50 protein-coding genes and 2 tRNA genes (1 of these 52 running past the window's edge) are annotated in these 57671 nt (G+C 69.1%); 4 read left to right on the top strand and 48 right to left on the bottom strand.

Going from position 1 to position 57671, the window contains the following annotated elements:
- Window positions 1-144: 144 nt before the first annotated feature.
- Genes coaE through rpsA form a run of 3 tightly spaced genes read right to left on the bottom strand, consistent with a single transcriptional unit; the run spans window position 145 to window position 4502 of the window.
- On the bottom strand, window positions 145-1146 hold the full coding sequence (coaE, locus tag AACX88_RS09115; protein ID WP_339392695.1) for a dephospho-CoA kinase: 1002 nt from the start codon (window positions 1144-1146) through the stop codon (window positions 145-147).
- Window positions 1147-1180: 34 nt separating this feature from the next.
- Window positions 1181-3046: a hypothetical protein gene (locus tag AACX88_RS09120; protein WP_339392696.1), complete on the bottom strand. Its 1866-nt coding sequence runs from the start codon at window positions 3044-3046 to the stop codon at window positions 1181-1183.
- Window positions 3024-4502 carry a 30S ribosomal protein S1 gene (gene rpsA, locus AACX88_RS09125; protein ID WP_339392697.1) on the bottom strand — a complete coding sequence of 493 codons (1479 nt, stop codon included), beginning with the start codon at window positions 4500-4502 and terminating at the stop codon, window positions 3024-3026. The genes AACX88_RS09120 and rpsA overlap by 23 nt, the downstream gene beginning before the upstream one ends.
- Window positions 4503-4705: 203 nt before the next feature.
- Between rpsA and AACX88_RS09130 the strand changes: the two genes are divergently transcribed.
- Window positions 4706-5545, top strand: coding sequence for a class I SAM-dependent methyltransferase (locus tag AACX88_RS09130; RefSeq protein ID WP_339392698.1), 840 nt, complete (start codon window positions 4706-4708; stop codon window positions 5543-5545).
- A gap of 211 nt (window positions 5546-5756) precedes the next feature.
- Here the strand turns inward: AACX88_RS09130 and polA are convergent, their stop codons facing one another.
- A complete protein-coding gene (gene polA / locus AACX88_RS09135; protein WP_339392699.1) occupies window positions 5757-8426 on the bottom strand; it encodes a DNA polymerase I in 2670 nt (889 codons plus the stop codon).
- 41 nt (window positions 8427-8467) lie between these two features.
- Here polA and AACX88_RS09140 point away from each other — a divergent pair, with 41 nt between their 5' ends.
- Window positions 8468-8923, top strand: a complete 456-nt coding sequence (locus AACX88_RS09140) for a hotdog fold thioesterase (protein WP_339392700.1) — start codon at window positions 8468-8470, stop codon at window positions 8921-8923.
- A gap of 112 nt (window positions 8924-9035) precedes the next feature.
- On the opposite strand, the gene AACX88_RS09145 is transcribed toward AACX88_RS09140, so the two are convergent.
- Complete coding sequence (locus AACX88_RS09145) at window positions 9036-9659, bottom strand: ANTAR domain-containing response regulator (RefSeq protein ID WP_051995515.1); 624 nt, start codon at window positions 9657-9659, stop codon at window positions 9036-9038.
- A 152-nt stretch (window positions 9660-9811) separates the two neighbouring features.
- On the opposite strand from AACX88_RS09145, the gene AACX88_RS09150 reads away from it, so the two are divergent.
- Window positions 9812-9893, top strand: a tRNA-Leu gene (locus AACX88_RS09150).
- Window positions 9894-9985: 92 nt separating this feature from the next.
- On the opposite strand, the gene AACX88_RS09155 is transcribed toward AACX88_RS09150, so the two are convergent.
- The 3 genes from AACX88_RS09155 to AACX88_RS09165 form a co-directional block, all read right to left on the bottom strand.
- Window positions 9986-10056, bottom strand: a tRNA-Gly gene (locus AACX88_RS09155).
- Window positions 10057-10126: 70 nt separating this feature from the next.
- On the bottom strand, window positions 10127-10792 hold the full coding sequence (locus AACX88_RS09160) for a GntR family transcriptional regulator (RefSeq protein WP_339392701.1): 666 nt from the start codon (window positions 10790-10792) through the stop codon (window positions 10127-10129).
- On the bottom strand, window positions 10789-12465 hold the full coding sequence (locus AACX88_RS09165; RefSeq protein WP_339392702.1) for a CocE/NonD family hydrolase: 1677 nt from the start codon (window positions 12463-12465) through the stop codon (window positions 10789-10791). Before AACX88_RS09165 ends, AACX88_RS09160 begins: the two co-directional genes overlap by 4 nt.
- A 97-nt stretch (window positions 12466-12562) precedes the next feature.
- On the opposite strand from AACX88_RS09165, the gene AACX88_RS09170 reads away from it, so the two are divergent.
- Window positions 12563-13987, top strand: coding sequence for a purine-cytosine permease family protein (locus AACX88_RS09170; RefSeq protein WP_339392703.1), 1425 nt, complete (start codon window positions 12563-12565; stop codon window positions 13985-13987).
- Between the two features lie 90 nt (window positions 13988-14077).
- Here the strand turns inward: AACX88_RS09170 and AACX88_RS09175 are convergent, their stop codons facing one another.
- The 40 genes from AACX88_RS09175 to aroB all read right to left on the bottom strand — a co-directional run.
- Entirely contained in the window at window positions 14078-15502 is a 1425-nt protein-coding gene (locus tag AACX88_RS09175) for a dicarboxylate/amino acid:cation symporter (protein ID WP_339392704.1), read from the bottom strand.
- 266 nt (window positions 15503-15768) lie between these two features.
- On the bottom strand, window positions 15769-17307 hold the full coding sequence (pyk, locus tag AACX88_RS09180) for a pyruvate kinase (protein ID WP_339392705.1): 1539 nt from the start codon (window positions 17305-17307) through the stop codon (window positions 15769-15771).
- Between the two features lie 115 nt (window positions 17308-17422).
- The gene (locus AACX88_RS09185; RefSeq protein ID WP_339392706.1) at window positions 17423-18865 is read right to left on the bottom strand and encodes a glutamate synthase subunit beta; all 1443 of its coding nucleotides are present in this window, start codon (window positions 18863-18865) and stop codon (window positions 17423-17425) included.
- Complete coding sequence (gene gltB, locus AACX88_RS09190; protein ID WP_339392707.1) at window positions 18858-23543, bottom strand: glutamate synthase large subunit; 4686 nt, start codon at window positions 23541-23543, stop codon at window positions 18858-18860. Before gltB ends, AACX88_RS09185 begins: the two co-directional genes overlap by 8 nt.
- A 189-nt stretch (window positions 23544-23732) precedes the next feature.
- A complete protein-coding gene (gene lgt / locus AACX88_RS09195) occupies window positions 23733-24899 on the bottom strand; it encodes a prolipoprotein diacylglyceryl transferase (protein ID WP_339392708.1) in 1167 nt (388 codons plus the stop codon).
- A complete protein-coding gene (gene trpA / locus AACX88_RS09200; RefSeq protein WP_339392709.1) occupies window positions 24896-25675 on the bottom strand; it encodes a tryptophan synthase subunit alpha in 780 nt (259 codons plus the stop codon). The genes lgt and trpA overlap by 4 nt, the downstream gene beginning before the upstream one ends.
- The gene (gene trpB, locus AACX88_RS09205) at window positions 25672-26880 is read right to left on the bottom strand and encodes a tryptophan synthase subunit beta (RefSeq protein WP_339392710.1); all 1209 of its coding nucleotides are present in this window, start codon (window positions 26878-26880) and stop codon (window positions 25672-25674) included. Before trpB ends, trpA begins: the two co-directional genes overlap by 4 nt.
- A 72-nt stretch (window positions 26881-26952) precedes the next feature.
- Window positions 26953-27753 carry an indole-3-glycerol phosphate synthase TrpC gene (trpC, locus tag AACX88_RS09210; RefSeq protein ID WP_339392711.1) on the bottom strand — a complete coding sequence of 267 codons (801 nt, stop codon included), beginning with the start codon at window positions 27751-27753 and terminating at the stop codon, window positions 26953-26955.
- Window positions 27750-28019, bottom strand: a complete 270-nt coding sequence (locus tag AACX88_RS09215; RefSeq protein ID WP_339392712.1) for an HGxxPAAW family protein — start codon at window positions 28017-28019, stop codon at window positions 27750-27752. Before AACX88_RS09215 ends, trpC begins: the two co-directional genes overlap by 4 nt.
- Before the next feature lie 92 nt (window positions 28020-28111).
- Window positions 28112-28708, bottom strand: coding sequence for a Trp biosynthesis-associated membrane protein (locus AACX88_RS09220; protein WP_339392713.1), 597 nt, complete (start codon window positions 28706-28708; stop codon window positions 28112-28114).
- Complete coding sequence (trpE, locus tag AACX88_RS09225; RefSeq protein ID WP_422614424.1) at window positions 28705-30234, bottom strand: anthranilate synthase component I; 1530 nt, start codon at window positions 30232-30234, stop codon at window positions 28705-28707. The genes AACX88_RS09220 and trpE overlap by 4 nt, the downstream gene beginning before the upstream one ends.
- Entirely contained in the window at window positions 30215-30583 is a 369-nt protein-coding gene (hisI, locus tag AACX88_RS09230) for a phosphoribosyl-AMP cyclohydrolase (RefSeq protein ID WP_339392715.1), read from the bottom strand. The genes trpE and hisI overlap by 20 nt, the downstream gene beginning before the upstream one ends.
- Window positions 30580-31344: an imidazole glycerol phosphate synthase subunit HisF gene (gene hisF, locus AACX88_RS09235; protein WP_339392716.1), complete on the bottom strand. Its 765-nt coding sequence runs from the start codon at window positions 31342-31344 to the stop codon at window positions 30580-30582. Before hisF ends, hisI begins: the two co-directional genes overlap by 4 nt.
- Before the next feature lie 10 nt (window positions 31345-31354).
- Window positions 31355-32857 carry a carboxyl transferase domain-containing protein gene (locus tag AACX88_RS09240; protein ID WP_339392717.1) on the bottom strand — a complete coding sequence of 501 codons (1503 nt, stop codon included), beginning with the start codon at window positions 32855-32857 and terminating at the stop codon, window positions 31355-31357.
- Between the two features lie 4 nt (window positions 32858-32861).
- A complete protein-coding gene (locus AACX88_RS09245; RefSeq protein WP_339392718.1) occupies window positions 32862-34097 on the bottom strand; it encodes a CaiB/BaiF CoA transferase family protein in 1236 nt (411 codons plus the stop codon).
- Window positions 34094-34561, bottom strand: a complete 468-nt coding sequence (locus AACX88_RS09250) for a PH domain-containing protein (RefSeq protein ID WP_339392719.1) — start codon at window positions 34559-34561, stop codon at window positions 34094-34096. Before AACX88_RS09250 ends, AACX88_RS09245 begins: the two co-directional genes overlap by 4 nt.
- Window positions 34542-35381: an ATP phosphoribosyltransferase gene (gene hisG / locus AACX88_RS09255; RefSeq protein ID WP_339392720.1), complete on the bottom strand. Its 840-nt coding sequence runs from the start codon at window positions 35379-35381 to the stop codon at window positions 34542-34544. The genes AACX88_RS09250 and hisG overlap by 20 nt, the downstream gene beginning before the upstream one ends.
- A gap of 38 nt (window positions 35382-35419) precedes the next feature.
- Window positions 35420-35683 (bottom strand): phosphoribosyl-ATP diphosphatase, encoded by a 264-nt coding sequence (locus AACX88_RS09260; RefSeq protein WP_339392721.1) that lies wholly within the window; start codon window positions 35681-35683, stop codon window positions 35420-35422.
- A gap of 45 nt (window positions 35684-35728) precedes the next feature.
- Complete coding sequence (locus tag AACX88_RS09265; RefSeq protein WP_339392722.1) at window positions 35729-36406, bottom strand: nicotinamide mononucleotide transporter family protein; 678 nt, start codon at window positions 36404-36406, stop codon at window positions 35729-35731.
- A 34-nt stretch (window positions 36407-36440) separates the two neighbouring features.
- Window positions 36441-37100 carry a ribulose-phosphate 3-epimerase gene (rpe, locus tag AACX88_RS09270; protein WP_339392723.1) on the bottom strand — a complete coding sequence of 220 codons (660 nt, stop codon included), beginning with the start codon at window positions 37098-37100 and terminating at the stop codon, window positions 36441-36443.
- Complete coding sequence (locus AACX88_RS09275) at window positions 37097-38464, bottom strand: RsmB/NOP family class I SAM-dependent RNA methyltransferase (RefSeq protein WP_339392724.1); 1368 nt, start codon at window positions 38462-38464, stop codon at window positions 37097-37099. The genes rpe and AACX88_RS09275 overlap by 4 nt, the downstream gene beginning before the upstream one ends.
- A 1-nt stretch (window position 38465) precedes the next feature.
- Window positions 38466-39419 carry a methionyl-tRNA formyltransferase gene (locus AACX88_RS09280; protein ID WP_339392725.1) on the bottom strand — a complete coding sequence of 318 codons (954 nt, stop codon included), beginning with the start codon at window positions 39417-39419 and terminating at the stop codon, window positions 38466-38468.
- A gap of 109 nt (window positions 39420-39528) precedes the next feature.
- The gene (locus AACX88_RS09285) at window positions 39529-40392 is read right to left on the bottom strand and encodes a hypothetical protein (protein WP_339392726.1); all 864 of its coding nucleotides are present in this window, start codon (window positions 40390-40392) and stop codon (window positions 39529-39531) included.
- Window positions 40393-40403: 11 nt separating this feature from the next.
- Complete coding sequence (locus tag AACX88_RS09290; protein ID WP_339392727.1) at window positions 40404-40688, bottom strand: hypothetical protein; 285 nt, start codon at window positions 40686-40688, stop codon at window positions 40404-40406.
- Window positions 40689-40946: 258 nt separating this feature from the next.
- Window positions 40947-43043 (bottom strand): primosomal protein N' family DNA-binding protein, encoded by a 2097-nt coding sequence (locus tag AACX88_RS09295; RefSeq protein WP_339392728.1) that lies wholly within the window; start codon window positions 43041-43043, stop codon window positions 40947-40949.
- A 4-nt stretch (window positions 43044-43047) separates the two neighbouring features.
- Window positions 43048-44250 (bottom strand): methionine adenosyltransferase, encoded by a 1203-nt coding sequence (gene metK, locus AACX88_RS09300; protein WP_339392729.1) that lies wholly within the window; start codon window positions 44248-44250, stop codon window positions 43048-43050.
- On the bottom strand, window positions 44247-45485 hold the full coding sequence (gene coaBC / locus AACX88_RS09305) for a bifunctional phosphopantothenoylcysteine decarboxylase/phosphopantothenate--cysteine ligase CoaBC (protein WP_339392730.1): 1239 nt from the start codon (window positions 45483-45485) through the stop codon (window positions 44247-44249). Before coaBC ends, metK begins: the two co-directional genes overlap by 4 nt.
- A complete protein-coding gene (gene rpoZ / locus AACX88_RS09310; protein WP_339392731.1) occupies window positions 45482-45829 on the bottom strand; it encodes a DNA-directed RNA polymerase subunit omega in 348 nt (115 codons plus the stop codon). Before rpoZ ends, coaBC begins: the two co-directional genes overlap by 4 nt.
- Window positions 45830-46393 carry a guanylate kinase gene (gene gmk, locus AACX88_RS09315; protein ID WP_339392732.1) on the bottom strand — a complete coding sequence of 188 codons (564 nt, stop codon included), beginning with the start codon at window positions 46391-46393 and terminating at the stop codon, window positions 45830-45832.
- Between the two features lie 19 nt (window positions 46394-46412).
- Window positions 46413-46724 (bottom strand): integration host factor, actinobacterial type, encoded by a 312-nt coding sequence (gene mihF, locus AACX88_RS09320; protein WP_339392733.1) that lies wholly within the window; start codon window positions 46722-46724, stop codon window positions 46413-46415.
- 129 nt (window positions 46725-46853) lie between these two features.
- Window positions 46854-47711: an orotidine-5'-phosphate decarboxylase gene (gene pyrF, locus AACX88_RS09325; protein WP_339392734.1), complete on the bottom strand. Its 858-nt coding sequence runs from the start codon at window positions 47709-47711 to the stop codon at window positions 46854-46856.
- Entirely contained in the window at window positions 47708-50983 is a 3276-nt protein-coding gene (gene carB, locus AACX88_RS09330; protein ID WP_339392735.1) for a carbamoyl-phosphate synthase large subunit, read from the bottom strand. The genes pyrF and carB overlap by 4 nt, the downstream gene beginning before the upstream one ends.
- Window positions 50984-50994: 11 nt before the next feature.
- A complete protein-coding gene (carA, locus tag AACX88_RS09335) occupies window positions 50995-52134 on the bottom strand; it encodes a glutamine-hydrolyzing carbamoyl-phosphate synthase small subunit (protein ID WP_339392736.1) in 1140 nt (379 codons plus the stop codon).
- The gene (locus AACX88_RS09340; protein ID WP_339392737.1) at window positions 52131-52625 is read right to left on the bottom strand and encodes a PH-like domain-containing protein; all 495 of its coding nucleotides are present in this window, start codon (window positions 52623-52625) and stop codon (window positions 52131-52133) included. The genes carA and AACX88_RS09340 overlap by 4 nt, the downstream gene beginning before the upstream one ends.
- The gene (locus AACX88_RS09345) at window positions 52610-53920 is read right to left on the bottom strand and encodes a dihydroorotase (RefSeq protein ID WP_339392738.1); all 1311 of its coding nucleotides are present in this window, start codon (window positions 53918-53920) and stop codon (window positions 52610-52612) included. The genes AACX88_RS09340 and AACX88_RS09345 overlap by 16 nt, the downstream gene beginning before the upstream one ends.
- A complete protein-coding gene (locus tag AACX88_RS09350; RefSeq protein ID WP_339392739.1) occupies window positions 53913-54893 on the bottom strand; it encodes an aspartate carbamoyltransferase catalytic subunit in 981 nt (326 codons plus the stop codon). The genes AACX88_RS09345 and AACX88_RS09350 overlap by 8 nt, the downstream gene beginning before the upstream one ends.
- Entirely contained in the window at window positions 54890-55441 is a 552-nt protein-coding gene (pyrR, locus tag AACX88_RS09355; RefSeq protein WP_339392740.1) for a bifunctional pyr operon transcriptional regulator/uracil phosphoribosyltransferase PyrR, read from the bottom strand. Before pyrR ends, AACX88_RS09350 begins: the two co-directional genes overlap by 4 nt.
- A 112-nt stretch (window positions 55442-55553) precedes the next feature.
- On the bottom strand, window positions 55554-55961 hold the full coding sequence (nusB, locus tag AACX88_RS09360; protein ID WP_339392741.1) for a transcription antitermination factor NusB: 408 nt from the start codon (window positions 55959-55961) through the stop codon (window positions 55554-55556).
- On the bottom strand, window positions 55962-56522 hold the full coding sequence (efp, locus tag AACX88_RS09365; RefSeq protein WP_339392742.1) for an elongation factor P: 561 nt from the start codon (window positions 56520-56522) through the stop codon (window positions 55962-55964).
- A 127-nt stretch (window positions 56523-56649) separates the two neighbouring features.
- Window positions 56650-57671, bottom strand: the 3' portion of a protein-coding gene (gene aroB / locus AACX88_RS09370; RefSeq protein WP_339392743.1) for a 3-dehydroquinate synthase. It continues 91 nt past the right edge of the window; 1022 of the gene's 1113 nt are visible here — the last part of the coding sequence; its start codon lies beyond the right edge, outside the window; it ends in the stop codon at window positions 56650-56652.

Raw genomic sequence — 57671 nt, forward strand, 5'->3', positions numbered from 1 at the left:
GGAGTTCGGTGTGTGGCCGATGAAGGTCTCGACGATCGAACGAGGCAAATCACGCGATGATGAGTTCGCAAGCAGGTATCGCAAATTTCTCCTCAATGCCGCTTGACTGAGCATAGGAGCATCACGGGACTCAGAGGATGGGGCTCACGAGCCGATCCGGACCTCGAGGTCGACGGGCAGACCGGGATCGGCATTCGCATGTCGGGAGATCGCACCGGTATCGGCACCGACGTCGGCAGTGGACTCCGGACCCCCGTCGGGCGCGGTGGCTGCGGTTGCCTCGGCGACCGGCGGGTAGCCGAGCGCGCTCAACCGCGGTGAGAGCGCCTCGACTACGGAGGCGTCGGGAACCGTGAGCTCGACCCGGATCGGTCCGATCGGCGAGGCATCGGCCGAGGTGATCGGGAACTCCTCACCGGTCCCGTGGCGCAGCTTCGCGATGAGCCGCTCGACATCCCCGTCACGGCGACCGCCGAGGTGCGAGCCGGCGTCACCCGCCTCCGCTCGTGCCGCCTCCGCCTCGCGGCGTGCCGGCCGACCGGCGGAGAGGTTGGCGGCGAACGGCGCCAGGCGGTCGGTCCACAGCCGGTCCACGAGCGCCGCGGTCGCGTCCACGGTGCCCGTGTTGGCGATGAGGACGTCGCACGCGGCCCGTCGTTGCGCGTCGTCGGCCTGCCGGGCGATCCGGGTCTCGGCGTCGGTCCGGTCCATGCCGCGGGTCGCGACGAGACGCTCGAGCCGCACCTCGGCGGGCACGTCGACGAGGAGGCTGAGGTGGTAGCCGACCTCCATATGGTTCTCGACGAGGAGGGGGACGTCGTGGACGACCACTTCGGCTCTCGAGTCGGCGAAGCGCTCGGCGGTCCGGTCCCGGATGACCGGGTGCATGAGGGCACCGAGGCGGGCCGTGGAATCGGGATCGGCGAAGGCGACGGCCGCCAGGGTGGCCCGGTCGAGTCCCCCGTCGGCGGCGATGATGTCATCTCCGAACGCCTCGGCGAGGACGTCGAGCAGCGGCTCCCCGGGGGCGACGACCTCGCGGGCGATCACATCCGCGTCGATGATCTCGGCACCCCGGTCGGCGAGCAGGCCCGCCACCGTCGATTTGCCCGCTCCGATTCCCCCGGTCAGTCCGATCCTCAGCATGGGGCCAGCTTAGTCACCGACCTGCCCAGTCGGCTCATCGGGCGAGGCCGAACACGACGACGCCGTCGCCGGAGAACACCGGCGGGCCGACCGCCTCGGTGAGGAGCCCTTCAAGCTGACCGTCTCCCCCGGTGGCCAAGGGCGCGTCGGGGGCGATGACGATGAAGTCGACGCCGTCGGCGCGCAGGGACTCGATGCCGGAGACCACGGCGGGGTCGTCGGCCGACGGCACGGGTGCGCCGTTGAAGACGCTCGGGCGCAGCGCCGTATCGAGGCCGTCCTCGGGGGCCGCGTAGGTCACGGGCGAGCCGGGGGCCGAACCGATGAAGTAGCCGCCGGTCTCCCGGTACCGGAATCCGCTCACCGCCTGCCACACCATCGCTTCGTCAGCGTGCGGTTCGGCCCAGGCCAGCGGGCGCGGGAGGGTCTTGACGACGGAGCCCTCCGGGATCACCTCGGCGACCGTCGAGCGGTAGAACTCGGGGACGTAGACCTCACGGGTCGGCTGGACGCCGGGGAGGACGACGACCGCCGAGACGCCGAGGAGGCAGAGCAGGGCGATGCCGCGCGGAGTCCGCCGGCGGTCGAGCGCCCATTGGAGTCCGCAGCCGAGGATCGCGAACAGCGCGATCGTCGAATGGAGTACGAGGCGCATGGGCAGGACGTTGTTGAGCACGGGGATCGCTTCGACGAGGGCGAAGGGGCCGGTGGGCAGCAGGATCGATCCGCCCAGCAGCACGGGCGAACCGAGCGAGAGGAGGAAGACGAGGGTGCCGGTCACGGCGGCCACACGCACGGGGATCCGCCAGCGCGCCGTCCGGCCGAGGGTGAGGACGATGAGCAGCGCCGCGAGGAGGGCGGGGATGCCGACGTAGGCGCCGATCTCGGCGGTGTCGATGTCCATGACCCGGCGCAGCGGGGATTCGCCGGTGCCGAGCAGGGTCGGTCCGGCGGGGATGACAAGGTCGAGGATGTCCGTGTTCCACACCCCGTGCGGGCGGATGGCGCCTGCCGGCGCGTTGGGTCCGGTCATCGTGATGAGCAGCGGCAGGGCGCACAGGAGGGCGATCCCGGCGCCGAGGAGGCCGCCGGCTCCCAGCCGCAGCCAGCCAGCCCGTGAGAGCAGCCTGCGGCCGCAGAGGACGAGGCCGACCATGAAGCAGAGGAAGGCGATGAACGTGCCGGCGAGCACCTCGGTGGAGACGTAGAACTGGAAGGCGAGGACGAGACCGAGGGCGAGGCTGAGCAGCCAGAAACGGCGTCCGCGGGGACGGCCCGTGCGGGGCCCTGCCAGGAGGGCGAGGACGAGGGCTGCGACGAGCGGCGGGGCGATCGCGAACGCGAGGTTGGGGTGGCCGGAGAGCTGGGCGACTGTGTAGCTGGAGAACCCGACTCCGGCGGCCGCGGTGAAGGCGGGCGCCCGGCGGAGGAAGCGGGTGAAGAGCACCGCAGTGGCCAGCGAGGTGAGGACGGGGATGGCGAGGATGAGGACGTTGTAGGAGATCACCGGTCCCGCCACCCAGGTGAGCGGGGCCAGGAGGATCGCGATGCCGGTCAGGGACGTGTTCCAGGCGCCGTTGACTCCCCCGCCGAGGGCATTCATCGCCTCGGTGAAGAGGAATCCCTCGTTCGCCGCGACCCCGTCGCCGAATCCGAGGTGGCCGGCGAGCACCTCGGCGCCGTGGCCGAGCCACCAGATGAAGAGCGAGGAGTCGTCGTTGCCGGCGTAGACCTGGCCGCCCGGATCGGCGGCGACGCCCCCGAAGACGCAGACGCTGGCGAGGGTGAGCAGGAGGGCGTACCACGCCCACGGTCGGATGCGCGCATATGCAAAGGGCTCCCGGTCGGTCGACCGGGAGCCCTTCACTGCGCTGATGTCAGCTGCCTGCAAGCTTCTCACGCAGAGCTGCGAGTGCTTCGTCGCTGGCGAGCGTGCCCTCGTCGCCCGACTCCTCGGAGGAGAAGGACCCGGTGGCGGGAGCGGCGTCGGAGCCCGTGTCCGCGGCGCCGGCTTCGGCGTCGGCGGCGATGGCCTTCGCGACCTGCTTCTTGTGCTCTTCCCAACGCGTCTGGGCGGCGGCGTACTGCTGCTCCCAGACCTCGCGCTGCGCCTCGAAGCCTTCGATCCACTCGTTGGTCTCGGGGTCGAAGCCTTCGGGGTACTTGTAGTTGCCGTCCTCGTCGTACTCCTGCGGCATGCCGTAGAGAGCCGGGTCGAGGAACTCCTCGGCCTCGGGGTCGACGCCTTCGTTCGCCTGCTTGAGCGAGAGCGAGATGCGGCGGCGTTCGAGGTCGATGTCGATGACCTTGACGTAGATGGTCTCGTCGACGGAGACGACCTGCTCGGGCAGATCGACGTGGCGCACGGCGAGCTCGGAGATGTGGACGAGGCCCTCGATGCCGTCCTCGACGCGGACGAACGCGCCGAACGGAACGAGCTTGGTGACCTTGCCGGGCACGATCTGGCCGATGACGTGGGTGCGCGCGAAGTGCTGCCACGGATCTTCCTGCGTCGCCTTGAGCGAGAGCGAGACGCGCTCACGGTCCATGTCGACGTCGAGGACCTCGACGGTGACCTCGTCACCGACGGTGACGACCTCACCCGGGTGATCGATGTGCTTCCAGGACAGCTCCGAGACGTGCACGAGTCCGTCGACACCACCGAGGTCGACGAAGGCACCGAAGTTGACGATCGAGGACACGACGCCGGGACGGACCTGGCCCTTCTGCAGGGTCTGCAGGAAGTCGTGACGGACCTCGGACTGGGTCTGCTCGAGCCAGGCGCGACGCGAGAGGACGACGTTGTTGCGGTTCTTGTCGAGTTCGATGATCTTCGCCTCGACCTGCTGCCCGATGTAGGGGGCGAGGTCGCGGACGCGACGCATCTCGACGAGCGAGGCGGGAAGGAAGCCGCGCAGGCCGATGTCGACGATCAGGCCGCCCTTGACGACCTCGATGACGGTGCCGGTGACGACGCCGTCCTCTTCCTTGATCTTCTCGATGTCGCCCCAGGCGCGCTCGTACTGCGCACGCTTCTTCGACAGCATGAGGCGGCCCTCTTTGTCCTCCTTCTGGAGAACGAGTGCCTCGATGGGGTCCCCGACCTCGACGACTTCGCCGGGATCGACATCGTGCTTGATGGAGAGTTCACGCGAAAGGACGACGCCTTCCGTCTTGTATCCGATGTCGACGAGGACCTCGTCGCGATCGACCTTGACGACGGTGCCTTCGACGATGTCGCCATCGTTGAAGTACTTGATCGTCTCGTCGACGGCGGCGAGGAAGTCCTCAGCGGTTCCGATGTCATTGACAGCGACCTGCTTCGGCTGCACCGATTCCGGCGTGGTGGTGGTCATATAGGTAGGGACTCCGATGGAATTGTGTCCCGGATCCGATACCCTTGGGGTGCTTGCACAGCCTGTGGGAGTCGCATCCGGTCTCGATTACGATTATGGACTCGTATGCATACGCACATACGGTTGTCAATACTAGCATCATTCAGGGCGTGAATGCACCCTCGGGATCCGAGGAGATCTGCCCCTCGATTCGCGGAGGACTCATGAGCGACGGAAGCTATTCGACCGAGGTCATCAGCGGGGGGTATCTGCCCATCGACGAAGAGGCGTCGGTGCGGGCCAACCGCAGCTATTGGGACAACTCCGCCGAGGAGTACCTCGCCGAGCACGGCAGCTTCCTCGGCGCCTCCGACTTCATGTGGTGTCCCGAGGGGATCCACGAATCCGACGTCCACCTCCTCGGCGACGTCGCCCGCCGGCAGATCCTCGAGGTCGGGTGCGGGGCCGGGCAGTGTTCGCGCTGGCTGGCCGAGGAGGGGGCGATCGCGACGGGCGTCGACCTGTCCGCGGGCATGCTCGAGCAGGCGTCCCGGCTGCAGCGGGAGAATCCGCTGTCCGCCGAGGCGACTCCCCCGACCTTCGTCCGTGCCGACGCCCGGTCCCTGCCGTTCGCCTCGAACAGTTTCGACATCGCGTTCTCCGCGTACGGTGCCCTGCCGTTCGTCAAGGACGCCGAGGTGGTCCTCGCCGAGGTGGCCCGCGTCGTCCGTCCGGGCGGGAAGTGGGTGTTCTCCACGACGCATCCGATGCGGTGGATGTTCCCCGACGTGCCCGGCGAATCGGGGCTGACGGTCGAGTACTCGTACTTCGACCGTACCCCGTACGTCGAGATCGGCGCCGACGGTCAACCCGTCTACGCCGAACACCACCGGACGATGGGCGACTGGGTGAGCCTGCTCGTGGCTGCCGGCTTCCGCATCGACTCGGTCACCGAGCCCGAGTGGCCGGAGTCGAATCAGACCGCGTGGGGCGGCTGGTCTCCCCTGCGCGGCGCGCTCATGCCCGGCACCGTGATCTTCTCGACCACCCTCCCCGACGCCTGAGTCGCGCGGGCGCCTGTGGCGTGCGGCAATCGACGCGCGCGGACAGGTGACGCGCAGGGGGCCAGCCACCTCGGCGACGTCACCCTCGTTCAAGCCGGAGCACACATTTCGACGCGCCGAGCGCAAGCCCCGTCTCGTTCAAGCCGGCCAGCACTTTTCGAACGTTCCTCGCTTCGATAAGTGGCGGCCGGCTTGAGCGAGCGCGCCGCCCTCAGTGCGCGGCGGCGTGCCAGGAGATGCCGGTGCCGACGTTGACGTCGAGAGGGACGTCGAGTTCGAAGGCCGAACCCATCTCCTCGGTGACGATCGCCTTGACCTCGTCCGCCTCCTCGGGGTGGAGATCGACGATGATCTCGTCGTGGACCTGCAGCAGCATCCGGGAGCGGAAGCCCTCGAGCCGGTCGGCGACCTTGAGCATCGCGATCTTCATGATGTCGGCGGCCGAGCCCTGGATCGGGGCGTTGAGGGCGGCCCGCTCCGCCATCTCCCGCAGCTGCCGGCGGTCGCTGTGCAGGGCCGGCAGGTACCGGCGACGACCCATGATCGTCTCCGTGTACCCCTTCTCCCTCGCCTGGTCGACGATGTCGTCGAGGTAGTCCTTGACCGCGCCGAAGCGCTCGAAGTACTGGTCCATGAGGTCGCGGGCCTCGTCGACGCCGATCGCGAGCTGCCGGGAGAGCCCGTAGGCGGAGAGGCCGTAGACGAGCCCGTACGACATCGCCTTGACCTTCGAGCGCATGCCGGCGTCGACCTCGTCGATGCCGACGCCGAAGACCTTCGACCCGACGTACGAGTGGAGGTCCTCGCCGTCCTTGAACGCCTGGATGAGCGCGGCATCGCCGGACAGGTGCGCCATGATGCGCATCTCGATCTGCGAATAGTCGGCGGTGAGGAGAAGCCCGCCTTCGACCTGCGGGTCGGCGACGAAGATCTCCCGGATCCGCCGGCCCGACTCGGTGCGCACGGGGATGTTCTGCAGGTTCGGGTCGAGCGAGGACAGTCGCCCGGTGGCCGCGACCGTCTGCTGGTACGTCGTGTGGATGCGGCCGTCCTCGGCCACCGTCTTGCCGAGGCCGACGACGGTCTGCTTCAGTTTCGTCGCATCCCGGTGGGCGAGCAGATGCTGGAGGAACGGATGCTCGGTCTTGACGTAGAGCTCGGCCAGCGCCTCGGCGTCGGTGGTGTATCCGGTCTTCGTCCGCTTCGTCTTCGGCATGTCGAGTTCGTCGAAGAGCACCGTCTGCAGCTGCTTCGGGGAGCCGAGGTTGACCTCGTGCCCGATCGCCTCGTACGCGAGCTCGGCACTCGCCTCCGCCTGCTTCGTGAAGTCCTCGACGAGCTGACCGAGCCCGTCCTCGTCGATCGCGATGCCGGCGATCTCCATCGCCGCGAGCACGGGCACCAGCGGCAGTTCGATGTCGCGGTAGACCTGGGTCATGTCCGCCTCGTCGATGGCGGCGGCGAGGACTTCGTGCACTTCGAGGAGGGCGGCCGCGTTCGCCCCATGGGTGCGCGCGGTCGCCTCGGTGTCGAGGTCGAGGGCGAGCTGACCGTCCTTCGCCTCTCCGGCTTCGAGTTCGATGCCGGCGCGTTCGAGCGCGATGTCGCGCAGTTCGTAGCTGCGCTGATCGGGCACGAGCAGGTAGGCGGCCAGGGCGGTGTCCCCGGCGACGTCGGTGAGATCGATCCCCACCGACCGCAGCGCTTTGAGCTGGAGCTTCGAGGAATGGAAGATGAGCGCGGAGCTGCGCAGAGCCTCTCCGAGGGCGACGAGTTCGTCCTCGCTCGCCTCGTGGAGGTCGACGACCGAGGCGGTGCCCGGCTGCGCGGAGACGGCGAGGAAGCGGATGTCGCCGTGACCGAGTTCGTACGTGCCGTCGGAGTCGAGAGCGAGGACGTCCGCCTCGGCGATGGAATCGATGAGGGTGGGCACGTCGACGGTCACGATCTCGGTGTCACGGGCCGGCGCCGAGGCGGTCGCCTCCGCGGTCCCGGCGTCACCGAAGGCGGCAGCCCACCGTTTGCCGAGCGCCTGGAACTCGAGCTGGTCGAACAGGCTCGCCAGCTCCGCGGGGTCGCCCTGGCCCCAGCGGAGGTCGGAGTAGTTCAGGCCGAGGTCGACATCGTCGATGAGACGGTTGAGCCGGTAGTTGCGTTCGACGTCGCCGAGGTGATCGCGCAGCTTCTCCCCGACCTTCCCGCCGATCTCGTCGGCATGGGCGAGGACGCCGGGCAGGTCGCCGTGGGCGTTGAGCCACTTCGCGGCGGTCTTGTCCCCCACTCCGGGCACACCGGGAAGGTTGTCGGCCTTCTCCCCCACGAGGGCGGCGAGCCCGCGGTAGTTGGCGGGAGTGACCGCGTACTTCTCCTCGATCGCGGCCGGCGTCATCCGCACGAGGTCGCTCACGCCGCGTTTCGGGTAGAGGATCGTCACGGCGTCGGTGGCGAGCTGGAACGAGTCCTTGTCCCCGGTCATCACCTCGACGTCCGCTCCGGCTTCGCGTCCGAGGCGGGCCATCGTCGCCAGCGCATCGTCGGCCTCATAGCCCTCCTTCGTCACGACCCGGATGCCCATCGCGGTAACGACGTCCTTGATGAGGTCGATCTGCGGGTGGAACTCGGGCGGAGTCTTCGCCCGTCCCGCCTTGTACTCGGGGTACTCCTCGAGGCGGAAGGTCTCCCGGCCCAGGTCGAAGGCGACGGCGACGTGGCTCGGCGACTCGTCGCGGAGGACGTTGATGAGCATCGAGACGAAGCCGAAGATCGCGTTCGTCGTCTGACCGGTGCTCGTCGCGAAGTTCTCCGCCGGCAGGGCGTGGAAGGCCCGGTAGGCAAGGGAGTGACCGTCGATGAGCAGGAGGGATTCGTTAGCGTGACTCACATGCAATAGCCTAGCGTTCATCACGGACATGAAGGAGATCGATGGTGGTTCCGCACGCAAGCCTCACCGAGGAGACGACCGAAGCCGAGGCTCTCGGCATGCTCGAGCAGATCAACGCCGGCGGCGCCGGCGGGGGACTCGCGAACCGGATGGGCATCGTCTTCACCGGCATCGGCTACGACTGGATGAGCGCCACGGTTCCGGTCGAGGGCAACACGCAGCCGATGGGCCTCTTCCACGGCGGCGGCCACGTCGTCCTCGCCGAGTCGCTGGCCTCGATGCATTCGTTCCTCACCAGCGGCGGGAAGAATGTCGTCGGTGTCGACCTCAACGCGACTCATCTGCGGGCGATGCGCGGTGAGCTCGTCACCGGGCGCGCCGAGGTGCTCCACCGCGGCCGCACCCTGATGTCCCATGAGGTGCGGATGACCGATGAGGAGGGCAGGCTGCTCTCGATCGTGCGGATCACGAACATGATCCTCGCGTCGAGGGCCTGATCCCCGCCGAGGCGGTTGCGAGCAGGAATGAGTCCCCCGCCGAGGCGGTAGCGGGCAGAGAAGAGCCCCGCTCCCGGATTCCGGGGCGGGCCTCTTCTCTGTCTGCGGGCACTCAGTCCTTCTTCGCGCCGATCTGCTTGAGCACGGTCTCGGCGACTTCGCGCATGGTCAGACGGCGGTCCATCGAGGTCTTCTGGATCCACCGGAAGGCCTCGGGCTCGCTCAGACCCATCGAGGTCTGCAGGAGGCTCTTGGCGCGTTCGACGAGCTTGCGGGTCTCGAATCGCTCGGTGAGGTCGGAGATCTCGGATTCGAGCGAGCTGATCTCCGCGTGGCGCGAGAGCGCGATCTCGAGAGCGGGGATGAGGTCTGCCGAGGTGAAGGGCTTGACGACGTAGGCCATCGCACCGGCGTCGCGGGCGCGTTCGACGAGTTCCTTCTGCGAGAACGCGGTGAGGAGGACGACGGGGGCGATGCGGGCCTTGGCGATGCGTTCGGCGGCGGCGATGCCGTCGAGGATCGGCATCTTGATGTCCATGACGACGAGGTCGGGGCGCAGCTCTTCGGCCAGGCGGATGGCTGATTCGCCGTCGGCGGCTTCGCCGACGACGTCGTAGCCGACTTCGCGCAGCATCTCGACGATGTCGAGACGGATCACGGCCTCGTCTTCGGCCACGACGACGCGGCGGACGGGCACGGATTCATCTGAGGTGGGTTGTTCGCTGTTGGAAAGCACGGCACCAGTCTAGACCAGGCCAGGCCGGCCCATCGCCGGATTCCCCTGTGAGGAGAGCCACCAGGGGCCAGGGCATCCTGGGTGCCGGGGATTGGGCATGAGCCGAGGCCTGTCGTAGAGTTGTCGGTGTCGTCGGCATCGTCCGACGGCGAGCCGGATTGGCGGAATCGGTAGACGCGGCGCACTCAAAATGCGTTGTCGAAAGACGTGTGGGTTCGAGTCCCACATCCGGTACTCAAGCGAGGCGACCACTCACCGTGGTCGCCTCTTTCGCATTCAGGAAAGCACGTGAGCCTCCGGGGACGATATCCTCCGGAGGCTCTTCGAGCGGGTGACGGGAGTCGAACCCGCCTCTAGACCTTGGGAAGGTCTCATTCTACCGATGAACTACACCCGCGTGGTGTACGTCACCGAATCTACACTACGACTCGGCGAATCGCTCAATCCGACTCGCCTGCACCGCATTCCTACTGGTCACCCGCGTGGGGCCCGCTCGCCGAGGTGACCGACCGCATCCGTGTCCGCGCCGCCTCTCGGTCGCCGGAGTCGATCGCCTCGGCGAGCTCGCGCAGCAGTGCCACCTGCCCCTGCTGCCGGTCCCGGTCCAGCGCGCTCGCGCCTTCGGCGAGTCGCACGTGCGCGCAGAGGCGGCGCATTGTGTCCGCGACGATGGGCAGTCCCGCGAGTTCGGCCAGCCGGATCAGGAAATGGTCGAAGCTGTCGAGCGCATCATGCGACCTGCCTGCCGCGATCTCCCGTTCGGCGCGGATGAGGATGAGGTGGAGTTCGTCGGAGTCGCCTGCACCGAGCACCTGCGGCGCCTCGTGGGCGACGAGCTCTCCGAGCGCGCCGAGCATCAGCGCGATCTCCCGTGCGCGTTCCCGGGGACAGTCGGTGACGATGTTCTGCCGACGGGCCCCGACTTCGAGGAGTCCTTCGGTGATGAGCTCCCGGAGCACTTCGCGCACCGGGGTCCGGGAGACCTCGAACTCCGCAGCGAGTCCGTTCTCGCTCAGCGCGGTCCCGGCCGGCAGCTCTCCGTGGATGATGCGCCGACGCAGCTCCGCGTGGACGCGCGCGGCAGTCGACAGCTCCGTCGCGGGCTCGGCTCGTTGGGGTCGGAATCCTCTCATCGTCCGTCTCCTCTCACATCCACCTCGAGTCTGCTCTCCCCGCCGAGGTGGACCCGGTAGGCTCGCCGCTCCCCACCTCGTGCCGTCCACGGATCCTCCGCCGTGCCGGGGTGGAGGAGGTATCGCGGATGGCTGCTGGCACTGAGCGCGAGCGTGAGCCGGTGGCCGGCGGGAAGCTCCCATCCCACGGCCGGAAGAGCCACGCGGATTCTGTCGTCGCCGGCGTCCACGGCGGTCGCCGCCTCGGTGATGGATGCCGCGCTTCCGTCCGGGCCGACGTCGAGCAGTTCGACCATGACGTGTCCGATGGTCCCGCTGTCCCCGGCGGGCGCGTCGATGTCGAGGATGAGATCGAGGGCACCTGCGCCGAGGAGGATCAGCGGCCGCGGCATCGCGCAGGAGGTGAAGGTCAGGACGTCATCTCGTTCGAGCAGTCTGCTCTCGTCGGTCCGGTCGAGGTTGGGAAAGAAGGGGTTCCCTGCGCTCGGTACGGGTGAGGCCGGGTCATGGACGAAACCGCGCACCCCGGGGCTCTCCGGCTCAGGCTGCACCGCACCGGCACCGGCGTCAGCGTCGAGTCCGCCATCGACCGTGAGCAACCAGGCCCGCGCCTCGACCTCGGCCGGAGGCCACTGCGCCGCAGCGTGGAACGCTCCGTCGTCGATGCGCCACCGCACAGGTGCGATGGCCGCTGCAGCGGCAGTCCGCCGGGCCCCGTCGAGCACCAGTGCTGCGCCGAGGTGACGATCGAAGAAGACGAGAAGCGGACCGAGGTACTCCTCGAGGAAGGCCGGATGCGGGTCGCCTTCCGGCACCGCCGCGGCTCCCGGAGCCGCCGTCTCCCGCGCCGTCCACGCATGGTCGCGGGCATCGATGAGCAGCTGCTGTTCGGCCGGCCCGCTGCTCGCCTGCGCCCACGCGGCGAGGCCTGCGCCGGCGAGGAAGTCATCGAGTCCGACGAGGTGCAGTGCGGGAATGGTCCCCGGCGTCCCCAGCGCCGGCGGAACTATGCCGCGGGCCCATTCGTCGAGCACAGGAGGGTGCCGTCCGTCGAGCACCGCGGCGGCGATGTCGGCCTGCGGACGGACGGTCCAGTCGATGTCGCCGCGGCAGTCGAAGAGCCGTTCGTCGAGGAAGGTCTCGAGCACCCAGGCGATGGCCATCTCGAGACGGAACACTCCCCCGGAGACGATGCTTGACGGATCCGGCGTCGTCACCCGGGGTGCGATCGCCGCCAATGCAGGGTGGCCGCTGGCAGCCGCAGCCCATTGGGTGAAGCCGTAGTACGAATCGCCGAACATTCCGATGCGTCCGCCCGTCCAGTCCTGTCGGGTGATCCACTCAAGGGTGTCGAATCCGTCGTCGACCTCGTTGACGAACGCATCGAACTCTCCTCCCGACCGCCCTTTGCCGCGCACGTCCTGGACGACGACGGCATACCCGCGTTCGGTGAACCACGCGGCGATCGCCGGCATGAAGCACTCGTCACCGGCTTTGTCGTACGGCAGGCGAGCGAGCAGCACGGGACCCCGCTCGTTCGCCGGCAGGTAGACGTCGGTGGCGAGGAGAACGCCGTCGCGCATCCTCACCGCGTGCTGTCTGGCGTGCGCCGGCGGTGTGAAGAGCGGCCGCGCGACGACGCGGGCGGCATCGGAACTGTGTGCGATCGCCATGGTTTCGACCTCCGGCATTTACATACAGATGAAAGATATGTATACATATTAGTGGATCGATGGTGATCCGCGCCACATCGATGATCGGAGAGATCCCATGGCACAGAGCGAGGCCACAGCAGCGAAGGCCGCGGTCGAGACTCGGTCGATCGACCATGTCCCAGTCGACGAACGACACGGAAGGGTCTGGCATCTCGCACCGGTGTGGGTCGCCGGCAATGCCAATCTCGGCACGATCGCGGTGGGCTTCATCGGCGTCGCCGTCGGCGGGCAGCTGTGGCCGACGATCATCGCGACAGTCCTCGGTTCGGCGTTCGGAGCCGTCTTCGCCGCACTGCACTCGACGCAGGGACCGCACCTCGGTCTGCCGCAGCTCATCCAATCGCGCCCGCAATTCGGCTATTCGGGCTCCGCGATCGTGTTCATCCTCGCCCTGATCAACTACGTCGGATTCAACGTCTTCTGCTGCGTCCTCGCCGTCAGCAGCCTCGGGGTCGCCCTCGGACTCGGCGCGGTGCCCTCTGTCGTGCTCATCATCGGGCTCACGCTCACCCTCGCGATCTTCGGCTACACCTGGATCCACGTGCTCAGCCGCTGGGTGACGATCGCCTTCGTCGCCGCGTTCCTCCTCATCACCGTCCTGGCGGTGCAGGCCCCGCAGCCTCCGACCGCGGACGTCGACTTCTCATGGACGCCCCTGCTTATCCAGTTCGGCATCGCCGCCGGCTATCAGATCAACTGGGCGATCTACGTCTCCGACTACACGAGGTACCTTCCGGCGACGGTGAGCACGCGGGCGATGTTCTGGTGCACCTACCTCGGCATGGCGGTGAGCTCGGCATGGCTGACCTCGCTCGGAGCGCTCATCGCCGCAAGGTTCGGCACCCAGGACGCTGTCGCCGGTGTCGCTGCGGCAGGCGACTCCCTCGTCCCCGGGTTCGGGAGCATCGCGGTGCTCATCTCCCTCGGCGGGCTCGTCTGCGTGATGACGATGAACACCTACGGCGGCGGACTCACCCTCATCAGCGTCATCGACACCGTCCGGTCCGTGCGCTTCACCACGCGCCTGCGCGTCGTCACTGCGACGATCATGGCACTCGCCGCGCTCGTCCTCACCCTGGCCATGCCGGAGGACTATATGCAGGCCATGTCGGTCTACCTCGCATTCCTCCTCTACCTCTTCGCACCGTGGACGGCGATCAACCTCGTCGACTACTTCATCGTGCGCCGCGGACGGTACTCCCTCACGGCCATGTTCGATCGCCGCGGCGTCTATCGCGGGTGGAACCGCAGCGGCGTCGTCGCGTACCTCCTCGGACTCATCGTCGAGATCCCCCTGATGTCGACGACGATCTTCACAGGACCGCTCGCCCAGCGCCTCGGCGGCGCCGATCTCGCGGCCTTCGCCGGCCTCGTCGTCGCCGGGTTCGCCTATTGGGCGCTCAATCGCGGCCTCGACGTCGACCACGAGGTGGGCGCGGCCACGGGCACGGGAGGTGCCGCAGCTTCAGCACTGACGTAGCGTGCCGGCATCGTCGGGGCACTGCGCCCGGACACACCGAGGCGGTCGCCGGCGTGGATGCCGACGACCGCCTCGATGAGCGTGGTGAGCTCAACTGCGCACGGGTTCCGAGGTCTGTGCGACCGCGGTGCTCGCACCGTCCGCCTCGGCGGAAGTTACGTCCGCCTCGGCGACGGTGCCCTCCGCACCCTCATCGCTCACGGGAACGTACCCGTTGACGCGCTTCGCGCCGTAGCGGGCGACATCGAGGATGCCGTGACGCTTGGCGACGATCGCGGGGATGAGCGCCTGTCCGGAGACGTTGAGCGCGGTGCGGCCCATGTCGACGATCGGTTCGATCGCCAGCAGCAGACCCACACCCTCGAGCGGCAGGCCCAGGGTCGAGAGCGTGAGGGTGAGCATGACGGTGGCACCCGTCGTCCCGGCCGTCGCGGCGGAGCCGATGACGGAGACGAAGATGATGAGCAGGTACTGGATGGGTCCGAGCTCGATGCCGAAGAACTGGGCGACGAACACCGCGGCGATCGCCGGGTAGATGGCCGCGCAGCCGTCCATCTTCGTCGTCGAGCCGAAGGGCACGGCGAAGGCCGCATACCCCTGCGGGACGCCGAAGTTGTCGGTGGCGACCTTCTGCGTCACCGGCATCGTGCCGATCGAGGAGCGGGAGACGAAGCCCATCTGGGTCGCCGGCCACACGCCCGAGAAGTACTGGCGCACCGAGAGTCCGTTGAGCTTCGCGAGGCTCGGGTAGACGACGAAGAAGACGATCGCGAGTCCGATGTAGACGGCGACGACGAACCACAGCAGCGAGCCCATCGTCGACCAGCCGTACGAGTTCACGGCGTTGCCGATGAGGCCGAGCGTGCCGATCGGGGCGATGCGCACGATCCACCACACGACCTTCTGGACGACGGCCAGCGCCGACTCGGAGAACTGGAGGAACGGCTCGGCGGCCTTGCCGACCTTGACCGCCGCGATGCCGATGGCACCGGAGACGATGATGAGCTGGAGGACGTTGAAGTTGACCTCGGAGACCAGGGCGCCTGCCTCATCGGGTGCGGTGGAGACCTCGAGGCCGAGGAAGTTCACCGGGATGAGACCCGTGAGGAACCCGAGCCAGCTGCCTTCGCTCGTCGGGGCCTGCCCCTGGAGCGCGGTGGCGTCGGCATGGGCGCCCGGCTGCATGACGAGTCCGATGATCAGCCCGATGACGACGGCGATGAACGCGGTGAGCGCGAACCACAGCAGCGTCCACACGGCCAGCCTGGCGGCATTGGTCACCTTGCGCAGGTTGCCGATGCTCGCGATGATCGCGGTGATGATGAGCGGCACCACGGCCGCCTTGAGCAGGGTGACGTACGAGGACCCGATGGTCTCGAGCGTCTGCCCGAGCCAGTTGTCCTGCGCCTCGCTCACCGGTCCCCAGGACCGGGCGAGCAGTCCGAGGACGACACCGGCGACGAGCGCGATCGTCACCTGCACTCCGAACGACTTCGACCAAGCCGGCAGTCTCATGTGCTTCCTTTCGACGGTGGCGCCGGAACCCGTCGGGGTGCCGGCGAAGACTCAACTCACTGCACAACTGTTGAGCAATCCGTCGAATTCCGCAAACTGACGTGACATGGATCGCATCCTCGCCGAGGCGCTCCCCGGTGCCGTCCGACCCTTCCCTCGCCGAGGCGGTCCCCGGTGCCGCCCGCCCCATCCCGCCGATACGCGCGAAGGCCCGGCCGGAGATCGTCTCCGGCCGGGCCCCGCCCAGCGCTCAGGCGGCCGCGCGCTCAGACCTCGGGGGTCCGCACGATCGGGATGTCCCGGGTGATCGGCGCCTCCGCGACGACCCCGTACCCGGCCAGCGGGTCCTCGTCGTTGTCCGTCGAATCCACGTACGCCGCGGCCACGCCCTTCGCGGCATCGCCCATGGTGTGGATGCGCAGAGCGTTCGTCGACCCCGGGATCCCGGGAGGCGAACCGGCGACGAGGATCGACTGGTCGCCCTCACGCGCGGTGCCGTCGGCGAGCAGCACCGCATCGACCTGCCTGGCCATCTGGTCGGTGTGCCGCACGGTCTTGACGAGGTACGGGCGCACACCCCAGGTCAGCGCGAGCTGGTGGCGGACCTGCGGGTCCGGGGTGAAGCCGAGGATCGGCCACCGCGGACGCAGCCTGGACATCCGGCGCACGGAGTCACCGGTCTGTGAGAACGTGCAGAGCAGATCGATGTCGAGCTGCTCAGCGATCTGCACGGCCGCAGCCGTGACGGCCCCGCCCTTCGTGTGCGGCACCGTGCCGAGGGGACGGATCCGGTCGAGCCCGTGCTCCTCGGTCGAGGAGATGATCCGGCTCATCGTCCGGATCGCCTCGATCCAGTGGGCACCCACCGAGGTCTCACCCGAGAGCATGAGCGCATCGGCGCCGTCGAGGACCGCGTTCGCGCAGTCGCTCGCCTCGGCGCGAGTGGGACGGGAGGCCTCGATCATCGTCTCGAGCATCTGCGTGGCGACGATGACGGGCTTGGCCTGCTGGCGGGCGATCTCGACGGCCCGCTTCTGCACGATCGGCACCTGCTCGAGCGGGAGCTCGACGCCGAGGTCGCCGCGGGCGACCATGATCCCGTCGAACGCGTCGATGACCTCGACGAGTTGGTCAACGGCCTGCGGCTTCTCGAGCTTCGCGATGACCGGCGCCCGGACCCCGACCTCGTCCATGACGGCGTGGACATCATCGATGTCGTCGGGGCTGCGCACGAACGACAGCGCCACCCAGTCGAAGCCGAGCTCGAGACCCCATTTGAGGTCCTCGATGTCCTTCTCCGACAGCGCCGGCACGGAGACCGGGACGCCGGGCAGGTTGATGCCCTTGTGGTTGGAGATCGGACCGCCGATCTCGACCTCGGTGACGACGTCGGTCTCCGTCACCGCGGTTGCCCGCAGCCGCAGCCGGCCGTCGTCGACGAGCAGCGGATCGCCCACGGACACGTCCGAGGGCAGGGTTTTCAGCGTCGTGCTCACGATCTCCGCGGTGCCGGGCACGTCCCGGCTGGTGATCGTGAACGTCTGCCCGTCCTCGAGGATCTCCTTGCCGTTCTCGAACGTGCCGACCCGGATCTTCGGACCCTGGAGGTCGAGGAGCACGGCGACCGCGCGACCCGTGTCGAGAGCGGCCTGCCGGACCCAGGCGAACTTCTCCTCGTGCTCTTCGCGGCGACCGTGGCTGAGGTTGAACCTCGCCACGTCGACGCCCTCATCGACGAGTGTGCGGATGTCTTCGTAGGAATTCTGATTCGGACCCAGTGTTGCGACTATCTTTGCTCGCCTCATGCACTCCACCCTACCTGCACGTCAGTGGGCATTCGACCCTCCTCAGGCGATCGGAACCGCCTGTGGAGGCCGCGCACACCGATGTGCTCGTTCTCAGTCTGTGACACAGATCATTCTAGCTGGTGAAACCCGTATCGCGCGGACCGACCGGGGCCGGCAGGCGCGTCGATCCCGTGAGGAACGTGTCCACCTCGGCGGCCGCCGCGCGTCCCTCCGCGATCGCCCACACGATGAGCGACTGACCGCGGCCGGCATCGCCGGCGACGAAGACACCCGGCGCCGAGGCGGCGTACGAGTCATCGCGGGCGAAGGCTCCCGTCTCGGAGACGTCGAGCCCGAGCCCCTCGGCCTCGGGACCGGAGAAGCCGAGGGCGAGGAGGACGAGGTCGGCGTCGAGCCGGTGCTCGGTGCCCGGGGTCGGGATCCGCCGCCCGTCGACGAACTGGGTCTCGGCGACCGCGATCCCGTTGACCCGGCCCTCGCCGTCGCCGACGAACCCGGTCGTCGAGGCGAGGTACTTCCGCTCACCGCCTTCCTCATGGGAGGTCTGGACCTCGAAGATCCGCGGCACAGTCGGCCACGGGTCGCTCTCGCTGCGGGAGACCGGCGGCTTCTTCCCGATCGCCAGGGTCGTCACCGACGCGGCCTTCTGCCGCAGCGCCGTGCCGAGGCAGTCGGCCCCGGTGTCGCCGCCGCCGATGATGATGACGTGCTTGCCTGCGGCGTCGATCGGCGTCGGGGCGTCGCCCGCCTGCGCCCGGTTGGAGGGCACGAGGTAGTCCATCGCGAACTCGACGCCATCGAGCTCCCGACCGGCGACCGGCATGTCGCGGGGCACGGTCGCCCCCGTGCACACGATGACGGCGTCGAAGCGGGCCCGCAGCTCCTCGAGGGTGAGGTCGACGCCGATCTCGACGCCGGTCTCGAAGCGCGTGCCCTCGGCCCGCATCTGGCTCAGCCTGCGGTCGATGTGGTGCTTCTCGAGCTTGAAGTCGGGGATCCCGTAGCGCAGCAGGCCGCCGAGGCGGTCGTCGCGTTCGTAGACGACGACGGTGTGCCCGGCCCGGGTGAGCTGCTGGGCGGCAGCGAGTCCCGCGGGACCCGAGCCGATGACGGCGACCGTGTGCCCGGTGATCCGCTCGGGGATCTCCGGTTGGATGAGGCCGGCGGCGAATCCCTGGTCGACGATGCTCACCTCGACCTGCTTGATCGTCACGGCGGGCTGGTTGATGCTGAGCACGCACGCGTTCTCGCACGGCGCCGGGCAGGCCCGTCCCGTGAACTCCGGGAAGTTGTTCGTCGCATGGAGGAGGTCGACGGCCCGCGGCAGCTCGCCGCGGTACATCGCGTCGTTGAACTCCGGGATGAGGTTGCCCAGCGGGCACCCCTGGTGGCAGAAGGGCACACCGCAGTCCATGCAGCGCGAGGCCTGCCGGCGCAGCTGGTCGGGATCGCCCGCCTCGTAGACCTCGCGGTAGTCGAGCAGGCGGATGGGCACCGGGCGGCGTTCGGGCAGCTCGCGGCGCGGGACGGTGAGGAATCCGTGCGGATCAGCCATGGGTGACCTCCAGAATCTTGTGCCAGGCGGCTTCGGAATCGGGCAGCTCGCCCTCGGCGAGCATCTCCGTTTGGATGTCGCGCACCGCCTGGTAGGCGACGGGGATGATCTTCGTGAAGCGGGACAGGACGTCCTCGCCGCGGCGCAGTCCGGCCAGCAGCTCCCCGGCCAGCGGTGAGCCCGTCCATTCGAAGTGCTCGCCGAGGAGGCGCTCGAGCACCTCCATGTCGTCGACGCCGACCCCGGTGAACCGGAACACGCCGGCGGCGCGTTCGTCGGGGTTGAGGCGGGCGGGGTTGAAGTCGAGGACGTACGCGGTGCCCCCGGACATGCCGGCGGCGAAGTTGCGTCCGGTGCCGCCGAGGATGACGGCGACTCCCCCGGTCATGTACTCCAGGCCGTGGTCGCCGATGCCCTCGACGACCGCCTCGGCGCCGGAGTTGCGGACCATGAACCGCTCCCCCACCTGACCGGAGATGAAGAGCTTGCCGGTGGTCGCCCCGTAGCCGATGACGTTGCCGGCGATGACGTTGTGCTCGGGCCGGGTCCGGTTCTCCGGGTCCGGGTGGACGGCCACGGTGCCCCCGGACAGGCCCTTGCCGACGTAGTCGTTGGCGTCACCGCTGAGTTCGATGCTCACGCCCTGCGGCAGGTAGGCGCCCAGCGACTGGCCGGCGGTGCCGTGGAGTTCGAGGCGGATCGTGTCCTCGGGCAGGCCGCGCTCGGCCCACGCCTTCGTCACGTGGTGGCCGAGCAGGGTGCCCACGCTGCGGTCGGTGTTGACCACGACCTGGGAGATCGCCACCGGCTCCTTCGTCTCGATCGCCTCCTTCGCCTGCTCGAGCAGGGTGAGGTCGAGCTCGGAGGCGAAGGTGCGGAAGACCTGGCCCGCACTCTTGCGCGCGACGGAGACCTTTCCGGCGAGGTCGCCGGGCACGGTGAGGATCTGATCGAGGTCGAGGTGGAGGCCCGAGGCCGCGGCCCGCTCCTCATCGATGCGCAGGCGCTCGACGGCGCCGATCGCCTCGTCGAGGGTGCGGAAGCCCAGCTGCGCGAGGTAGCCGCGGACCTCCTCGGCGATGAATTCGAAGAAGTTCACGACGTGGTCAGCCTGGCCCTGGTACCGCTGCCGCAGCACCGGGTTCTGCGTGGCCACTCCGACCGGGCACGTGTCCTTATGGCACACGCGCATCATGATGCAGCCGGAGACGACGAGGGCGGTCGTGGCGAACCCGAACTCCTCGGCCCCGAGCAGGGCGGCGATGATGACGTCGCGGCCGGTCTTGAGCTGACCGTCGACCTGGACGGCCACCTTCTCCCGCAGCCCGTTGAGGATGAGGGTCTGCTGCGCCTCGGCGAGCCCGAGCTCCCACGGGGTGCCGGCGTGCTTGAGGGAGTTGAGCGGGCTCGCGCCCGTCCCCCCGTCGTGGCCGGAGATGAGGACGACGTCGGCACCGGCCTTGGCCACGCCGGCCGCGACCGTGCCGACCCCGACGGCGGAGACGAGTTTGACGTGGACGCGGGCGCGGGCGTTGGCCCGGCCGAGGTCGTAGATGAGCTGCGCCAGGTCCTCGATCGAGTAGATGTCGTGGTGCGGGGGCGGGGAGATCAGGCCCACGCCCGGGGTCGCGTGACGCGTCTTCGCGATCCACGGGTAGACCTTCTCGCCGGGCAGCTGCCCGCCTTCGCCGGGCTTCGCGCCCTGCGCCATCTTGATCTGCAGGTCGTCGGCCTCGGTGAGGTAGTGGCTGGTCACCCCGAACCGGCCCGAGGCGACCTGTTTGATCGCCGAGCGGCGTTCGGGGTCGAGGAGCCGGTCGGTGTCCTCCCCGCCCTCACCGGTGTTCGACTTGCCCCCGATCCGGTTCATCGCGATCGCGAGCGTCTCGTGGGCCTCCTTCGAGATCGAGCCGTAGCTCATCGCTCCCGTCGAGAAGCGCCGCATGATCGCCGAGGCGGGTTCGACTTCGGAGAGGTCGATCGGTCCGTGCTCGGCGGGGACGAGATCGAGGAGTCCGCGCAGGGTCATGAGCTCACGGGACTGGTCGTCGACGGCCTTCGTGTACTCGGTGAAGATGTCGAAGCGCTTCGTCGCCGTCGCATGCTGGAGTTTGAAGATCGTCTCCGGGTTGAACAGGTGTCCGGGTCCCTCCCGGCGCCACTGGTACTCCCCGCCGACCTTGAGCGGCCGGTGCGAGGGCCGCGGATGGTCGTCGCGGTAGGCGTCCGCATGCCGGGCGCCCGCCTCGGCGGCGACCTCGGCGATGCCCTTGCCCCCGAGCTGGTGGGGGGTCGAGGTGAAGTAGCGGTCGATGAAGTCCGCCGACAGTCCGATCGCCTCGAAGGTCTGGGCACCGTGGTAGGACTGCACGGTCGAGATGCCCATCTTCGACATGATCTTGAGCAGGCCCTTGTTCAGGGCGCCGAGGATGTTGCTCACGGCCGCGGGTTCGCTCACCCCGGTGAGCCGGTCGGCGCGGACGAGCGCCTCGGCGGACTCCATGACGAGGTACGGGTTGACGGCGGAGGCCCCGAAGCTCACGAGCGTCGCGACGTGGTGGACCTCGCGGACGTCGCCGGCTTCGACGACGATGCTCACCCGGGTCCGGGTGCGCTGCCGCACGAGGTGGTGGTGGAGGGCGGAGGTGAGCAGGAGCGAGGGGATCGGGGCGAGGTCGGCCGTCGAGTCCCGGTCGGAGAGGATGATGAAGACGGCACCGGAGTCCACGGCAGCATCCGCTTCGGCGCAGAGCTCATCGATGCGCCGCTCCATCGCGTCGGGTCCGGCGTTGACGGAGAAGAGACCGGAGAGGGTGACGGTGGGACGCGGATGGTCGACGCCGAGGTGGGTGCCCTGAACGTGGACGATCGCGGCGAGCTCGTCGTTGTCGATGACCGGACGCGAGAGCATGATGTGCGCCGAATCCGGGCGCGAGTGCTCGAGCAGGTTGCCCTCCCGACCGAGGCCGGCGGACATGCTCGTGACGATGTGCTCGCGGATCGAGTCGAGCGGCGGGTTCGTCACCTGCGCGAAGTTCTGGTGGAAGTAGTCGAAGAGCAGCCGCGGGCGGGTGCTCAGCCCGGCGATCGCGGTGTCGGTGCCCATGGCCCCCAAGGGTTCGACCCCGGTCTCGGCCATCGGGGAGATGAGCAGGCGCAGCTCCTCCTCGGTGTAGCCGAAGGTCCGCTGCCGGCGGCGCACCGAGGACTGCGGGTGGGTGACGTGGACGCGCGTGGGCAGGTCCTCGAGGCGCTTCGAGGAGTCGGCGACCCATTCCTCGTACGGGTGCTGGGTCGCGAGCTGGTTCTTGATCTCCGTATCCGAGATGATCCGCTCGGATTCGGTGTCGACGAGGAACATCCGGCCCGGGGTGAGGCGGCCGCGGCCGACGATCTCGTCCTCGGGGAGGTCGACGACGCCGATCTCGCTCGCGAGCACGACGGTGTCGCCGGTCATGACGTAGCGGGCCGGACGGAGTCCGTTGCGGTCGAGGACGGCACCGGCGATGCGGCCGTCGGTGAAGCCCACACAGGCGGGACCGTCCCACGGCTCCATGAGCAGCGAGTGGTATTCGTAGAAGGCCTTCCGCGACTCCCCCATGCCGGGGTTGTTCTCCCACGCCTCGGGGATCATCATGAGCATCGCCTGCGGCAGCGGACGGCCGGCGGCGACCATGAGTTCGAGGACCGCGTTGAAGGACGCGGAGTCCGAGGCCCCGGGCGGGACGATCGGGCACAGGCGCTCGATCCTGTCATCGGTGCCCGGCACCGGTGAGGCGAGGAGATCGGACTGCAGGTGGGATTCGCGGGCCTGCATCCAGTTGCGGTTGCCGCGCACGGTGTTGATCTCCCCGTTGTGGGCGATTGTGCCGAAGGGCTGGGCGAGCTGCCACGACGGGAACGTGTTCGTCGAGAACCGCGAGTGGACGAGGGCGATGCGCGAGGTCAGGCGCTCATCGTGGAGTTCGGTGTAGTACGCGGCGAGCTGGCCGGTCGCGAGCATGCCCTTGTACGTGATCGTCGCCGGCGACAGCGACGGGAAGTAGATGCCCGCATGGTCGAGGCGTTTGCGCACGATGTAGGCCCGTCGACGCAGGTCGTCGGCGTCCCGGGCGGGGAAGCGGGGGTCGAGTCCGAAGAAGACGTGGCGCATGTGCGGCTGGGTCGCCCGCGCGATCTCGCCGAGCACGGATTCGTCCCGGGGCACGTCGCGGATCGCGAGGACTACGAGGCCTTCCTCGGCGGCGATCGCGGACATGAGCTCGTCCTCGGCGGCCAGCGGCTCCTCGCCGGCGGTCGGATAGTCGACGTCGCGGTCGCTCAGCGCTCCGCCGGTGAGGTCACGGCGGTAGTCCTGGGAGAAGAAGCCGATGCCGACGGCGTACTCGCCGGCCGCCGGCAGCTCCACGCCGTCGGCGGCAAGCACCTCGGCGAAGTAGTCGTGCGGGACCTGCAGGGTGATGCCCGCACCGTCGCCCGTGCCCTCGTCGGAGGCGATGCCGCCGCGGTGCTCGAGCTTGCGCAGCGCGCTCAGCGCCTGTTCGACGACCTCATGGTCGGGCTCTCCCCGATAGCGGACGATGAGTGCGAGGCCGCACGCATCGTGTTCGAGCGCGGGATCGTAGAGTCCGGTGCGCTGCTGCGGGAACTTCGGGGTCGATGAGGTGTCACGGGACATCGGCTGCCTTCACGGGGTCTAGTCAACTTCCAGCAGACGACGCTGTCTCGAACTGGCTTCGGCGCGCCCGGTCGGAGGTCGTCCTGCGGGCACAGGTGTGACGTGGTTCTCACGCTTGGATTACCAACCTACACCCCGTGGAGGCACTTCACGAAAACGCGAAAGGACCGAAAGGTGAACCAGAACGTCTCACTTGCCGGACTTTTCGTCCTCATTTCCGCGTGAGCGCGAGCGGACGTCGGGGATGATCGAGATCGCCGAGGTGACCGCTCCGAAGAATCCGAACCCGGGCTTCTCGACTTCGGCCCGGTCCTGTCGGGACCCGCGGGACCGCTTCGGCGCCGCCTCGCCCGGCTGCTCGCCGGGCTGCTGCTCACCGCGGGACTGCTGATCGTCGCGAGGCGTTCCCGGTCCGCCCGAGGCGCCGGGAGCCTTCGGTCCGCTGTGGTCGGCGCCGTCGTCCTCGTGGCGTCCGTGCTTGGCCAGGGCGCGGGCTCCGGGGAGGTAGACGGAGGTCTCGGGCTCCTTGTGCCGCGAGCGGGAGACGAGGAACCAGACGAGTCCGACGGCGAAGACGAGGATCGACGTCCAGATGTTGAGCCGCAGCCCGAGGACGAGTTCGGCGTCGTCGATGCGCAGGGCCTCGATCCACACGCGACCGAGCGTGTAGTAGCAGATGTAGAGGGCGAAGACCTGGCCATGGCCGAGGCGGAAGCGCTTGGCGGCGAAGATGAGGATGAGACAGCCGGCGAGGTTCCACAGGGATTCGTAGAGGAAGGTCGGCTGGAAGAGCGTGTCGGCGGGCAGGGCCGGGTCGGGCCAGTTCGGGTTGAGCTGGCCGTCGATGTACTTGTCGATCCGCAGACCCCACGGCAGGGTCGTGGGGCCGCCGAAGAGCTCCTGGTTGAACCAGTTGCCCCAGCGTCCGACGGCCTGGGCGAGGATGAGCCCGGGGGCGGCGGCGTCGAGGAACGGCAGGATTCTGATCCCCTGGTACCGGGCGACGGCCCAGGCGGCGAGCATGCCGAGTGCCACGGCGCCCCAGATGCCGAGTCCGCCGTTCCAGATCTTGAAGGCGTCGAGCGGGTTGCCGTTCGGCCCGAAGTACGGGTCGGGGGTGGAGAAGATGTGGTAGAGCCGGCCGCCGATGATCCCGGCGGGCACGGTGATGATCGCGATGTTCCACAGGTCGTCCTCGTGACCGCCCATCGCCCGCCACCGCCTCGAGGTCAGCCACAGGGCGAGCAGGATGCCTGCGAGGATGCACAGGGCGTAGGCGTGGACGGTGAGCGGGCCGATGGAGAACCCGCTCCAGCTCGGGGACGGGATCTCGGCTACGAGGTCGACGCCGCTCATGCGCAGCCCTCCCGGAGTTCGCGGGCGAGTTCGCGCAGGGCGGGCACACCGCCTGCGTCGACGGCGCGGATGAGCGCGGAGCCGACGATGACGCCGTCGGCGTAGGCGGCCACCTCGGCGGCCTGGTCGCGGGTGGAGACGCCGAGGCCCACGCACACCTGCGGGGCGCCGGCCTCACGCAGGCGGGCGACGAGGTCGCGGGCGTGGTCGTCGACGCTCGTGCGGACTCCGGTCACGCCCATCGTCGAGGCGGCGTAGACGAAGCCGCGGCTGGCGGCGACGATCCTCGCGATGCGTTCGGGAGTCGAGGAGGGCGCGGCGAGGAAGATCCGGTCGAGGCCGTACTCGTCGGCCGCGGCCATCCAGTCGGCGGCCTCGTCGGGGATGAGATCAGGGGTGATGATGCCGGCCCCACCGGCGGCGGCGAGGTCGCGGGCGAACGCTGACACCCCGTACTGGAGGACGAGGTTCCAGTAGCTCATGACCACGGCTGTGCCTCCCGCCTCGGTGACGGCGGCGACGGCTGAGAAGACGTCCTTCGTCCGCACCCCGTTCTCGAGCGCGGTCTCCGCGGCCCTCTGGATGACGGGACCGTCCATGCCGGGGTCGGAGTAGGGCAGGCCGACCTCGACGATGTCGACGCCGGATTCGACGAGGGCGACCATCGCCTCGATCGACCCCTCCACGGTGGGGAAGCCCACGGGCAGGTAGCCGATGAGGGCGGCGCTGCGTCCCGCGGCGGCGACGGATTCCAGGGTGTCTCCGGTCGTCGTCATACCTGCACTGCTCCTTCGTCGAAGTAGTCGAACCACGTCGCTGCCGTGGTCATGTCCTTGTCCCCGCGACCCGAGAGGTTGACGAGGATGATGCCGTCGGGCCCGAGCTCCCGGCCGACCCGCATCGCCCCGGCCAGGGCGTGGGCGGATTCGATCGCCGGGATGATGCCCTCGGTGCGGGCGAGCAGCTGCAGGGCCTCCATCGCCTCCTCGTCGACGACGGGTTCGTAGACGACCCGACCGGCGTCGTGGAGGTAGGAGTGCTCGGGGCCCACCGACGGGTAGTCGAGGCCGGCCGAGACCGAATGGGAAGGACGGGTCTGCCCGTCGTCGTCTTGGAGGATGTAGGTCGCCGAACCGTGGAGGACGCCGGGGCGTCCGCCGGAGAAGCGGGCGGCGTGACGACCGGAGGCGATGCCCTCTCCCCCGGCTTCGAAGCCGAAGATCCGGACGTCGTCGTCGAGGAAGGCCGCGAAGATGCCCATCGCGTTCGAGCCCCCGCCCACACACGCACACACGGCGTCGGGGAGACGGCCGACCTTCTCGAGCAGCTGCTCGCGCGCCTCGGTGCCGATGATCTTCTGGAAGGACCGGACCATCGCCGGGAACGGGTGGGGGCCGGCGACGGTGCCGATGACGTAGTGGGTGCTGCCGACGTTGGCGACCCAGTCCCGCATCGCCTCGTTCATCGCATCCTTGAGGGTGCGGGTGCCGTTCGTCACGGAGTTGACCTTCGCCCCGAGGAGGCGCATGCGGGCGACATTGAGGGCCTGGCGCCGCGTGTCCTCCTCGCCCATGTAGACCTCGCACTCCATGTCGAGCAGCGCTGCGGCCGTCGCGGTGGCGACCCCGTGCTGGCCGGCGCCGGTCTCGGCGATGAGGCGGGTCTTGCCCATCCGCTTCGCGAGCAGGGCCTGGCCGATCGCATTGTTGATCTTGTGGCTGCCCGTGTGGTTGAGGTCCTCGCGTTTGAGGAACACCCGCGCGCCCCCGCAGTGCTCGGCGAAGCGCTTGGCCTCGGTGAGCAGGCTGGGGCGGCCGATGTAGTCGACCTGCAGCTCGAGCAGCTGTGCGGTGAAGTCGGGGTCGACCTGCGACTTCCGCCAGGTCTCCTCGATCTCATCGAGCGCCGGGATGAGCGCCTCCGGGATGAACCGTCCGCCGAACGCACCGAAGTACGGTCCGGTCTCCATCGTCTCGGTCATGGCAGTCCTTCGGGGTCTGGGTCGTTTGCTCGCACGGCCGCCGAGGCGGCCGCTGGGTAGGGTCTGAGGCTCTCAGGCGCGGATGCGCGGTGAGCGGGCGCTCCTGCCGGTCGCGGTGAACTCGGCCACCGCACGGTCGGGATCGCCGCCGATGACGAGCGCTTCGCCGACGAGCACGGCGTCGGCGCCCGCCCGGGCGTAGGCCTTAACATCGGCGGTTCCGGCGACCCCGGATTCGGCGACGAGCGTCGCCTCGGCAGGGGCCCGGCCGGCGAGCGGGGCGAAGCGGGCGGTGTCGACGCTCAGGTCTTTGAGGTTGCGCGTGTTGACGCCGATGAGGCGGGCGCCGATGTCGATCGCGGTCTCCATCTCGGCTTCGCTGTGCGTCTCGACGAGCGCGGTCATGCCCAGGGAGGCTGCGAGATCGTGGAAGTCGCGCAGCTGCGCGGGCTCGAGCGCTGCGACGATGAGGAGGACGAGGTCGGCGCCGTGGGCGCGGGCCTCATGGAACTGGTACTCCTCGACCATGAAGTCCTTGCGCAGCACCGGGATGTCGACGGCCGCGCGGACGGCGTCGAGGTCGGCGAGGCTGCCGGAGAAGCGCCGGCCCTCGGTGAGCACGCTGATCGCCCGCGCCCCGCCTGAGGCGTAGAGGCCGGCGAGCGTGCCCGGATCCGGGATCTCGGCGAGGTCGCCGCGGGAGGGTGAACGGCGCTTCACCTCGGCGATGACACCGAAGTCCGCGTCGAGGTCGAAGGTGCGCACAGGTTCGGCCGCGGCGGCGGCTTCGACGATCGCCGTCAGCGGGACCTCGCGCCTGCGGGCCTCGAGGTCCTCACGGACGCCGGCGATGATGTCGTCGAGGACCGTCATCGGCGCTTCGGCTTGGTTCCCAGTCCGACAGCGCGCAGGATCATGCCGATGATGAGGCCGACGACGGCGACTCCGCCGCCGATGTAGACGATCGTCGGGTTGTGGATCGTGAAGCCCACACAGCCGATCGAGAGCCCCACGAGCATGATGATGACACCGGTCCAGCCGGCGACGGAGTTGCCGTGGCCGGGATCGGCGATCGCGGCGTAGTCGATCGTGGACTTGTCGAGGTCGGTGGCGCCCGAACGGGCGACTGATTGCGACATGGTGCTCCTTACGCAGACGTGCTCAAGTATCTCGCTCCTATTGTGTCACGACCGACGGCGTCCGCTGACATCGACGCGAGGGTCTGAGACCCTCACCCCTTCGGGGGCGCCTCGTCGTCGCCCGGTTCGGTCTCCGGCGTCTCGCGTGACCCAGGAGCGGGCTCCTCCGCCTCGGCGGTCTGCCGCTCCTCACCCGACTCGACCTCTTCGCCGCGGGAGAGCGCATCCCAGGTGGCCGCGGAGTCGAAGTCGCCGCCGGCGGACTCCGCGGTGCGCGCATACCGGTTCGACCCGGTCCAGTGCCGCGAGGCCACCGCGACCCAGCCGATGACGATGACGGCGAGGATCGCGGCGAGCAGAGCGAACAGCGGCCACGAGGTCGCCCCCGGGGCGCCCATCGCGGTGATCGCGGACATGCCGTAGCCGAGGGCGGCGAGCAGGGCGAGGCCGAAGATGACGAAGCGCCCGATGCGCCCGAACATCGCCGAGAGCAGTCCGCAGACGGCGATGATCGCCACACACGCGGTCGCGATCGGTGAGGCCTGGGTCGTCTCGGCCTGGTCCGGCAGGGCGACGCCGGAGGGTCCGAGCGGCTCCGACCCGGCACCGGTCTGCCAGGTGGCCAAGGTGATCGCCCACAGGGCGGCGGCGAGGATGAGGACGAGGAGGACTCCGCGGGACTTCGTCATCGCAGACCTCCCACTCGCTCGGCCGCGGCGGCCGCGGTGAGCACTGCGGCCGCCTTGTTCTCCGATTCCCGGTACTCAGTCTCGGGCACGGAGTCCGCGACGATGCCGCCGCCCGCGTAGACGCTCATCACGCCCTCGCGCAGCACACCGGTGCGGATGGCGATCGCCAGGTCGAGGTCGCCGGTGAACGACATGTACCCGACGACTCCCCCGTAGAGTCCGCGGCCGACGACCTCGAGCTCGTCGATGATCTGCAGGGCCCGCGGCTTCGGCGCCCCGGACAGGGTGCCCGCGGGGAACGTGGCCTTGAGCACATCGACGCCGCCGCGGCCCGCGGCGAGCTCACCGCGCACGGTCGAGGAGATGTGCATGATGTGGCTGAAGCGCTCGATGTCCATGAATGTGCTCACGTCGACCGTCCCGGCCCGGCAGACCTTCGCGAGGTCGTTGCGGGCGAGGTCGACGAGCATGAGATGCTCGGCGCGCTCCTTCTCATCGCGCAGCAGATCCCGGGCCAGCGCATCGTCCTCCTCCGGGCTCGCCCCGCGCGGGCGCGAACCGGCGATGGGGTGGGTGACGACGGTGCCCGAGCGCACGGTGACGAGCGCCTCGGGTGAGGAGCCGATGATGCTCACCGGCTGCCCGTCGGCGTCGGCGACGTTGATGAGGTACATGAACGGCGAGGGGTTCGAATGCCGGAGCATCCGGTAGACCATGAGCGGATCGGCCGCGCAGTCGGTGTCGAACCGCTGGCCGAGGACGACCTGGAAGATCTCACCGTCGACGATGTCCTGCTTCGCCCGCTCCACCCCGCCGAGGTAGTCCTGCCGGGGGGTGCGCGTGCGCACCTGCGGCTGTGCCGGGCGGGGCAGGACCACCTCGGCGGGGGCGGGCCGGGTGATCCGCTCGACCATCGCCTCGATCCGGGCCACCCCCGAGGCGTAGGCCTCATCGATCCCGGTCTCGGCCCCGTCGACGTTGACGACGTTGGCGACGAGGGTGAGCGTCCCGGAGTAGTGGTCGTAGACGGCGATGTCGCCGGGGATCATCAGCTGCACGGTCGGCAGACGGTGTTCGTCGGGGCGGGGCGCCCCGAGGCGCTCGACCTCGCGGACGATGTCCCACCCGAAGTAGCCGACGAGGCTCGAGACCATCGGCGGGAGGTCGCTCGTGTCGACCGCGAGGAGCTCGAGGGTCGCCGCGACCGCGTCGAGGACGCTGCCGGTTCGCGGCACCCCGACCGGCGGGGAGCCCTCCCAGGCGAACCCGTCGCCCGCGGTGACGAGGGTGGCGACGGGCGCGGAGCCGATGAAGGAGTAGCGGGCCCACGCGCCGGCCTCGGCGGATTCGAAGAGGAACGACCCGGGGCCCGCGTCGGTGAGCTTCGCATACAGGCTCAGCGGGGTCTCGGCGTCGGCGAGCACCTCGGCGGTGACGGGCACGAGCCGCGCGGTGGCCCCGGCGGCCCGGAAGCCTGCGAGGTCGGGGCGGATGTCGAGTCCGGACTCAGTTCTCGTCACGGTCACTGATCGTCCTTCCGGTGAAGCAGGTGGCGGTGAGGGTGTGGCAGGCGGGCCCGGTCTGGTCGACGACCATGAGCAGGGCGTCGGCGTCGCAGTCGAGCGCCAGGGACTTAAGGGCCTGGGTGTGGCCGGAGGTCTCCCCCTTGACCCAGTGCTCCTGTCGGGAGCGGGACCAGTAGACGGCGCGGCGTTCGCTCAGGGTCCGCTCGATCGCGGTCCGGTCCATCCACGCGAGCATGAGGACGTCGCGGCTGCTCGCCTCCTGGACGACGACGGGGATGAGCCCGTCAGAGCCCAGGGTGATGACCTCGCGCCAGTTCTCCGGAGTCGCGTCGATCTGTGCTGTGCTCATCGGACCTCGATCCCCTCTGCCGCGAGCGCGGCCTTGACCTCGTCGATGCGCAGCGTGCCGAAGTGGAATACGCTGGCCGCGAGCAGGGCGTCGGCGCCGGCCCGCACGGCCGGGGCGAAGTGCTCGACGGCGCCGGCCCCGCCGGAGGCGATGAGCGGCACGCTCACGGCCTGCCGGGCGGCATTGATGAGTTCGAGGTCGAAGCCGTCACGGGTGCCGTCGGCGTCGATCGAGTTGAGCAGGACCTCGCCGACCCCGCGGTCGGCGGCTTCGCGGATCCACTCGATGGCATCCCGTCCGGTGCCCTCCCGGCCGCCGCGGATCGTCACCTCGAACCCCGAGGCGGTCGGGGCGCCCTGTGTGCGCCTCGCGTCGAGGGAGAGGACGAGGACCTGGTTGCCGAAGTGACGGGAGATGTCGCTGATGAGCTGCGGGTCGGCGACCGCGGAGGTGTTGACGGAGACCTTGTCCGCCCCGTCGCGCAGGAGCCGGTCGACGTCGGAGACGCTGCGGATGCCGCCGCCGACGGTGAGCGGGATGAACACCTCCTCGGCGCACGCGGCGACGACGTCGTGGACGGTCTCCCGGTCGCCCGAGCTCGCGGTGACGTCGAGGAAGGTGAGTTCGTCGGCCCCCGATTCGCCGTACGCGCGGGCGAGTTCGACGGGGTCGCCGGCGTCGCGGAGATCGGCGAAGCGCACTCCTTTGACGACGCGGCCGGCATCGACGTCGAGGCACGGGATGACTCTCACGGCAACCATGGTCTGCTCCTCAGATTCCCAATGTCCGGTAGCGCTCCATCCGCCGGGCCAGCCGGCGTCCTGCGGGTTCGCGCATGAGTTCGATGAGTTCGTATTCGAGTGTCGCACCGACCCGGGCGACGAAGTCCAGCGGTTCCTCGCTGGCATCGGGGTCTTCGGCGATGATCCGGTCGACGACCCCGGTCTCGAGCAGCTTCGGGGCGTGCACTCCCTGGCTCTGCGCCATCTGCGGGGCGAACTCCGTGGTCCGGTGGACGATCGCCGAGGCGCCCTCGGGCGGCAGCGGGGACAGCCACCCGTTCTCGGCGCTGAGCACCCGGTCAGCGGGGATGAGCGCGAGCGCCCCTCCCCCGGAGCCCTCACCGAGGATGAGGGAGACCGAGGGCGCGTCGAGGTTGGCGAGGTCGGCCAGGGACCGGGCGATCTCCCCGGCGATGCCGCCCTCCTCGGCGGACTGCGAGAGTGCGGCTCCCGGGGTGTCGATGACGGTGACGAGCGGAAGGGAGAGTTCCGCGGCGAGCTTCATCCCGCGCCGGGCCTCCCGCAGTGCCGCCGGTCCGAGCGGGGCCCGGGAGTCCTGCCGGAACCGGTCCTGACCGAGGACGATGCACGGGGCGGAGCCGAACTTCGCGAGCGCGAGGAGGAGTCCGGGGTCCTTCTCGCCCTGCCCGGTGCCGTTGAGCGGCAGGACCGTGTTCGCCGCGGTCCGCAGCAGGTCGCGCACGCCGGGGCGCTGCGGGTTGCGGGAGCGGGTGATCGCCTGCCACGCATCGGCGTCGGGGTCGATGCGGACGGGACGGGTGTCGGGGTCGGGCACGCGGGCGGGGATCTCCTTGGCGCCCATGAGGACGTCGAGGACACGGGAGACCGTCGCGTGGATCCGCTCGGGTCCGATGACGGCGTCGATGATGCCGTGCTTGTGGAGGTTCTCACCGGTCTGGACGTTCTCCGGGAACGACTCCCCGTAGATGGCTTCGAACACGCGGGGCCCGAGGAACCCGATGAGGGAGCCGGGTTCGGCGACGGTGACATGGCCCATCGACCCCCACGAGGCGAAGACTCCCCCGGTCGTCGGGTGCCGGAGGTAGACGAGGTAGGGCAGGCCGGCCCGCCTGTGGGCGACGACGGCGTTGGTGATCTTGACCATCGAGAGGAACGCGACGGTGCCCTCCTGCATGCGGGTTCCCCCCGAGGCGGGTCCGGCGAGCAGCGGCAGGCCTTCGAGGGTGGCGCGTTCGATCGCGTCGACGAGCCGTTGGGCTGCGGCGACGCCGATCGAACCGGCGAGGAACCGGAACTCGCCGGCGACGACGGCGACCCGACGGCCGTTGATCGTCCCCTCCCCGGTGATGATCGCCTCGTCGACCCCGGACTTCTCGGCCGCGGCGGCGAGTTCGGCCGCGTACTGCTCACTCACTCCCCCGGCCGGGACGATCGGCGCCTCGTCCCACGAGACGAAGGAGCCTGCGTCGAGGACGATGTCGACGAGTTCGTTCGCATTCAGACGTGCCACGGTCTCACCGTCCCTCAGGTGGTGTCGCCTCGGGTTCGCTCGTCCCGGTCAGCCAGGCGGCGATCGCCTCGGCGTCTTCGTCGAGCAGCGGCGGGGCCTCGTGGGTGGTCTTCGTCGTCTCCACCTCGGTGCCTGCGACGGTGTCGAAGAACCGCAGGGGCGGGCCCGGCAGGTCGATGTCGCCGAGCACCGGGTGGTCGACGGAGACCTTGAGACCCTGGCTGAGCGCCTGCTCCCATGCGTAGACCTCGGGCAGGGTGCGCACGGTGCCGGCGGGGATGCCTGCGGCACTGAGCTTCTCGAGCAGGGTCGCGGAGTCGAAGGCTGCGAACCGGGATTCGATGAGGTCGATGACGGCCTGCCGGTTGGCCACACGGGCCGCGTTGTCCTCCATGCCCGGGGTCGCCGGGTCGATGTCGAAGGCGGCGGTGAACTTCTGCCAGAGGTTCTCGTTGCCCACCGAGATCTGCACGGCGCCGTCCTGCGAGGCGAAGAGCCCGTAGGGCGAGAGCGACGGGTGGTGGTTGCCGCCGGGCAGCGGGGTCTCCCCGGCCACGGTGGTCCGGGTGCCCTGGAAGGCGTGGACGCCGACCATGCCGGCGATGAGCGAGGTGCGCACGATCTTGCCGCGGCCGGTGCGTTCGCGCTCCAGGAGGGCGGCGAGCACCCCGTAGGAGCCGTAGATGCCGGCGAGCAGGTCGGCGATGGGCACGCCGACGCGCTGCATGTCGTCGGGGCCCGAGCCGGTCAGGGACATCAGTCCCGCCTCACCCTGGGCGATCTGGTCGTAGCCGGCGCGCGCGGATTCGGGGCCGTCGTGGCCGAAGCCGGTGATCGAGAGGATGACGAGCCTGGGGTTGATCTCCATGCAGCGGGCGGTGGAGAAGCCGAGGCGGTCGAGCACGCCGGTGCGGAAGTTCTCGATGAGGACGTCGGCGCGAGCGATGAGCTCGGTGAGCGTGGCCGTGCCGGTCTCGGATTTGAGGTCGAGGGCGATCGACTCCTTGTTGCGGTTGCACGAGAAGAAGTAGGTGGCCTGCTCCTGGCCGGCGGGGCCGACGAAGGGCGGACCCCAGGACCGGGAGTCGTCGCCGCGGCCGGGGTTCTCGACCTTGATGACGCGGGCGCCGAGGTCGCCGAACATCATCCCGGCGTGCGGTCCCGCGAGTGCTCGGGAGAGGTCGATGACGGTAAAGCCGGTCAGCGGCCCCGTCTCGCGGGCGGGTGCGGGCTCGGTCATGGCTGGTCCTCCTCGAAGTTCGTCCATCTGGTCACGAGCATACGCAGTCGGGCGACCTCCTCGCGTGCGCGGGGGCCATCGGCATGCTGGATCGCCATGACCGCGCAGGTGGTGCCGTCGGCGAGGTCGAGGACGGGCCACGGGTCGTCGCCGACGGAGGAGAACGTCACGCCGAGGATCTGCGACCACGGTATGTGCCTGGTGCGCACGATGTTGCGCACTGTCAGCCCCGTCTCATCGGGTCGGGCCTGGATGTCGGCGACGCGCAGCAGGGCACCGCCGAAGAGGATCCCGAGGAGGTTCATCCACACCATGTCGATGAGGTGCCACGGTCTCCAGTCGACGACGAAGAGGGCGAGGGAGAGGACCGCGAAGCCGACGAACAGGGCGATGGATCCGACGATGCCGATGATCCTCACCTGCCGCGGTCGGAAGACCTCGAACTCAGATGCGGCAGGCGCCAATGCTCGTCACCAGAATCGCTCGGGCTCCGACCGCGTAGAGGCGGTCCATGACGTTGTTGACCGATTTCGCCTCGACCATGACGCGCACCGCCACCCAGCCGGTCTCCTGGAGCGGGGAGACGGTGGGCGATTCGAGTCCCGGGGTCAGGGCGATCGCCTCGGGCACGAGGCGCTCTTCGATGTTGTAGTCGACGAGGACGTACTGGCGGGCGACCATGACCGATTCGAGGCGGCGGCGCAGCACCTCAATCGAGGCGTCGGCGCCGTCGCGCTGGACGAGCACGGCCTCCGACTCGAGCAGGGGTTCGCCGAAGGTCTCGAGGCCCGCGGCGCGCAGGGTCGACCCGGTCTCGACGACATCGGCGACGGCGTCGGCGACGCCGAGCTGGATCGAGACCTCGATGGCCCCGTCGAGCTGCACGGTCGTCGCGCTGATCCCGCGTTCGTCGAGGTCGGTCTGGACGAGGTGCGGGAAGCTCGTGGCGATCCGCAGCCCTGCGAGTTCGTCGACCGAGGTGAAACGGCCGGATTCGCCGGCGTAGAAGAAGCGGGAGGAGCCGAAGCCGAGCCCCACGACCTCCTGGGCCGGTGCCTGGGATTCGAGCAGGAGGTCACGGCCGGTGATGCCGGCGTCGAGGATGCCGGAGCCGACGTAGACGGCGATGTCGCGGGGGCGGAGGTAGAAGAACTCGACCCCGTTGACGTCGTCGCGATGGACGAGGGTCTTCGATCCGCGGCGGGTCGAGTACCCGGCTTCGCTGAGCATGTCGGTGGCGGCTTCGGACAGGATGCCCTTGTTGGGCACGGCTACACGCAGCATGGCGTCCTTTGCGGAAGGTGGTGTCGGTGGGTTCGCGGTCAGAGGGTCGCGTTGACGTCGTCGAGACTGAGATCCTTGGCGATCATGAGCACCTGGAGATGGTAGAGCAGCTGGGAGATCTCCTCGGCGAGCTCATCCTTCGTCTCGTATTCGGCGGCCATCCACACCTCTGCGGCCTCCTCGACGATCTTCTTGCCGATCGCATGGACTCCGGCGTCGAGTTCGGCGACGGTCTTCGACCCCGCGGGGCGGTCGAGGGACTTCTGGAGCAGTTCGGCGTAGAGGGAATCGAAGGTCTTCACCTGATCCAGGGTAGACCATGACCCGTGAGGGACCCGACCGGGGTCTCAGGTCCCGGACTCCTCCTCGGGTCCCCGGGTGACGTCGGTGGCGCCGAGGTGGGGCGCGGAGATCGTCTGCTTCGACCGCTTCGCCCAGTCGATGAGTCCGAGGATGACCATGACGAGGAAGATGAGGTAGACGGCACCGGAGAAGACGAGTCCCCCGGAGATCGCCAGCGGGATGCCGACGAGGTCGACGAGCAGCCAGACGAACCAGAACTCGACGATCGCCCGGCCCTGGGCGTACATCGCCACGAGGGAGCCGATGAAGATGTAGGCGTCGGGGTACGGGTTCCACGACCAGCCGCCGACGGAGAGGATGTAGCCGAAGACGGCGGTGCCGATGACGAGGGCCGCGAGCAGGCCCACCCGCTCCTTCCAGGTCGCCCACCGCACGACGACCTCGCCGGAGGTCTCCTTCGACTTCTTCCACTGGCTCCAGCCCCAGATCGCGGCGACGATGATGACGACCTGTCTCGACGCGTTGCCGCCGAGGCCGGCGGACAGCGAGGCGGAGAAGAGGAGGATCGAGCCGAGGATCTGCACAGGCCAGGAGAGGATGTTCCGGCGCAGGGCGAGGACGACCGTGGCGAGGGCGCAGATGTTGCCGAACAGGTCCGAGTACGGCACGGGTTTGCCGAGCAGTTCGAACGCCGGTGCGTTGAGCCAGCTGAAGATGTCCATTCTCGCCTCGGTTCTCGGGTGTCGTGGGTGTGAGTCAGTGGGCGTGGTCGGCGGCGAGCGTGCGCAGCTGCGCGATCGCCGTTGCTGCGTCCTCGGCCCCGTAGACGGCGGAGCCGGCGACGAGGACGTCGGCTCCGGCGTCGACGACGCGTCCGACCGTGTCGGCGGAGACTCCGCCGTCGACCTGGAGGCGGATCTCGAGGTTGGCCGCAGAGATCGCCTGCCGGGTGCGTGCGATCTTCGGCAGGCACACGTCGAGGAACTTCTGCCCGCCGAAGCCGGGTTCGACGGTCATGATGAGGATCTGGTCGAATTCGCCGAGGAGGTCGATGTACGGCTCGATCGGGGTGGCCGGTTTGAGCGCGAGGCTCGCCCGGGCCCCGAGCCGGCGCAGCTCCCGGGCCAGACGCACGGGGGCGGCGGCCGCCTCGGCGTGGAAGGTCACCGAAGCACAGCCGATCTCCGCGTACACGGGGGCGTTCCGGTCGGCGTCGGCGATCATGAGGTGCGCGTCGAGCGGGATGGGGCTGATCGCCCGGATGCGTTCGACGACGGGCGGGCCGAACGTGAGGTTGGGCACGAAGTGGTTGTCCATGACGTCGATGTGCGCCATGTCGGCCGTCGCGATCTTCGCAAGCTCCCCGCGGAGGTCGGAGAAGTCGGAGGAGAGGATGCTGGGGTTGATCTCGATCATGGGGTCGCCTTCTTCAGCAGGGCAAGGAACATGCCGTCGGTGTCGTGGAGGTGGGGCCAGAGCTGGGCGAAGCGCCCGTCGCCGCGGGTCACCGAGGCGAAGCCGTCCGCCTCGGCACCGGTGATCTCGGCGAGGACGGCGGGGGTGTCGAGGACCTCGACGGGTGACTCGCCGTTCTTCTGCCGGGCCCGGAGCACGTCGTCGACGACGAGGACGGTCTCCGCGTAGTGCGGGGAGCACGTCGAGTAGGCGACGACCCCGCCGGGGGCGCAGGCGTTCAGCGCTGCGGTGAGGATCTCGCGCTGCAGTCCGGCCAGGGCGTTGACGTCATCGGGGCGGCGGCGGTAGCGGGCTTCGGGGCGGCGGCGCAGAGCACCGAGTCCCGTGCAGGGGACGTCGACGAGGACCTTCGCGAACGGTCCGGTGGCATCCCGGGCGTCGGCGACGCTGACGTCGACGTTGTCCAGGGCCTGCGTCGAGGTCTCGACGAGGGAGACGCGATGCTCACTCGAGTCGGAGGCCTCGAGTCTGCGCCCGGCCAGCTCGGCTTCGGCGCCGAGCACCGCGGCCTTCCCGCCGGGTCCGGCGCACAGATCGGCCCAGGTGCCGGCCGGAGCGTCGACGGCGGCCAGGGCGAGGGCGACGAGGGCGGAGCCTTCGTCCTGGACGCGGGCCCGGCCGTCGGCGATCTCGGGGACGTCACGGGGCACGGCGTCGCCCAAGAGGACGCTGACGGGTGAGAGCGGGGCGGGGTCGCCGGGCAGAGTCTCACGGTCGAGGAGTCCGGGCAGCGCGGTCACGGCGACGCGGGCGGGCGTGTTGTCGGCACCGAGCAGGGCGGTGATCTCCCCGCCATCGCGGCCGTGGCCTTTGAGCGCCTGAGTGAGCGCGCGGACGACCCATTCGGGGTGGGAGTGCTCGATCGCCTGCCGGCCCGTCTCGGACAGGCCGTCCGTGACCCGCTCCAGCCACGTGTCGCGGTCGGTCTCCGAGATGCGGCGGAGCACCGCGTTGACGAAGCCGGAGGTGCGTGGGGAGACGCGTTTGACGATGCCGACGGTCTCGGACAGGGCCGCATGGTCGGGTACGCGCATCGAGAGGATCTGGTGGGCGCCCAGGCGCATCGCCGCGAGCGGTTCGGCGTCGATCTCGGCCACCGGACGCCCGGCGGCCGAGGCGATGACGGCGTCGTAGAACTCCTGTCCGCGCAGGGTTCCGTAGGTCAGCTCCGTGGCGAAGGCCGCGTCGGTGCCGCGCAGCTTCGTGCGGGCGAGCTTCGCGGGCAGGAGGAGGTTCGCGTACGCGTCCTTCTCGGCGACGTCGACGAGCACCTCCCACGCGAGCCGCCGGGGCAGATCGGCCATGTCAGGCCTCCTTCGTCGGGGTACTGGTGATGCGGGCCTCGCCGTGGCCGCGCAGGTAGTCGGCGGCGGGCATGCGGCCCTTGCCGAAGGGCTGGATCTCGCTCACGTTCACCCAGCCGTCCCGGCAGCCGAGGATGACTGTCCCGCCGGCTGCCGTGAGCAGTCCCGGATCGGGGTGGGTGGCGTCTCCCGCCGAGGCGGGGGCGAGGCCGAAGAGCTTCGTGCGCTTGCCGTCGATCTCGACCCAGGGACCGGGGGCGGGGCTGACCCCCCGGGAGCGGGCGACGACCTCGGCGACGTCCCGGGTGAGGTCGAGTCGGGCGTCGTCGGCGGTGATCTTCTCCGCATGGCTGGCCTGGGCGCCGGCGGCGATGAGTTCGTCCTGCGGGGTGAAGTGCGCGGTGCCGGCGGCGAGGTCGTCGAGGGCGGCGACGAGTTCGGGGGCGCCGGCGGCGGCGTACGCGGACAGCGCCGAGGCGGCGTCGGGCTGGCCCAGCGGCAGCGGCAGCGCGCGGACGACGTCGCCGGTGTCCATGCCGGTATCGATGCGGAAGACGCTCACTCCGCTCGTCTCCTCACCGGCGATGAGCGCCCGTTGGACGGGGGCAGCACCTCGGTGGGCGGGGAGCAGGGAGAAGTGGAGGTTGAACCAGCCGAGGCGGGCGGTGGCGAGTGCGGCCGGCCCTGCGATCGCCCCGTAGGCGACGACGGCGACGGCGTCGACGTCGAGGTCGCGCAGTTCGGCGATGACCTCGCCGCGCAGTCGGGCGGCTTCGATGACGGGCAGACCGAGCTCCTCAGCGCGGACCTTGACCGGGGAGGGGGTGAGGACGCGTCTGCGGCCGACGGGGGCGTCGGGGCGGGTGAGCACGGCGCGAACGGTGTGCCCGGAGTCGACGAGCGCGTCGAGGGCGGGAACGGCGACCTCAGGGGTGCCGGCGAAGACGATATCCACGAATGATGATTCTACGTCCTACGCGGCTGGTTGTTCGCGGCGCCCACCTCAACCTCAGGCCGACCTCTTTGACAGTGATCAGAAGTCGAGCGCAGGCAGTGGCGGCGGTTCAGGGAGAAGCACTCTTCGCGGGGAGGGTTTCGTGCACCTGGGGAATGATGATGTCCGCATCGGAGATGATCTGAGCGACTTCTCTGTACGGATCGGTGTTCTTCAAGTCGTCGGTGGCTCGCAGCCCAAGAAGCTTCTTCTCTAGCGATTCGACGACTATGACCGGTGTCTTGCGCTCCCCGCCGACGCACACGGCGCTCATCGAGAGGGACTGCATCGTCAGATTCCGTGATGTCGCCTCATCGAATCCATACTTGCCTTGTTGTGTCTTCAACCACTCGTGGGGGTCTTCCGGCAGATCATTCACCAGCGCCGTACCTTTCGTGCTGTTCCACGCTTCGCCGATGAGTCCTTGACCGACCGGGAAGTACTGGCGTCCGATCTGTCGAAGCCTCTCACTCTTCGACCACCGAGCAACGAGCACGAACTGGTCTTCCCTCTTCACGTAGATCGAAATCCTGCAGCGATCGGGATCCGTGCTTGGGGCTCCCACTGCAAGTGCCCGACGAGCAACATGTGTGAGCATGGCGACCAGAGCAACACGATGCAAGCGCCGTTCTTCTTCGATCGCGCGGACGCCGTTGTTCACTTCGCGCCTCAACGATTCGACTTCAGTCTCCAATTCAGCGTGCTTCTCGCGCAGAGTCACATACGACGGCTTCAGATACACGAGCGCGACGATACCGATGACAACGAATAACAGCCCCAGCGCAAACAGGATCCAAGCGACTATCGGTAGGAAAGCCATGTAGATCGATGCCGCCGCGAGGATGGCCGAACCAATGAGCGGCATCACTGTGCTTGCGTGGCCGGTGATGAACTGCGCGAACTTCTCAGCAACGCGTTCGAACTTGTTGTTCACGATGGTGGCGCCTAGGCGTACGCGTACTGAGAGAACCCCTGCGTCAGATGCATCAGGCCGGGACTGTTATCGGAGTCCCAGGTGAACTGGCCGGTGTGCACCAGAGCCCGGTGGATGAGGTCATCGACATCGTCTTCAACCTCCCGAGCCGATTCGGTCGGCACTTGGAGTTCGACATCGACGACGATCTTCCGCGACATCTGCGAAGCCGCCACCTCGAAGTGCTCCAACCGAGAGGACCCATCGGATTGGACGGCTTCGAAGCCCTGGTGAACGACTTTTACGACCTCGTCCATTGGTGCTGTGCCGCTGACGTCAAAGAGGATACTCGCGCGTACGCGATCAAACATCTTCGATCCCTCCCCCACAGAGTTCTGATTACACTCTAGCTCGCAGTCCTAGATATACCCTGCACATCTGACGCGAGCCGTTGGGACACCAGTTCGCCTCAGGAGAAGCCCGCCGAACTTAGGGTCGATGTGCCCTTCGCAAAGCGACAATCTGTCGGGGCAACGGCGAGCGGACCAGGTCGATTGTCTGTTTCGCCGCTCGGCTCACAGGGACCGGGGGTCGTCGATGCGCACGCGCACCTGGGGAAGCTTCTTCGCCGACCGGGCCGCGGTGATCTCGGCCAGCCGGGTGCCGATGTGGGGGCCTGCGGCGATCGGGTAGGCGGCGACGACCTTCTGCCCGGCCTCGTCCTCGTCCCGGGTGAGCTCCTCGAGTTCGGGGACCTCGCCGAGCACCGCGTCGATGTCGGTTCCCGCCCCCGTGAGTTCGACGATGCGCCGGTACGGCGGGAACCCGAGCTCGCGCCGGTCGTGGAGCGCCCTGGCCATCGTCACAGCCGGGTCGAAGGTCGTCAGGGCCCCGCGGATGACCTCGTCGGAATCGCCGAGGTAGACGACTCCCCCGTCGGAGCGCGCGCGCACGAGCGAGGCCGCCCGCATCCGGCGCCGCACCCCTTCGTCGCTTGCGCGCATCCACGGTCCCGGCCACAGGGAGTCGAGAAGGATCCCGGCCGCATAGCCGCCGATCGCGTAGGGTTCGGCACCGGTGGTGGCGACGATGACGCGGGGGGTGAAGTCGACGGCGATGGGGATGTTCTCTCCCCCGGATTCGACGATCTCCACCCCGGGCAGCGCCTTGGACAGCTCCTCGACGGTGCGAGTGCGTCCGCGCACGATAGAGCGCACCTGGTGGGAGCGGCAGCGGCTGCACGTGAACGTCTCCGAGTGGTAGCCGCAGGTCCGGCACGCGAAGGGGCCGACCTCGGACTGGGTCGAGAGCGGGGATTCGCACACTGGACAGCGCGCCGTCTCCTGGCAGCGGGCGCATGCGAAGACCGGGTAGTAGCCGGTCCGGGGCACCTGGACGAGCACGGGACCGGCGGCCTCGTCCCCGCGCGGGTGGAGGGCGTGGCGCATGATCTCCCACGCCCGGGTCGGGATCCGCTGCCAGGCATAGGGGTCACGGTCCTCGTCGGGGACGACGACACGCGGCGAGGCGGCTCGACGCTCGGTCGCCGAGGGACTGATGTCGGTCAGCCACCCGATCTCGACGAGGCGCTCGACCTCGGCGCTGCGGTCGGTCGAGACGAAGAGGAGGCCCGTGTCCTCGAGGTTCGACCGGAGCAGGCAGACCTCGCGGGCGTGCGGGTACGGGGCGTGCTGGTCAAGGTAGTTCTGGTTCGCGTCGTCGGTGCAGATGATGACACCGAGGTCGGTCAGCGGAGCGAAGGCGGCGGCCCGGGTGCCGATGAGCAGGCGGGTGCGCCCGAGCAGGCCCTGCAGCCACGCCGTCCACCGCTGCTCAGGCGACTGGTCGGCGTGGAGTGCCGTGTACTCATCGATGGTCCCCCGGGCGATCTCGGCGTCGAGGGCGGCTGAGAGCACGGCGATCTCCCGGTGATCGGGGACGAGCCAGAGCACCGAGGTGCCGGCCGACAGAGCCGCTCGGGCCGCGGCGAGTCCCGCGGTGATCCAGCCGAGGCCCGGCAGACGACCAGGGGTGACCGTGAGTGCGAGCCGGGCGCTCGCGGCGCCCGCGGCGTCGGCGAGAGCGGACGGAAGCGGAGGAGCGCTGCCGTCGGCGACCCACGTGCCCAACGCTGTGAGGACCGGCGTCGCGTCCTCGTCAGTCTCGACGTCGGACTCGGAACTGGAATCTGACTCGGAATCGGCCTCGGTCGCGGCCTGTTCCGGGGGCGACTGCCGCGTCGCCGGCCGAGCGCTCTCCTCGGCGAGGACAGCCTTCTCCGCACGGGCATGCCGGGGCGGGATCGCGAGGCGGAGGACGTCGGGCAGGGTCCCGGCGTACCGGGTGGCCACGGCCTCGCAGAGTTCGAGGAGTAAGGGGGTGAGCACGGGCAGCGGCGAGGTGATCCGTTCGATGACGGCGAGCGGACCGACGTGGTCGCTCGACTCCGTCCGTTCGAGGATGTACCCGTCGCGCAGCCGGCCGGCGAACTTCACCCGCACCCGCACTCCGGGCTGGGCCGCCTCGGCGAGCGTGAGCGGAACCGCGTAGTCGAAGGCCCGGGCCAGATGCGGGACCGGATGGTCGACGAGCACCCGGGCGACGGGATCGGTCTCCGCGACGGGCACCTGACCGTGCGCGGTGGTGGCGGCGGGGAAGAGCGGTTCGTCCACGAACTCAGTTCGCGGACACGGCACGGAGCAGGTCGGCGGCGCGGTCCGTGCGCTCCCACGTGAAGTCGGGCAGCTCCCGGCCGAAGTGGCCGTAGGTCGCCGTCGGCGAGTAGATCGGGCGGAGCAGGTCGAGCTCCTTGATGATCATCGCGGGACGGAGGTCGAAGACCTCGCGGATCGCCCGGGTGATCGCGGCCGGATCGACCTTCTCGGTGCCGAAGGTCTCGACGTAGAGGCCCATGGGGTCGACGCGGCCGATCGCGTAGGAGACCTGGACCTCGGCACGGTCGGCGAGGCCGGCGGCGACGATGTTCTTCGCCACCCACCGCATCGCGTACGCCGCGGACCGGTCGACCTTCGAGGGGTCCTTGCCGGAGAATGCGCCGCCCCCGTGGCGGGAGAAGCCGCCGTAGGTGTCGACGATGATCTTCCGCCCGGTCAGCCCCGCATCGCCCATCGGTCCGCCGGTGACGAAGGGTCCTGCGGGGTTGATGTGGACGTTCTCGTTCGACCGGTCGAGACCCGAGGCGTCGGCGATCGGATCGACGACGAGGGTCCGGATGTCGGCTTTGAGCTGTTCCTGGTCGATGCCGGCGGCGTGCTGGGTGGAGACGACGATGTTCTCGATCGCCACGGCCCGGTCGCCGTCGTAGCCGATCGTCAGCTGGGTCTTCCCGTCGGGGCGGAGGTAGTCGAGCGCCCCGGACTTGCGGACCTCGCTGAGCTTCTCGGCCATGCGGGAGGCGAGGTGGATGGGCAGCGGCATGAGGACGTCGGTGGCGTTGTCGGCGTAGCCGAACATCAGCCCCTGGTCGCCGGCCCCGAGCGAGGAGCCGTGGTCGGTCTCGATGGCCTCTCGGAAGTCGAGCGGGTTCGTCACGCCTGAGTGGATGTCCGTGGACTGGCTGCCGATCGAGACGGAGACTCCGCACGAATGGCCGTCGAAGCCCTTCTCCGAGGAGTCGTAGCCGATGCCGGTGATGAGGCTTCGCACGATGCCTGCGACGTCGGCGTACGCGTCGGTGTTGACTTCACCGGCGACGTGGACGAGACCGGTCGTCACCATCGTCTCGACGGCGACCTTCGCGTCGGGATCCTTGCTCAGGAGGTCGTCGAGGACGGCGTCGCTGATCTGATCGCAGATCTTGTCGGGGTGGCCTTCGGTGACGGATTCGGAGGAGAAGTAGCGCAGTTCGGATGTACTCACGGCGTCGATTCTACTGGTGGGAGGCGGTCGGCGATGACGGAGACGACCTTTTGCGCAACATCGTCCTTGCTGCCGGAGAACTCCCCCACCTCGACGACCTCGGTGCCGTCGGCGGCGAGCACAGCGACCTCGGTGACGTCGTGGCCGAAGGCCCGATTCCCGGAGACGTCGTTGAAGACGAGGAGGTCGGCTCCCTTGCGGCGGAACTTCGCGACCGCGTAGTCGTGGGCCGGGTGGTCGGCGTCGCCGGTCTCCGCGGCGAAGCCGACGATGAACTGGCCGGGGATCCGGTCGGCCACGAGACCGGCGAGGATGTCGGGGTTCTGGACGAGTTCGAGGCTCATCCCCTCGTCTCCGGTCTTCTTCAGCTTCGCCCCGTGGACTTCGGCGGGACGGTAGTCGGCGACGGCGGCGGCCATGACGATGACATCGGCGTTCGGCTGTGCGGCCTGCATCGCGGACTGGAGGTCGAGGGTCGATTCGACGGGGGTGACGGCGATCGATGAGGGCAGCGCGGCGAGGAGACCGGAGTCGACGTTCGCGGCGACGAGTTCGACTTCAGCGCCTGTCTGCGCTGCTGCCTGGGCCAGGGCGATGCCCTGTTTGCCGGAGGAGCGGTTGCCGAGGAAGCGCACGGGGTCGAGTGCCTCCCGGGTGCCGCCTGCGCTGACGACGACGCGACGACCGTCCAGCACACCCGACGTGGTGGCGGTCTCGGCGGCGGAGAGGGCGAAGGCGACGATGTCCTCGGGTTCGGGCAGGCGCCCGGGTCCGGAGTCGGGGCCGGTGAGGCGGCCGACTGCGGGTTCGAGGATGTGGATGCCGCGCGAGCGCAGGGTCGCGATGTTCGCGACCGTGGCGGGGTTGTGCCACATCTCCGTGTGCATGGCCGGGGCGAGGACGACGGGGGCCGTGGTCGTGAGCACGGTGGCCGTGAGCAGATCGTCGGCGAGTCCCGCGGTGATCTTCGCGAGCGTGTTCGCCGTCGCCGGGGCGACGATGACGAGTTCGGCCTCCTGGCCGATGCGGACGTGGTTGACCTTGTCGACCTCGTCGAAGACGTCGGTGCTCACCGGTTGCCCGGACAGGGCTTCGAAGGTGGGCGCGCCGACGAACTTCAGGGCGTTGGGGGTGGGCACGACCGTGACGGTGTGCCCGGCCTCTCGGAGGCGCCGGATGACATGGGCCGCCTTGTAGGCGGCGATTCCGCCGGCGACTCCGAGGACGACTCTCACTGGTCGCTGAAGTCGATCGCGCCGTCGGTGCTCACGCTCGTCTCAGCGGACTCCTCGGCCGCGAGGGGGGCGAAGTCGGTCTCGGAGACCTCGCGGGAGACGATCTTGCCCTCGTTGACCTCGCGCAGCGCGATCGACAGGGGCTTCTCGTGGGGGCCGGGGGTCACGAGCGGTCCGACGTTCTCGAGCAGACCCTCCTGCAGCTGTGCGTAGTAGGAGTTGATCTGACGCGCACGCTGAGCCGCGATGGAGACGAGTTCGTACTTCGAGCCGGTGACGGAGAGCAGTTCGTCGATCGGCGGATTGGTGATGCCTTCAGGCTGAGCAGGCAAGGGGTGTCCCATCTAATCGAGTGTGGATATACCCATCAATTGTATGAGTTCTTCGGCCGCAGTGCGAACGCTGTCGTTGACGATCGTGACGTCGAACTCGGATTCGGCGGCGAGTTCGGCCCGCGCGGTGGTCAGCCGCCGTTCCTGCTCCTCCGCGGACTCCGTGCCGCGGCCGGTGAGCCGGCAGACGAGTTCGTCCCAGCTGGGCGGGGCGAGGAAGACGAAGAGCGCATCGGGCATCTTCGCCTTGACCTGCCTGGCTCCCTGCAGGTCGATCTCGAGCAGGGAGGGCACGCCCTCGGTCAGACGGCGGCGGACGGGCTCGGCAGGGGTGCCGTAGCGGTGGCGGCCGTGGACGACGGCGTATTCGAGCATCTCGTCGCGCGCGATGAGACCGTCGAATTCGTCGTCGGAGACGAAGTGGTAGTGGACACCGTCGATCTCACCGGGGCGGCGGGGCCGCGTGGTCGCGGACACCGAGAACCAGATCTCGGGGTGATGCGCTCTGATGTAGCTGCTGATGGTGCCTTTTCCGACCGCTGTGGGTCCCGCGAGAACGGTGAGTCGTGTGTTCACGGATCTAAAGCTGTCACATTCAGGAGTATTTCTCCAACAGGGCGGTGCGCTGGTGCACCCCGAGGCCCTTGATCCGCCGTGAGGTTGCGATGCCGACTTCCTCCATCGCCGCCTCGGCGCGGCGGTCGCCGACGCCGGGCAGGGACCGCAGCAGGTCGAGCACGCGCATCTTCGCGAGCGCTTCGTCCTTCCCCGCCTTCTTGAGCACCGCTGCGAGATCCGTCTCACCGCTCTTGAGCGCCGCCTTCACCTCGGCACGCACCTGTCGCGCCTTGAATGCCTTGTCAAGGGCTGCCGAACGCTGTTGCGGGGTCAATGGTTCGAGTGCCACATTATCTCCTCTGTCACCATGAACGGGCAGGTAGGGAAGTTGCTTCAGTCTAAAACACAAACCCGCACAACCGACACAGCGCGGCGAAGAAAACTCATCCGAGCCCGATCCGAGACCCGGTGAGGAGACTCACATGCGCAGGGCGGCGTTGAGCGTCCGTGCCGCCTCGGCGAGCCCCTCGGGTCCGGCCCCGAGCACGGCCCGGGAGACGGCGACGACGACCTGGTTGCGGCTGAGCGCAGCGGGTCCGAAGACCTCGAGCAGTTCGGCGCGGCCGGCGCCCTGCGCGCCGACTCCGGGGGTGAGGATGGGTCCCCCGCAGTCGCTGGGGTCGAAGCCCAGGTCCGCTGCGGCGGAGCCGATCGTCGCCCCGACGACGAGGCCGAAGGGACCCAGCCCCTCTCCCCCGGTGAGCTCCGCGTTGCGGGCGGCCACCGCGGCGGCCACGGAACCGGCCACGGAGTCGCCGAAGCCCTCGACCTTGCCGCCTGTGCGGGCGTGCTGGACATCGGCGCCCTCCGGGTTCGAGGTGAGCGCGAGGACGAAGAGCCCCCGGTCGTTCGCGGCGGCGAGGTCGAACGCCGCCCCCAGGGCTCCGACGCCGAGGTAGGGCGAGACGGTGATGGCATCGGCCGACAGCGGCGAGCCGGGGGTGAGATGGGCCTGCGCGTAGCCGGCCATCGTCGAGCCGATGTCCCCGCGTTTGACGTCGAGGATGGTGAGCAGTCCCTGCTCCCGGCACGCGGCCAGCGTCTCCTCGAGGGCGGCGACCCCGGCCGAGCCGAAGCGTTCGAAGAACGCCGACTGCGGTTTGACCGCGGCCACGGAGCCCGCGAGCTCCGTGACCGTGCGCAGTCCGAACTCCCGGACACCGGCGGCGGTGCGCGGCAGCCCCCACTCCTCGAGGAGGTGGTCGTGGGGGTCGATGCCCACGCACACGGGTCCGTGGGCGGCCATCGCCTCGCGCAGCCGGGCCGAGAACATCATGCGCTCCAGTCCTGCAGGCTGCGCACTCCGAAGGTCTTCTCCCGCACCGCGTGCAGTGAGGTCACGGCGGCCGCGAACTCCGCGATCGTCGTGATCAGCGGTACCGAGTTCGCTGTGGCCGCGGCCCGGATCTCGTAGCCGTCGGCACGCTCCTGGCGACCGGCGGGGACGTTGATGACCATGTCGATCGTGCCCGCGGCGAGGTAGTCGAGGACCGTGCGGTCCTCGGCGTCGGCTTCGAAGTGCTTGTGCACCTGCGAGGTCGCGATGCCGTAGCGGGAGAGGACGGCGGCCGTGCCGGTGGTGGCGACGACGTCGAAGCCCATGTCGACGAGCTCCTTGACCGGCAGCACCATCGCGCGCTTGTCGCGGTCGGCGACGGAGACGAAGACCGTGCCCGAGGTGGGCAGCTTGATCGACGCACCGAGCTGGCCCTTGGCGAACGCGGTCGGGAAGTCATGGTCGATGCCCATGACCTCACCGGTCGACCGCATCTCCGGTCCGAGCACCGAGTCGACGACCTTGCCCTCGACGGTGCGGAAGCGGCGGAACGGCAGCACGGCCTCCTTGACCGCGATGGGGTGGTCGATCGGCAGGGTCGAGCCGTCGCCGGTCTCCGGCAGCAGGTTTCCGCGGAGGTCGGCGATCGTCGAGCCGACGGCGATGAGGGCCGCGGCCTTCGCCAGTTGCGTCGAGGTCGCCTTCGAGACGAACGGCACGGTGCGCGAGGCGCGCGGGTTGGCTTCGATGACGTAGAGGACGTCGGCGGTGATCGCGAACTGGATGTTGAGCAGTCCGCGCACGCTCACGCCTTCGGCGATCGCGCGGGTCGCCTGCCGCACGCGGTCGAGGACGTCCTCGCCGAGGGTGAGGGAGGGCAGCACGCACGCGGAGTCGCCGGAGTGGATGCCCGCCTCCTCGATGTGCTCCATGATCCCGCCGATGAAGATGTCCTCACCGTCGTAGAGGGCGTCGACGTCGATCTCGATGGCGTCCTCGAGGAACCGGTCGACGAGGACCGGACGGTCGACGGAGATCTCCGTCGCGCTGGCCATGTAGTCGAGCAGCTGCGTGCGGTCGTAGACGATCTGCATGCCGCGCCCGCCGAGGACGTAGGAGGGGCGCACGAGGACCGGGTAGCCGATCTCGTCGGCGATCGCCGCTGCCTCGGCGGCGGTCACCGCGGTGCCGTGCTTGGGCGCGGTGAGTCCCGCCCGGGAGAGGACGGCGCCGAACTCGCCGCGGTCCTCGGCGAGGTCGATGGCCTCGGGCTGGGTGCCGAGCACCGGAACGCCGGCGGCCTTGAGCCGGTCGGCCAGTCCCAGCGGGGTCTGTCCGCCGAGGGTGCACACGACGCCGAGGACGGGTCCGGCGGCGAGCTCAGCGTGGTAGACCTCCATGACGTCTTCGAAGGTGAGCGGTTCGAAGTAGAGGCGGTCGGCGGTGTCGTAGTCCGTCGAGACGGTCTCCGGGTTGCAGTTGACCATGACGGTCTCGTAGCCGGCCTCGCCGATTGCCATCGTCGCATGCACGCACGAGTAGTCGAATTCGATGCCCTGACCGATCCGGTTCGGACCCGAACCGAGGATGAGCACCGCCGGGCGCTGCCGGGGTTCGACTTCGGTCTCGGAGTCGTAGCTCGAGTAGTGGTACGGCGTGTGGGCCTCGAACTCGCCGGCGCACGTGTCGACGGTCTTGAACACGGGCCGGATGCGCAGGGCGTGACGGACGCCGGTGACGACGTCGGTGCTCAGGCTGCGCAGACCGGCGATCTGCTCGTCGGAGAAGCCGTGGTTCTTCGCGACCCGGATGACCTCGCCGTCGAGCTCCTCGGCGTCGGCGACGAAGGCGGCGACCTCGTTGATGAGCTCGATCTGGTCGAGGAACCACGGGTCGATGCCGCTGGCCGCGTGCACCTCGGCGTTCGACAGGCCCGCGGCGAGTCCGCGCTGGACGGCGTGGATGCGGTCGGCGGTGGGGTGGCCGATCGTCTCGAGCAGGGCCTCGCGCACTTCGTCGTCGGCGATGTCGGGCAGGTCGGCCCACGAGAACGAGGAGCCCTTCTGCTCCATCGAGCGCATCGCCTTCTGCAGGGCGGTGGTGAAGTTCCGGCCCAGCGCCATGACCTCGCCCACGGACTTCATGGTCGTCGTCAGGGTGGGGTCGGCGGCGGGGAACTTCTCGAAGGTGAACCGCGGGATCTTGACGACGACGTAGTCGAGCGTCGGTTCGAAGCTCGCGGGCGTGACCTTCGTGATGTCGTTGGGGATCTCGTCGAGTGAGTAGCCGACGGCGAGCTTCGCGGCCATCTTCGCGATCGGGAAGCCGGTGGCCTTCGAGGCCAGCGCCGAGGACCGGGAGACGCGCGGGTTCATCTCGATGACGACGATGCGTCCGGTCGCGGGGTCGACGGCGAACTGGATGTTGCAGCCGCCGGTGTCGACGCCGACGGCGCGGATGACGTCGATGCCGATGTCGCGCATCGTCTGGTATTCGCGGTCGGTCAGGGTCAGCGACGGGGCGACGGTGATCGAGTCGCCGGTGTGGACGCCGACGGGGTCGACGTTCTCGATCGAGCACACGACGACGACGTTGTCCTTGTGGTCGCGCATGAGCTCGAGCTCGTACTCCTTCCAGCCGAGGATCGACTCCTCGAGGAGGACCTCGGTGGTCAGCGAATCGGACAGGCCGGCGCCGGCGATGCGGCGCAGGTCGGTCTCGTCGTACGCCATGCCCGAGCCGAGCCCGCCCATCGTGAAGGAGGGGCGGACGACGAGGGGGTAGCCGAGCTCTTCGGCACCGGCGATCGCCTCGTCGAGGGTGTGGCAGATGACGGAGCGGGCCACCTCGGCGCCGCAGTCCTCGACGATCTGCTTGAACTTCTGCCGGTCCTCCCCGCGCTGGATCGCGTCGACGTCGGCGCCGATGAGCTCGACGCCGTACTTCTCCAACGTGCCCGCCTCGTGGAGGGCGATCGCGGCGTTGAGCGCGGTCTGCCCGCCGAGGGTCGGCAGGATCGCATCGGGGCGTTCCTTGGCGATGATCGACTCGATGATGTCGGGGTCGATCGGTTCGACGTAGGTGGCGTCGGCGACGTCGGGGTCGGTCATGATCGTCGCGGGGTTGGAGTTGATGAGGATGACGCGCAGGCCCTCGGCGCGCAGCACGCGGCACGCCTGGGTGCCGGAGTAGTCGAACTCGCAGGCCTGTCCGATGACGATGGGACCGGAGCCGATGACGAGGACGGACTGCAGATCGTTTCTCAATGGCATGGATGGGCTCCTTACGCGCGGGAGGACATGAGGTCGACGAACCGATCGAACAGGTAGTCCGAATCGTGGGGTCCCGCGGCGGCCTCGGGATGGAACTGGACGGAGAAGGCGGGCACGTCGAGGCACTGGAGTCCCTCGACGACGTCGTCGTTGAGGCACACGTGTGACACGGTCACCCGGCCCAGGGACTCATCGGCCGGCGCGATCGTCTCCCCGTGCAGGGGGGCGTCGACGGCGAAGCCGTGGTTCTGCGCGGTGATCTCGACCTTGTCGGTCGTCCGGTCGATGACGGGGACGTTGATGCCGCGGTGGCCGAAGGGCAGTTTGTAGGTGCCGAAGCCGAGCGCGCGGCCGAGCAGCTGGTTGCCGAAGCAGATGCCGAAGAACGGGATCCGCGCGGCGAGCACCTCGCGCAGCAGACCGACCTGGGCGTCCGCGGTGGCCGGGTCGCCGGGGCCGTTGGAGAAGAAGACGCCGTCGACGCCGAGAGCCTCGATCTCCTCGAAGGTGACGGTCGCGGGCACGACGTGGACGTCGATGCCGCGCTCCGCCAGCCGCTGCGGGGTCATCCCCTTGATGCCGAGGTCGACGGCGGCGACGGAGAAGCGCTTCTCCCCCACCGCGGGCACGAGTTCGGGTTCGGTGACGCTGACCTCTTCGGCCAACTGGGCGCCGGCCATCGGCGGGGTCGCGAGCACGGTCTCGAGCATGGCCCCGGGGTCCGCCGCCGCGGCGGGACCGGAGAAGATGCCCATGCGCATCGCCCCCTTGTCGCGGAGATGGCGGGTCAGCGCCCGGGTGTCGACGTCCTTGATGCCGACGATCCCCGCCTCGGCGAGGTGGGTCTCGAGGTCGCCTTCGGAGCGCCAGTTCGACGAGATCCGGGAGGCGTCGCGGACGACGTAGCCTGCGACCCAGATCTTCCGGGACTCGTCGTCGGTCGCGTTGACCCCGGTGTTGCCGATGTGGGGCGCGGTCTGGATGACGATCTGCCGGTGGTAGGACGGATCGGTCAGGGTCTCCTGGTAGCCGGACATCGCGGTGACGAAGACGGCTTCGCCGACGGTCTCCCCGACTGCTCCGTAGGCGGACCCGGTGAACGTGCGGCCGTCTTCGAGCACGAGGACGGCGGGAGTGGTGGAAAGTCTCATGGTGCCTCTACGATCATCTCTCTGATGCGGTTGACGGTGGGCGCGGTGTCGGCTGCGTAGCGGGCGCGGAAGCCGGTGTCGACGAGGGTCTCACCGAGGCGCCAGGTGATGCGGACGATGCCGCCGCGTTCGACGAACTTGCCGATCATCCCCGAGGTGGTGTCGACGGAGACGATGTCGGCGCGCGGGATGAGGAAGTCCTCCCGACCGGCGAGGTCCATGATCACTCCCCCGTCGGTGACGACGAGCTCTCCCGTGGTGCGGATGCCCAGGCCGTGGATGGCGACCCGGTCGAGCGGGTTGCCGGCCGTCGTCGTCGAGACGTAGGAGCCTTCGACGGGGTCGGCGATCGGGGTGATGCCCAGGTGCGGTTTGGCCGGGGCCGCGACCTCGGTCTGGCGGCTCTTGCGTCGGGTCCAGCCCCAGGTCAGGGCCAGCATGATGAGGACGACGACGCCGGCGATGATGAGGACGCTCACGCTTCTGTCCATGACGCTCCTGACGGGTGGGGTGTGCTCAGCGCACCGTTGGCGAGGACGCGGTGGCCGTAGAAGAACGTGTCGGTGACCTTCGTGCTCACCTCGATGCCGGCGAACGGGTTGTTCCGGCCTTTCGTGAGGTGCTCGGCCGGGGTGATCGTGTGCGGGGCGGCAGGGTCGATGAGGACGATGTTCGCACTCGCTCCGGTCTCGAGGCTGCCGTGCCCGGTCGCCCCCGTGATCCGGGCGGGTGCCTGCGACATCACGCGGGCGACGTCGCCGAAGTCGAAGTCGTGGTCGGCCATCGCCGCGACGACGACGGCCAGGGCGGTCTCCATCCCGACCATGCCCATCGCCGCGGCCGACCATTCGCCGCACTTGTGTTCGGCGGTGTGCGGGGCGTGGTCGGTGCCGACGACGTCGATCGTGCCGTCGGCGAGGGCCTCGCGCAGAGCCTGGACGTCGGCGTCGGTGCGCAGCGGCGGGTTGACCTTGTAGACGGGGTCGAAGCTGCGGACGAGTTCGTCGGTGAGCATGAGGTGGTGGGGGGTGACCTCGGCGGTGACCATGATCCCGCGCGACTTCGCCCAGCGGATGATGTCGACGCTGCCGGCCGTGGAGACGTGGCAGACGTGGAGCCGGGAGCCGACGTGCTCGGCGAGCAGGACGTCGCGGGCGATGATCGACTCCTCGGCGACGGCCGGCCACCCGGGCAGTCCGAGTTCGGCGGAGACGAGGCCCTCGTTCATCTGCGCGCCTTCGGTCAGGCGCGGTTCCTGCGCGTGCTGGGCGATGACGCCGTCGAAGGTCTTGACGTATTCGAGGGCCCGGCGCATGAGCAGCGGATCGGAGACGCAGATGCCGTCGTCGGAGAACATCCGCACCCGGGCCTCGGAGCGGGCCATCGCCCCGAGTTCGGCGAGCTGACGTCCCTCCAGGCCGATCGTCACGGCCCCCACGGGCACGACCTCGGTGTAGCCGGCGGTGCGTCCGAGCCGGTGCACCTGCTCGACGACGCCGGCGGTGTCGGCGACCGGTGCGGTGTTGGCCATCGCGTGCACGCACGTGTAGCCGCCGGCGGCTGCGGACTGGGAGCCGGTGAGCACCGTCTCCGCGTCCTCCTTGCCGGGTTCGCGCAGGTGGGTGTGCATGTCGACGAGGCCGGGCAGGGCGATGAGCCCGGTCGCGTCGATCCGCTCGGCCTCGGGGCCGAGCAGTTCGGGGTCGACGATCGTGCCGTCGGAGATCGCGAGGGTTCCGCGTCCGCGGCCGAGTATGTCGGCATTCTCGATGAGATAGTCAGTCAATGGTCTCCTCCTGACCGGTCAGCAGGCGGTAGAGGACCGCCATGCGCACGCTCACACCGTTCTCGACCTGGTCGAGGACGAGGGCGCGGGGTGAGTCCGCGGCGGCCGCGGAGATCTCGAACCCGCGGTTCATCGGGCCCGGGTGCATGATGAAGGCCTCCTGCGGCAGGCGGCGCAGCCGTGCCTCGCTCAGCCCCCACAGCCGGGAGTACTCGCGGGCGTTGGGGAAGAACGACTCGTGCATCCGCTCGTGCTGGACGCGCAGCATCATCACCGCGTCGAAGTCGACGGATCCGAGTGCCTGGTCGAAGTCGTAGTGGATCGTCACCGGCCAGGTCTGCGCTCCCCAGGGCAGCAGGGTGGGCGGGGCGATGAGGTGGACGTCGGCGCCGAGGCGGTGGAGCAGGTGGACGTTCGAGCGGGCCACCCGCGAGTGGAGGATGTCGCCGACGACGGCGACCTTCGCCCCGTCGAGTCCCAGCCCGCGCGGTCCCTCCCCGGCCGCACCCGAGGCGGGGAAGCCGCCGAGCGCCCGGCGCAGGGTGAACGCGTCGAGCAGGGCCTGCGTGGGATGTTCGTGGGTGCCGTCGCCGGCATTGACGACGGGCACGTCGATCCAGCCGGTGTCGGCCAGCCGCTGGGCGGTGCCGGCCGCGGAGTGGCGGACGACGATCGCGTCGGCGCCCATCGCGGAGATCGTCTGCACGGTGTCCTGGAGGCTCTCGCCCTTCGACACCGAGGAGCCCTTCGCGGAGAAGTTGAGGACGTCGGCGGAGAGTCGTTTGGCGGCGGCTTCGAATGACAGGCGGGTGCGGGTGGAGTCCTCGAAGAAGAGGTTGACGACGGTGCGTCCGCGCAGCACGGGCAGCTTCTTCACCTCGCGCGTGCTCACCTGGGTCATCTCCTCGGCGATGTCGAGGATGCCGATCGCGTCCTCCCGTGAGAGCGAGGAGGTGTCGAGCAGGTGCTTCATTCGCGGCCTCCCGAGATCGTCACCGCGTCGTGCCCGTCGATCTCGGACAGGGCGACGTTGACGCGTTCGCTGCTCGACGTCGGCAGGTTCTTGCCCACATGGTCGGCGCGGATCGGCAGGTCGCGGTGGCCGCGGTCGACGAGGACGGCGAGCCTGACCTTCGCGGGCCGGCCGAGGTCGGAGAGCGCGTCGAGGGCGGCTCTGATCGTGCGCCCGGAGAAGAGGACGTCGTCGACGAGGACGACGGTCCGGCCGTCGATGCCGGCCTCGGGGATCCGGGTGGGCTCCGGGGCGCGGTAGGCGCCCGAGCGCAGGTCGTCGCGGTACATCGTGATGTCGAGGCTGCCGACGAGGTTCGGCGCGGTGGCGGGACGATCGGAGATCTCAGCGATATGGGCGCCGAGGCGGTCGGCCAGGGGGACCCCGCGCCGCGGGATCCCGAGGAGGACGAGGTCGTCCGTGCCCTTGTTCGATTCGATGATCTCGTGGGCGATGCGGGTCGTCGCCCGGCGCATGTCTGCGCCGTCGAGCACTGTTCGCTCTGTCATGTCTGCCCTTCTCCGCCTCTCTGGACGGTGGTTAAAGGAGCGTGTCCAGCCCAAGTCTAGCGCGTGGCTCGGGCGGCTGGAGCCGCTGCGTCCGGAGACCGGACGCAGCGGTTCAGATCAGGGTGGGTTTGACGTCGAGGATGCGCGAGAGCAGCCCCGAGACGAACCCCGGCGAGTCGTCGGTGGAGAACTGCTTGGCCAGGGTCACAGCCTCGTCGATCGCGGCGGTGTCGGGGACCTCGTCGTTGAACAGGATCTCCCACGTGCCGATCTCGAGCAGCGCCCGGTCGACGGCGGGCATCCGCTCGAGCGTCCAGCCCTGAGCGTAGGTGGAGATGATCTCGTCGATCTCCTCCCGCTTCGCCTTCACCCCGTCGACGATCTCGACGGCGTAGGGCTTCATCGGGTAGGCGGGGTCGTTCGAGCGCATCGCCACGACCTCGTCGATGTCGAGTCCCCGCTGTCCGGCTTCGAACAGGAGTTCGAGGGCCCGGCGACGGGCCCGAGAGCGTGCCGACACTTACTTGACGCGACCGAGGTAGTCACCCGTGCGGGTGTCGACCTTGATCTTCGTGCCCTCTTCGAGGAAGAGGGGAACCTGGATCTCGTAGCCGGTCTCGAGCGTCGCGGGCTTCGAGCCGCCGGTCGAGCGGTCGCCCTGGAGGCCGGGCTCGGTGTGGGAGATCGTCAGCTCCACGGAGGCGGGCAGTTCGACCGACAGCGGGGTGCCGTCGTGGAAGGAGACCTGCAGCTCCTGGTTCTCGAGCATGTAGTTCGCGGCGTCGGCGACGAGGGCGGACGGGATCGTCACCTGGTCGTAGTCCTTCGCGTCCATGAAGACGTAGTCGGAGCCGTCATGGTAGAGGTACTGCATGTCGCGGCGGTCGACGTTGGCGGTCTCGACCTTGGTGCCGGCGTTGAACGTCTTGTCGATGATCTTGCCGGAGATGACGTGCTTGAGCTTCGTGCGGACGAAGGCCGGTCCCTTGCCGGGCTTGACGTGCTGGAACTCCAGCACCTGCCACAGCTGGTTGTCGAGGTTGAGCACGAGACCGTTCTTGAGGTCGTTGGTTGTCGCCACTAATCCGTCCTTCTTCACATCATCGTCCCCGTCGACGCGGTCGCTACGGGTGAGGCTGTTTGCCGATGAACGATTCTACCAAGCCCGCACAGGCCTCGTGAAACCACGCGGCCTGTGCGGGTGCATCTCACAGCGCGGGCCCGAGCAGCTTCCGCGGGGACTCCTCGCCGATCTCCTGGTAGGCGGTGTGGAGCAGGGAGACGTCGGGGATCTCCACCGTCGCCGGCGACCCGACGTCGGACAGGAGCACCATCCGCAGCATCGACCCGCGGGACTTCTTGTCCCGCTTCATCGTCTCGAGCAGCTGCGGCCAGACGTCGGAGCGGTACCCGGTGGGCAGGCCGAGCTTGGACAGCAGTGCGCGGTGCTCGTCGACGACCTCGGCGGGCAGGCTCCTGACCATGGCGGCCACCTCGGCGGCGAAGACCATCCCGACGGACACGGCCGCACCGTGGCGCCACTGGTAGCGCTCCTTGTGTTCGATCGCGTGGGCCAGGGTGTGGCCGTAGTTGAGGATCTCCCGGCGGCCGGCCTCGGTGAAATCGCCGGAGACGACCTCGGCCTTGACGGCGATCGCGCGTTCGATGAGTTCGCGCAGCACGGGTCCGTCGACATCGCCGATCTCCTCCCGCGTGTGGTCGCGGATGAGGTCGAGGATGACGGGGTCGGCGATGAAACCGGTCTTGACGACCTCGGCGAGGCCGGTGAACAGTTCGTTCTCCGGCAGGGTGCGCAGGGTGTCGAGGTCGGCGAGCACACCTGCCGGGGCGTGGAAGGAGCCGACGAGGTTCTTGCCCTCGGCGGTGTTGATCCCCGTCTTCCCGCCGACGGCGGCATCGACCATGCCGAGGACGGTGGTCGGGATGTGGATGACGCGGATGCCGCGCAGCCAGGTCGCGGCGACGAAGCCGCCGAGGTCGCTCACCGCTCCCCCGCCGACGGTGACGATCGCGTCGGTGCGGGTGAAGTCGGACTGGCCGAGGACCTGCCAGCAGAAGGCGGCGACCTGGATGTGCTTGGCCTCCTCGGCGTCGGGGATCTCGGCGACGATCGCGTCGAGTCCCGTCGCCGCGAGGTCGTCGCGGACCGTCTCCCCGGTCGTGCGCAGGGCCCGGGGGTGGATGACGAGGACCTTCTCCACCTGCGGCC

This window comes from Brevibacterium metallidurans, assembly GCF_037101285.1.
GTDB lineage: Bacteria > Actinomycetota > Actinomycetes > Actinomycetales > Brevibacteriaceae > Brevibacterium > Brevibacterium metallidurans.

Excerpts from the sequence above, each read along its gene's own strand:
- coaE (WP_339392695.1), bottom strand. The coding sequence starts at position 1,146 with ATGCTGAGGATCGGACTGACCGGGGGAATCGGAGCGGGCAAATCGACG.
- rpsA (WP_339392697.1), bottom strand. The coding sequence starts at position 4,502 with ATGACCACCACCACGCCGGAATCGGTGCAGCCGAAGCAGGTCGCTGTC.
- AACX88_RS09130 (WP_339392698.1), top strand. The coding sequence starts at position 4,706 with ATGAGCGACGGAAGCTATTCGACCGAGGTCATCAGCGGGGGGTATCTG.
- AACX88_RS09140 (WP_339392700.1), top strand. The coding sequence starts at position 8,468 with ATGGTGGTTCCGCACGCAAGCCTCACCGAGGAGACGACCGAAGCCGAG.
- AACX88_RS09160 (WP_339392701.1), bottom strand. The coding sequence starts at position 10,792 with ATGAGAGGATTCCGACCCCAACGAGCCGAGCCCGCGACGGAGCTGTCG.
- AACX88_RS09165 (WP_339392702.1), bottom strand. The coding sequence starts at position 12,465 with ATGGCGATCGCACACAGTTCCGATGCCGCCCGCGTCGTCGCGCGGCCG.
- AACX88_RS09170 (WP_339392703.1), top strand. The coding sequence starts at position 12,563 with ATGGCACAGAGCGAGGCCACAGCAGCGAAGGCCGCGGTCGAGACTCGG.
- AACX88_RS09175 (WP_339392704.1), bottom strand. The coding sequence starts at position 15,502 with ATGAGACTGCCGGCTTGGTCGAAGTCGTTCGGAGTGCAGGTGACGATC.
- pyk (WP_339392705.1), bottom strand. The coding sequence starts at position 17,307 with ATGAGGCGAGCAAAGATAGTCGCAACACTGGGTCCGAATCAGAATTCC.
- AACX88_RS09185 (WP_339392706.1), bottom strand. The coding sequence starts at position 18,865 with ATGGCTGATCCGCACGGATTCCTCACCGTCCCGCGCCGCGAGCTGCCC.
- gltB (WP_339392707.1), bottom strand. The coding sequence starts at position 23,543 with ATGTCCCGTGACACCTCATCGACCCCGAAGTTCCCGCAGCAGCGCACC.
- lgt (WP_339392708.1), bottom strand. The coding sequence starts at position 24,899 with ATGAGCGGCGTCGACCTCGTAGCCGAGATCCCGTCCCCGAGCTGGAGC.
- trpA (WP_339392709.1), bottom strand. The coding sequence starts at position 25,675 with ATGACGACGACCGGAGACACCCTGGAATCCGTCGCCGCCGCGGGACGC.
- trpB (WP_339392710.1), bottom strand. The coding sequence starts at position 26,880 with ATGACCGAGACGATGGAGACCGGACCGTACTTCGGTGCGTTCGGCGGA.
- trpC (WP_339392711.1), bottom strand. The coding sequence starts at position 27,753 with ATGACGGTCCTCGACGACATCATCGCCGGCGTCCGTGAGGACCTCGAG.
- AACX88_RS09215 (WP_339392712.1), bottom strand. The coding sequence starts at position 28,019 with ATGTCGCAATCAGTCGCCCGTTCGGGCGCCACCGACCTCGACAAGTCC.
- AACX88_RS09220 (WP_339392713.1), bottom strand. The coding sequence starts at position 28,708 with ATGACGAAGTCCCGCGGAGTCCTCCTCGTCCTCATCCTCGCCGCCGCC.
- hisI (WP_339392715.1), bottom strand. The coding sequence starts at position 30,583 with ATGAGCACAGCACAGATCGACGCGACTCCGGAGAACTGGCGCGAGGTC.
- hisF (WP_339392716.1), bottom strand. The coding sequence starts at position 31,344 with ATGGTTGCCGTGAGAGTCATCCCGTGCCTCGACGTCGATGCCGGCCGC.
- AACX88_RS09245 (WP_339392718.1), bottom strand. The coding sequence starts at position 34,097 with ATGACCGAGCCCGCACCCGCCCGCGAGACGGGGCCGCTGACCGGCTTT.
- hisG (WP_339392720.1), bottom strand. The coding sequence starts at position 35,381 with ATGCTGCGTGTAGCCGTGCCCAACAAGGGCATCCTGTCCGAAGCCGCC.
- AACX88_RS09265 (WP_339392722.1), bottom strand. The coding sequence starts at position 36,406 with ATGGACATCTTCAGCTGGCTCAACGCACCGGCGTTCGAACTGCTCGGC.
- rpe (WP_339392723.1), bottom strand. The coding sequence starts at position 37,100 with ATGATCGAGATCAACCCCAGCATCCTCTCCTCCGACTTCTCCGACCTC.
- AACX88_RS09275 (WP_339392724.1), bottom strand. The coding sequence starts at position 38,464 with ATGGCCGATCTGCCCCGGCGGCTCGCGTGGGAGGTGCTCGTCGACGTC.
- AACX88_RS09290 (WP_339392727.1), bottom strand. The coding sequence starts at position 40,688 with ATGGACGAGGTCGTAAAAGTCGTTCACCAGGGCTTCGAAGCCGTCCAA.
- rpoZ (WP_339392731.1), bottom strand. The coding sequence starts at position 45,829 with ATGGGACACCCCTTGCCTGCTCAGCCTGAAGGCATCACCAATCCGCCG.
- pyrF (WP_339392734.1), bottom strand. The coding sequence starts at position 47,711 with ATGATGTTCTCGGCCCGGCTGCGCGAGGCGATGGCCGCCCACGGACCC.
- carB (WP_339392735.1), bottom strand. The coding sequence starts at position 50,983 with ATGCCATTGAGAAACGATCTGCAGTCCGTCCTCGTCATCGGCTCCGGT.
- carA (WP_339392736.1), bottom strand. The coding sequence starts at position 52,134 with ATGAGACTTTCCACCACTCCCGCCGTCCTCGTGCTCGAAGACGGCCGC.
- AACX88_RS09340 (WP_339392737.1), bottom strand. The coding sequence starts at position 52,625 with ATGGACAGAAGCGTGAGCGTCCTCATCATCGCCGGCGTCGTCGTCCTC.
- AACX88_RS09350 (WP_339392739.1), bottom strand. The coding sequence starts at position 54,893 with ATGAAGCACCTGCTCGACACCTCCTCGCTCTCACGGGAGGACGCGATC.
- pyrR (WP_339392740.1), bottom strand. The coding sequence starts at position 55,441 with ATGACAGAGCGAACAGTGCTCGACGGCGCAGACATGCGCCGGGCGACG.